Below are 54,756 nucleotides of genomic sequence, written 5' to 3'. Positions count from 1 at the left end.
GGATCGGGGATGCGCAGTGGGGGTGCGACGGGGAAGCGGCGAGGGAGCGCCGGTCGGGCGATGCGTCAGGCGCAGGCGATCTGACTGCCGGGGATGCCGACGATGCCGGAGTTCTTGGCCTCGCCCCCCTTGTACTCGTAGTACAGGTAGGAGTAGAAGTCGATCCTGGTCGCCGCGCCGCAGGTCGAGTCCGGCGCCACGGTGTAGGTGACCGTGAAGCTGCTCGTGGCACCGGGGGCGAGCGGCACGTTGTACCGGGCGATCCCGCCGTGGACGTTGTCACTGCAGCCGTTGGTCTGGGTGCCGCAGGCCGTGGCGGTGAACTTGAGGCCGTTCTCCAGACTGGTCTGGTAGGTCGGCTGAACGCTCTGGTACACGAACTGGATCGGCGTGTCGTACGGGTTGCTGAGCGTCAGGGTCAGGGTGAACTCGCCGCCCCGGACGGTCGTTTGCCGGTCGGAGACGGCCGTGAACGGCAACGGGGTGTCGGCCTGGGCGGGTGTGGCGGAGAGGAGCAGACCGACGGCGAGGGCCGGGCACGCGGCGAGGGCGACACGGCTCAAATGTGTTCTGCGCATGACCAAGGAGCGTAGGGCTCGGTACCGGTTCCGTTGCCCCGCTCCGCCCCGGTCCGTACCGACGCACGAGTCGGGGGCGGACACCGCGGACCACCCCGGCCGCGTTCCGCCCCCACTCCCCCGCCCGGGGCCCTATGCTTCGCCCGCCGCCCCGGACGGTCGGCCGGCGCCGGTCGCCCGGCGGTTCGGTGCCGGTCCGGACGCCCCGGGCCCGGCCGGTTCAGGCGGGCGGCGGCAGGATGTCGCAGAGCGCGGCGAGCGCCGCCGGGTAGGCGTGGTCGGGCGGCGTGGCGTAGCCCACGACCAGGCCGTCCATGGCCGGCATGGCCTCCGGGCCGATCCCCGGGTGCCGGAAGTCGGCGAGCCCGTCCAGGCCCAGGCCCCGGCGGGCGGCGGCCTGGAGCACCGCGTGCTCGGTGCCGGGCTCCAACCGCAGGACGGCGTGCAGGCCGGCCGCGACGCCGGAGACCCCGACGTGCGGGGCGCTCGCCGCCAGCGCGGCCACCAGCTGGTCCCGGCGCTCCCGGTAGCGGCGGCGCATCCGCCGCACGTGCCGGTCGTAGCCGCCGGAGTCGATCAGCTCGGCGAGGGTCAACTGGTCCAACGTGCTGGCCCAGCCCTCGCGTTCACCCTTGGCGGCGAGCACCCGGTCGACCAGGTGGTCCGGCAGCACCATCCAGCCGAGCCGCAGCGCCGGTGACAGGCTCTTGCTGACCGAGCCGAGGTAGACCACCCGCTCGGGGTCGAGCCCCTGGACGGCACCGACCGGCTGGCGGTCGTAGCGGAACTCGCCGTCGTAGTCGTCCTCCAGCAGCAGGCCGCCGCGCCCGCGCGCCCAGTCGACCACGGCGGCGCGGCGGCCGGCGTGCAGCGGTCCGCCGGTCGGGAACTGGTGGGCGGGGGTGAGCAGCGCCGTCCGGACGTCCTGACGGCGCGCCAACCCGCCCAGTCGGGCGCCGTGTTCGTCGACCGGAAGGGGCACGGTGGCGACCCCGGCGGTGGCCAGCAGCCCGCGGTGGAATCCCAGCCCGTACGCCTCGACGGCCAGCGGCCCGGTCGACTCGGGCGGCAGGGCGGGCGCCCCGCCGGCGAACAGCAGCCGCAGCGCGTGGGCGAAACCCGAGCAGACCACGATCCGGTCCGGGTCGGTGCGCACCCCGCGGACGCGGGCCAGGTAGTCGGCGAGGACGGTGCGCAGTTCGCGCCGGCCCTGCGGATCGCCGGGCCCGAAGGCCTCGTTGGGCGCCGCGGTCAGGGCCCGGCGGGCGGCGGCCAGCCAGGCGGTGCGCGGGAAGGACGCGGCGTCCGGCTGGCCCTGGCGCAGGTCGTGGACGGGCCCCGGCCGCAGGGAGGGCCGAGGGGACGGGCTCGGCGGGACGGGTTCGGCGCGCTCGGCGACGGCGGTGCCGGAGCCCTGACGGGCGGTCAGCCAGCCTTCCGCGACGAGTTCGGCGTACGCCTCGGCGGCGGTGTTGCGGGCCAGCCCGAGGTCGGCGGCGAGCGCGCGGTACGGCGGCAGTCGGGTGCCGGGTGCGAGCCGGCCGCTGCGGATCGCCTCGCGCAGGGCCGCCATCAGCGCGGCACGGCGGCCCCCGACGGCGGGGAGGTCGAGGTGCAGGTCGCTGCCGGTCGGGTGGGCGGGCCCGGTGGGGTGCGCGCCCGGCGTTTCCGTCATGGTCACGCACCCTACCCGCCGCCGCCGGGCCCCCCGCCGGGCGGCCCGGCCGCGCTACGGCACCACGGTGACCGGCCAGCGGCCCGCCTTGACCAGGCGGACGGCGACCGAGCCGATCACCCGGTGCCCGGCCTGCTCGGAGGCGCCGACCACGACGGCGTCGGCGCGCAGTTCGTCCGCGAGCTTGGCCAGCCCCGTATAGGGGTCGCCCCGCATGGTGAGGAAGCGCCATTCCACCCGCCACACCTCCTTCACGTGGTGCTCGGCCTCGCGCAGGGCGGCCAGCAGCTCGTCGGCGATCTCCTGGGTGGTCTCCTCCACCGCGGCGCCGGCCAGCGCGGTGGCCGCGCCCAGGATCGGCTGGACGTACGCGACCGCGAGGGTGGCGCCCTGGCGGCGGGCGAGCCCGGCGGCGTAGGCGGTGGCGCGCCAGGAGGAGTCGGAGCCGTCCAGCCCCGCCAGGATCACCTTGGGCCCGTCCGTCCCCAGTTCGAAGCCCGCGGGGGCCGCCGCCCCGGGCTCCCCGGCGGCGCCGACGGCCTCCACGTCCTCTGCATCGCTCTCGTTGCTCATGGCCCCGAGGCTATGCCCGCCACCGTGCGTGAGCGGAGGGGGGCCTCCCGGTGAGCGTTGTGGTGCGGGCCACCCGGGGCGCCGGACGGTGCGGCGATTTCGCCACCGGGGGCTCGCGGGGCGTCACGCGCTGTCGACGATGTGCGCGGGCTCACACGGCGTTCGGCGTGACGCAGGCCACTTCGCCGGGTGGTTTGATCTTGCAAATGGTGGCAAATCGGGCCAAATCATGTCATTTCCTTGATCCTTACGCCCGGTAACAGCCCCCTGACGTGCCTAAACCTCCAAATCCTTGAAACCGCCTCAATCGCCCCCGTACCTTCGAATCCGTTGCACCAAGCACTCCGCTCCGGTCGGCTTCACCGCCCCGGAACCGGAACGGTGCCGGACCACGCGAGTGACGTGTCCCCCGAAACCAACGGCCTTCCGAGGGCCTGGTTCCGCGCGCTCGCAGCCTCCTCCGAAAGGACCCGCATGACCTTCCGTAACGAGACTGCCGCTGCCACCACCACCGCCACCCCGAAGCGCCGCAACCGCGTCCGGATGGCTCTGATGGCCGGGGCGATCACCGCCCTGCCGGTCGCCGGCCTCGTCACGGCCACCAGCGCCTCCGCCGCGCCGGCCACCGTCTGGGACAAGGTCGCCTCCTGCGAGGCCACCGGCAACTGGGCCGTCAACTCCGGCAACGGCTTCTTCGGCGGCCTGCAGTTCACCTCCAGCACCTGGGCCGCCTTCGGTGGCACCGCGTACGCCCCGCAGGCCCACCAGGCCACCAAGGAGCAGCAGATCGCCATCGGCGAGAAGGTCCTCGCCTCGCAGGGCCCCGGCGCCTGGCCGATCTGCTCCGTCAAGGCCGGTCTGGGCAAGTAGTCCCCACCCCCCGGCCCGCCTGTCCCGGGCCCCCGACGCCGCCGCACCCTCCCCGGGTGCGGCGGCGTCGTCGCGTTCCCGCCCGCTGCGGCCGACCGCACGCGCCGGTCCGCGGACGGCGGTCGAGCGAGCCGGGCTACCGGACCGGGGCCCGTTCCGGACCGCCGCCGGGCGGGCCGCCGGCCGCCACCGTCACCGTCACCGAGAAGTCGGTGTGCCAGTCGGGCGAGGGGCAGTCCTCCCGCCCGGCCACGTCCAGCGTCCCGCCGGGCAGCACCTGGCCGGCGGTCGTCGCCGGATCGATCACCACGGCCGGGTCGATGAAGATCGCGTCGTGGTAGCGCGGCCCGACCCCGTAGTGACAGGTCAGGGTCCGCGGCCCGGTGGCCGTGCAGCCGGACGGCGTCGGGCTGGTCAGTGTGGTGTGCTCCGGCACGGTGATCCGCACGTCGATCGGGTGGGTCGAGTACGACGGACCCGCGTTGTACACCCACAGCGGCAGGTCGATGGTGGCCCCGGGTGCGCCGGTGAGGTCGCCCGGCTGCGGCACCGGGTGCCCGGCCTGCCAGGCGGAGGAGGCGCCGACCATGAAGTGGGCCTGGGTGTCGGCGGTGGTGAAGCTGTACGGCGTGGTGTGGCCGGACTGGTCCGGGTCGCCCGGGTAGAAGGCCTGCACGTCACCGCTGATCGTGGTGAACGGAGAGGTGATCGGCGCCACGTACAGCGACAGCCGCTCCACGGACGTGGCCCCCGGCGCCAGGCCGGCCGGGACGGCGTAGGAGCTGCCCGTCCCGAAGTACGTCAGCTCCACCGGCGGGTCGGCCGACTTCACCACGCCCGGCGGGGGCAGATGCACGACCACCAGGGTCGGATCGGTGGTCGCCGCCGGGCCCTGGTTGGTGACGCGCACCTCCAGGATCCCGCTCTCGCCCGGGACCACCGGGCCCCGGGGCGGGCAGAGTTCGACGGACAGCCGCGCGGTCGCCGACCGCTCCGCGCGCGGGGCGGCGACGGCCTGGACCGGCCAGGCCATGAGGACTGCGGAGAGCGCGGCCAGGGCGGCCGCACGCAGGGTTCGTATCATGACCATCACGCTCCCCCCATCCGACACGCAGGGCAACCGGATGACTGCCGTCCGTAGCGCGACCCGCGGCGCCGTTCCGCTCCGGCACGAGCCGCCCCGGGGGCCCGAGCGAGTACCGAGGTGGCGACGTTCCGGCCGCGAGCCGGTCACGAACCGATCCGGCGCACCGCACGGCAGGTACGGTCGGTTCGCCGGGACCGTAGGCGAATTCCACCGGGGGGATCATGCGCCGCACCTGGACCCTGCTCGTGCTCGTGGCCTCGCTCGGGCTGGCCGCCTGCGATCCGCACACCGATCCCGGCCGTACGCTGCCGCCGGACGACCGGCCCGGCTACGCGATCCCCGCACCCAGCCCGCCCCACCCGCCGATGCCCGAGCTGCGCGGCCAGACCGTCCTGGCGGCACGGGCGCTGCTGCCCCTCTGGTACCCGGTCAGCGTGCGGGACGCCGATCCGCGGGGGCGGGTCGTGGTGGTGCAGTGGGAGTGGCGGGTGTGCGGACAGAGCCCGGCGGCCGGCGAGGTGCTGACCGGGCAGGTGATCGGCCTGACGGTGATGCGCGTCGAGGAACCCTGCCCGTAGCGCGGGCCTGACGGAACGAGAGCCGCTACGTCCTGTCCGGCCGGGGCGGGAGCGGCAGCGGGAGAGCGGGGAGGCCGTCGATGCTGGTGCCGACGTACTGCTTGCCCTCGCAGTAGGTGCTGAACTCCTCCTCGTCCTTGCGGCCGAAGAACTGCGCGTGCAGCTCGCGGTCGGCGCGGTAGTCCATCAGCGGGACGGCGAACCCGCAGGAGTCGCTGACCCGTTCGGCCCGCACCAGCACGATCGCACGCAGCCCGGAGCCGTCGACGGCCGGGTCGAAGCGGCCCAACAGCCCGGCGAAGCGCGGGTCGTCACGGAACACCGGCTCGCCGCGGCCGTGCACCCGCACCACGGTCGGCGGGCCGTCGAAGGCGCACCACATCAGCGTGATCCGACCGTTCTCCCGCAGGTGAGCGATCGTCTCGGCGGTGGATCCGCCGAAGTCCAGGTAGGCGAGGGTGAGTTCGTCGATCACCACGAGCGTGCCGGAGCGGCCCTTGGGTGAGACGTTGACGTGCCCGTCGGTGGAGAGGGGCGCGGTCGCGACGAAGTAGACGGGCTGCCGTTCGATGAACTCCCGCAGCCTGCCGTCGATGCTCTCGTACTGCTTTCCCATGCCCACCAGTGTGCGCTCATCTCGCCTGGTAAGAAAGGATGATCCACCAAGCGAGACAGCCGCCCCACCGGGACGCCCGCAGGGCGGCCGAACTCGGCGGCCCCGGTGCGCGTTTGTCCAAGACACCCGCCCCCGCCGCGCGGCACCCTCGAAGGGCCCGGCCGGTACGGGGGACCGGCCGGGCCCGGGCGGTCGATACTGGGAACGTGACGACGGAAACCCCCGAGACGTCCCCAGCCGGCGCGGACACCGCCACCGGCCGGATCGACGAAGCCGTCCGCGCCCGGCCCGCGCCCGCGCTGCGCCCGTACGTGGCCTGGTACTCCGGGTACCGCCAGCGCGGCATCCCGCCCGCCCTGCACCGCGGCCTGCCGTCCCCGTACCTCACGTTCATCCTCACCCTGGACGAGCCGCTGGTGATCGCCGGGCACCCCGACCCGGCGCAGCCGCCCGGCAGTTACCCGACGCTGCTCGGCGGCCTGCACACCGGTCCGGCGCTGATCACCCACGACGGCCGGCAGTCCGGCGTGCAGATCGCCGTGCACCCGCTGGCCGCCCGGGCGCTGTTCGGGCTGCCCGCCGGCGAGCTGGCCGGGATCGACCTCCCGGCGGAGGAGGTGCTGGGGCGGCTCGGCCCGCGCCTCCAGGAGCAGTTGCGGTCCGCGCGCACCTGGTCCGAGCGCTTCGCCGTGCTGGACCGGACGCTGCTGCGGGCCGCCCGCCCGTCCGGGCAGGTGCCGCCGGAGGTCGGCTGGGCCTGGCGGGCGCTGCGGCGCAGCAACGGCGCCCTGCCGGTGGCGGCGCTGGCCCGGGAGACCGGCTGGAGCGCCCGGCACCTCCAGGAGCGGTTCCGCCGGGAGACCGGTCTGACGCCGAAGGCCGCCGCCCGGGTGATCCGCTTCGACCGGGCCCGCCATCTGCTGGCCGCCTCGCCGCCGCCCCGGCTCGGCGACCTGGCCGTCCGCTGCGGGTACTTCGACCAGGCGCACCTGGCCCGGGAGTTCCGCGCGTTGGCCGGGGCGGCGCCGAGCGCGTGGCTGGCGGCGGAGGGGCCGGAGGAGGCGAAGTTCCGAAACGTCCAAGGCGGGGCGGGTGCGGCGGCCGCAGAGTGGGAGGCGTAAGCAACCAGCCCCCCCGAGGAGACAGCCATGGACGGCACCGCCCCCGCCCCCCAGGTCTGGCCCAGCCTGCGCGCCACCGACGCCCGGGCCCTGATCCGCTTCCTGGTCGACGCCTTCGGCTTCCAGGAGGTCGTCGCCTACGGTGAGGGCGGGTTCGTCGCCCACGCCGAACTGGCCTGGCCGGAGGGCGGCGGCGTGATGCTGGGCTCCGACCGGGAGACGCCCGAGGGCGGCGCGCCCTGCCCGGGCCGGCCGGGCGGTTTCACCGCGTACGTGGTCACCGCGGACCCGGACGGCGTGCACGACCGCGCCGTCGCCGCCGGGGCCCGGATCACCACCGCGCTCACCGAGACGGACTACGGCTCGCGCGACTTCGCCGCCGCCGACCCGGAGGGCAACCAGTGGTACTTCGGCACCTACCGGGGTGCGCCGCGGCCCGCCGCCCCCGCGCGGGGCTGAGCGGCCCGCCTCCGACGCCGGTGGACCGGCTGCGCCCCCGCCGCCGCCCGGGCAGACTGGCTGCGGGGGCCACGCACAGGCCCACCCAGGCTCCGGGGAGCACCCAATGCCGCAGCTCACGGTGGACGGGCGCACCCTCGCGCTCTCCCACCTCGACAAGGTGTACTACCCGCGCACCGGCACCCTCAAGGGCGAGGTGCTGCGCTACTACGCCGCCGTGCACGACGCCCTGCTCCCCCACCTGCGCGACCGCCCGGTCTCCTTCCTGCGCTGCCCGGACGGGGTGGAGGCCGAGGTGTTCATCGCCAAGAACCCGCCGGCCGGAACCCCTCGCTGGGTGCGCACCGTCGAGGTGCCGAGCAGCGGCGGCGACCTGCGCCAGGTGGTCCTCGACGACGGCGCCGCGCTCCTCTGGGCCGCCAACCTGGGCTGTCTGGAGCTGCACGTCCCGCAGTGGCACGCGGCCGCGCCCGGGCTCGCCGACCGTCTCGTCCTGGACCTCGACCCCGGGGCGGGCGCCTCCGTCCTCACCTGCCGCACCGTCGCCGTCCTGCTGCGCGAGCGGCTCGCGGCGGACGGCCTGGCGGCCTGGGTGAAGACCTCCGGCTCCAAGGGCCTGCACCTGCTCGTCCCGATCGAGCCCACCCCCAGCACCCGGGTCTCGGCGTACGCGAAGGCGCTCGCCGCCGCACTGGAGGGCGACCACCCGGAGCTGGTGGTGCACACCATGGCGAAGGCCCGGCGGGCCGGCCGGGTACTGGTCGACTGGTCGCAGAACAACGCCAGGAAGACCACCGCCGCGCCATACACCCTCCGGGCCCGGCCGCTGCCGACGGTCTCCACCCCGCTGACCTGGGCCGAGCTGGAGCGCGCCGGCACGGCGGACGACCTGGTGTTCACCCTCGCCGAGGTGCCGGATCGCCTCACCGCCCACGGCGACCTGTTCGCCCCGCTGCTGGACCCGGAGCGGGCCCGGCCGCTCCCGGCCGGCCCGGCGACCCGGCCGGAGCAGCCCCGGCAGGTGCTCCACCCGCCCGTCGAGGTGATGCGCCCCGCCGCCGTCACCGCCGTCCCGCCCGCCGGCGGCCTGGGCGGCGCGGGCGTGCAGTACGAGCTGAAGCTGGACGGCTTCCGCTGCGTCGCCTTCGCCCGCGGCGCCCGCCCGCCCGTCCTGCAGTCCCGCACCGGCCGCGACCTCGCCCCCGAGTTCCCGCCGATCGCCGCCGCCGTCGCCCGACTGCCCGAAGGGCTGGTGCTGGACGCCGAACTCGTCGCCTGGCGGGCCGGCCGGTTCGCCTTCGGGGAACTGCTGCGCACCCGCCGGGCCCGGGCCGCCGCCCCGGACGTCGTCCTCGGCCTGATCGCCTTCGACCTGCTCGCCCTGCCGGGCCGCGACCTGCGCCGGCTGCCGCTCACCGACCGCCGTCGGCTGCTGCTCGCCGCCCTGGCCGACGTCCCGCCGCCGATCCAGCCGGTACTGGCCACCACCGACCGGACGGAGGCGCTGGACTGGATGACCCGCCTCGCCGACACCGGCGTCGAGGGCCTGGTCTGCAAGGCCGCCGGCTCCCCCTACCGCCCGCGCGGCGCCGGCCGCGCCTGGGTCAAGTACCGCCGCAGCGACACCCTCGACGCCACCGTCCGGGCCTTCACCGGTCCGGCCTCCCGTCCGCACGCCCTCGTCCTCGAACTCGACGACGGCCGGGTGCTCCTCAGCACCCCCCGGCTCACCCCGGTCCAGGCCCGCGAGGTCGCCGAGGCCGCCCGCCCACTCGCCGGCCCGCCCGTCACCGACCCCGAGCACGGCCCGGTCCACCCCCTCACCGGCCCGCTGCGCGCCGAACTGGCCCTCACCGGCCGCCCACCCGCCGCCGCCTTCGTCCGGCTGCGCGGCGACTGACCGCCCCGGGAAGGGGGTTCAGCCCTTCCGCCGCTTCGCCGCGTGGACGAACTCGGTGACCAGGGTGTCGTTGAAGACCGGCAGGTCGGCGGGTCGGCGGCTGGTGACGAGGGGGCCGGGGCCGGCGCGGCAGACGTGCACCTCCTCGTCCACCCAGTGGGCTCCGGCGTTGCGCAGGTCGGTGCGCAGGCTCGGCCAGGAGGTGAGGGTGCGGCCGCGGACGGCGTCGGCCTCGATCAGGGTCCAGGCGGCGTGGCAGATCGCGGCGACCGGGCGGCCGGAGGCGCAGTAGGCGCGGACGAAGGCCACCGCGGCCTCGTCCAGCCGCAGCGCGTCGGGGCTCGCGACGCCGCCGGGCAGGACCAGGCCGTCGAAGGCGGACGGCCGCGCCCCGGCGACGAGGAGGTCGACGGCGAAGGTGTCGCCCGGGGCCCGGTGCCGGACGGCCTGGACGCGGCCGGGCCCGGTGGACAGCAACCGCGGGGTGCCGCCGGACTCGGCCACCGCCTGCCACGGCGAGGTCAGCTCGACCTGCTCCGCCCCGTACGGCGCGACCAGGAAGGCGATCGTCCGGCCGGTGAGCGTGGTGGACGGCCAGCCCATGGCTCAGTGCCGGTGCGGGTCGCAGGCGGAACCCAGGTGGACGGCGGCGGGCGGGGCGGGGCTGAGCCTGGCGCGCGGGCAGTCCAGGTGGACGGTCAGCTCCAGGTGGTCGATCCGCGACACCAGGCCGACCGGGACGGACAGCCTGGTGCCCGCCACCCAGGGCCCGGCGTCGACCAGCAGGTGGTCCCCGGTGTCCTGTTCGACCCGGCCGAGCGGGCCGTCGGTCGCCTGCACCTCGTACCCGGTCAGGTTCAGTTCGGCAGCGTGGTGGGGGCCCGGTCGGTACTCCCACAGGTCGGTGGTCATCACGCCTCCGGTTGGTCCCAGGGGCGGCGTTCGCGGCGCTCGTCCCGGTCGGGGGGTTCGGCACGGCGTTCGCCCCGGTCCCGGCCCGCAGCCCGGTCCCGGCCCGCGGCCCGGCGGCGCAGCAGCGCCGAGGTGGCGATCGCCGCCGCCACCGAGGCCGCCCACACCAGCCCGAGGGCGGTCAGCACCGCGGTGGTCGGGGTCCGCACGCCGATGCTGAGGCAGATCGCGGACATCACCAGGGCGGTCAGCACCACCCCGGCGGACAGGCGGCGCCCGACGCCGCGCAGCACGCGCCGGGCCCGGCTCGGCGGCTTGGCGCCCATCGTGCTCAACTTCCGGTCGAGGCGCGTGTCCTGGCGCAGATCGGACTCGATCTCCTCAAGGAGCCGTCGCTCCCATCCGCTCAACGCGGGTCCGTCCATCTCGGTCACCTCCGACACTTCCGGTGACGTGCTCGCACCCGGGCGGTTGCCCGGTCCGGGCAGGCGCTAACCGCTCAGGGGGCCGCCGGTTACGGCGTGTGGTGCGGCGCCGGCGGCGGCGCCCACGGGGCCGAAGGCCCGGGGACGGGCCAGCAGGCTGTCGTCCAGGACGCGCAGCAGGGCGTCGGCGTCGCGGTGGACCTCGACCGCGCCCGCCGCCCGCAGCTCGGGACCGGCGTCCACACCGGCCGCCAGCGCGACGCACGGCACCCCGGCCCGCCTCGCCGCCAGCACCTCGCGCACGCTGCCGGCCACCGCCACGGCGTGCGGCGGTGTGCCGCCGACCAGTTCCAGCGCGGCCCGCACCGGGTCACGCCCGGGGGCGGTCACGGTCAGGGCCGGTGCCCCGCCCGGCCCGGGCCCGGTCAGCACGACCGTCCAGCCCCGGGCGGCGCACTCGCGCAGCAGTTCGGCGGAGCCGGCCGGCGCAGGGCGCCAATCGGTACCGAAGAGAGCCGCCGAGATCACCGTCATGGCCGACCGTTTCCCTTCCCGGGCCACGCACCGTACGCGCCCTTCCAGGTTAGGCCGCTCCCCCGCCGTGCGCGCAGCCTGCGGCCCACCGGTTTCCCTGCAGCGGGAGGACCGGCGCGGCGGCCGGTCGTCGGCCGGTCGGCGAACCCGGCTACCCGGCGTCCGGGTCGTTGGCGAGGCGGGCGTGGAGGTGCTCGTCGACGTGGTCGCCGTCGCCGTAGCGGTAGGAGGCCCGGGTGGTGCCCTCGTGGCGGAAGCCGCCGCGGTCGGCGACGCGGCAGGAGGCCTCGTTGCCGACCGCGTGCCAGAGCTCGATGCGGCGGGCCTCGGCGGTGGCGACGGCCCAACGGGTGACGGCGGCGACGGCACGGGTGGCGATGCCCCGGCCGCGGGCGGTGGGGAGCAGCCAGTAGCCGACCGTGGCGATGCCGTCCGACTGGTCGGTCCAGCCCAGGAAGGCGTTGCCGTGGAGGGCCCCGTCGAGGGCGTCGGTGATCGCGAAGGCGGCCGCGCTCCCTTCGGCCCAGCCGGTGTCGCAGCGGTCGAGGTAGGCCTCGGCGCCGGCCGGGTCGGCGATGCGCAGCGGGTTCCAGCGGGCGATCTCCGGGTCGGCCGCGGCTGCCAGCAGGGCGGGGACGGTGCCGCCGGGCACGTCGAGGGCCCGGCCCCAGGGGCGCAGCACGACGTCGCCCAGGTCGAGGGTGGCGGGCCGCAGGACGCGTCGCTCGGTGGACGTCTCGGTGGAGGTCTCGGTGGAGGTCTCGGTGGTGCTCATCCGGCTTTCCTATCCCGCCCGTTCCGGTTCCCGCCAACGAATTCTCCCGGCGGGGAATCCGCCCCCCGCCACCCGATGGCTTCCGGTGAGCGGGGCGGCGCACGGCGGGCCCGCCGTGCGCCGCCCGGACGGCCGGGTCAGACGATCCGGGACAGGTACCCGTTGTCGACCAGCCAGAGCACGTTCAGCTTGGCCGGGCCGCCGGGCACCAGGGCCGCGTCGAGCTGGTACTGCAGGCCCCAGCCGGGCTGGCCGAACCACGGGGCGATCGGGCCGGCGTGCACCTTGAAGGGCTTGACCACCTTGTAGTCGTGGTAGTTGCAGCCCGCCGGCGGGGTGCCGTCGAGGCTCTGCGGCGGGATCGAGCGGGTGGAGTAGGGCAGTCCCTCGGGGGCGAGGAAGGCCCCGTACTCGCTGCCGTAGCGGTCGATGTTCTGGTTCGGGTAGAGCGTGAGATCGAACTCGACCGGGGTGCCGTCGGGCAGGGTGACGTAGCCGTCGGACGGCGGGTAGATCCAGCCGCCGGCGCCGTTGTTGCCGGCCGGGTCGTAGTAGGTGGTGAGGAACTGCTGCTCGCTCAGGGAGCCGGTGCGCTGGTAGCCGACGAGTTCCCTGCCGACCCGGCCGGTGGTGGGCAGGTCGGCGGGGCCGAGCCGCTTGTCACCCTGGTGGAAGTCGGCGGAGCACTCGTCGGCGGGCGTGGCGGCCCGGGCGGAGGTGCCCGTGGTGGAGGTGCCCGCGGTGGCGGTGCCCGCGGTGGCGGTGTCGGCCGCGGCGGCCGGGATGCTCGGGGCGATCAGGGCGGCGGCCGCGGCGAGTGGCGCGACGAGCAGGCGAAGGCGAAGGCGCACGGTGTCTCCGTCGTGAAGGGGGGGTCGCACGGAGGGGGCGTGCCGCTCACCCTCCGTGTCCGTTTCGGCACCAGGCAAGCGGATCAGCTGATCATCCGTCAACACGACTAGGCCGACGGCGTACCGAATTCTCCGGTTCCGGCCAACCCCGGGACACCGGACCGGTTCACCCGAAAGAATGAGCGGTCCGGCACCGGTCCGGACACCCCGCGCGGCCGGCCCCCGTCAGCGCCCCGGCGCGACCCGCCCGACCAGGTGCAGCAGCCGGTCGAGGGCGTCCTTGGAGTTGGGCTCGGTGAGGTTGACCATGAGCCGGAACGCCACCTTCAGCAGCGCCGGGTGGCCGAGCCCGGCGGCGCCGGCCGCGCCGAGCAGCCTGGGCCGGCCGAGCAGGTCGGCGGCGAGGCGGCCGAGCGCGAAGTAGCCGGCGTAGGCGGAGCGCAGCGCCTGCGGGTAGGCGCGCAGGGCCAGTTCGCGGCCGCGGTCGGTGCGCCGGGCGAGGGCCTGGACGATGGTCTCGGCGGCGTAGCGGCCGGATTCCATCGCGTAGGCGATGCCTTCGCCGGTGCCGGGGCTGACCGTGCCGCCGGCGTCACCGATGAGCAACAGACCGTCGGCGTAGTGGGGTTGGCGGTTGAGGCCCATCGGGAGGGCGGAGCCGCGGACGGGCTCGGTGACGGCGTCGGGGGTGTAGCCGTACGCGGGCGGCAGGCTGTCGCACCAGCGGCGGAGCAGGTCCCGCCAGTCGAGGTCGACGTGGGCGGTGTCGAGGACGCCGAGGCCGACGTTGGCGGTGCCGTCGCCCATGCCGAACACCCAGGCATAGCCGGGCAGCAGGCGGCGGGCGGGGTCGCCCGGGTCGCGCAGGTCGAGCCAGGCCTCCAGGTAGCGGTCCTGGTGGCGGGGGGTGGTGAAGTAGGTGCGGTAGGCGACGCCCATGGCGCGGTCGGTGCGGCGGTAGCGCTTCATCGCGACGGAGAGGCGGGTGGAGTTGCCGTCGGCGGCGACCACGACCGGCGCCTGGTAGCTGACGGGCCGGCGCTCGTCGCCGAGCTTCGCGGTGACGCCGGTGATCCGGCCGCTCCGCTCGTCCACCAACGGGCCCGCCACGTTGGCCCGTTCGATCAGCCGGGCGCCGGCCGAGGCGGCCCGGCGGGCGAGCAGTTCGTCGAAGTCGGCGCGCCGGCGGACGAGTCCGTGGCCGGGGTAGGCGGACAGCTCGGGCCAGTCGAACTCCAGCGCGCGCCGGCCGGAGATCAGCCGCAGCCCCTGGTTGTGCAGCCAGCCGGCCTGCTCGGAGACGTCGATGCCGAGGTCGGTCAACTGCTTGACGGCGCGCGGGGTGAGGCCGTCGCCGCAGACCTTCTCGCGCGGGAACGCGGACTTCTCCAGCAGCAGGACGTCCAGGCCGGTGCGGGCGAGGTGGTAGGCGGCGGTGGAGCCGGCCGGGCCTGCGCCGACCACGATGACGTCGGCGTTCTCCTCGGTCCGGACGGGCCGGGGGGGCCGGCTGCCGTCTGCGGGCACCTGCTGCTCTGGGCCGGGCATCACGCACTCCCACGGGGTCGGATCGACTGCGGGCCCGACGGGGCCGCAGGGGCCCGGGACGGACTCGGACAGGTCATTCGGACAGGTTCGTTCGGACGGGGACATCCGGACGCGGCCGGACTCGGCGGTCCGAGACGGACGATAGAGAACCACGGCACCCGCCCGCCGCCCCGACACGCGGGCCCGCCCCGATGACCGGTCAATACCGGCCACCGGGGCGGCTGCGCGGCCACCCGCCGGGCCGGAGCCCGCCGTTGGCCACCACGGTGAAGGCGGCGCCCGGCCCGTCGGCGGGCCGCCGCCCGGCACACTCCCCCTGGAGACCACGGAGCCCCTGGTTCCGACGGCGGTGTCGGACGGCAGGGGCTCCGTGGAACTGCTACGGCGGCGTCAGGGGTTCAGCGCCAGCACCACGTAGGCGGCCAGCACGGCGAGGTGCACGGCGCCCTGGAGCGGGGTGGCCCGGCGCGGGATGACCGTCAGGGTGCCGAGCACGATGGTCAGGGTCAGCAGCACCATGTGTGCCGGGCCGAGGCCGAGGTCGAGCGGGCCGGAGAGCCAGGAGGAGGCGATCGCGACGGCCGGGATGGTCAGGCCGATGCTGGCGAGCGCCGAGCCGAGGGCCAGGTTGAGGCTGGTCTGCACCCGGTTGCGCAGGGCCGCGCGCAGCGCCGCGATGGTCTCCGGCAGCAGGACGAGCAGGGCGATCACGACGCCGACGACGGAGTGCGGCAGTCCGGCGTCGTCCACGGCGTGCTCGATGGTCGGCGAGACGCCCTTGGCGAGGCCGACCACGGAGACCAGGGCCACGCCGAGCAGCAGCAGGCTGATCCAGGCGGCCTTGGCGGTCGGCGGCGCGGCGTGGTCCTCCTCGTCGAGCACCCGGCCCTCGGGGGTCACCGGCAGGAAGTAGTCCCGGTGCCGGAAGGTCAGGGTGGTCACGAACAGCCCGTACAGCACGATCGAGGCGGTGGCCGCGAAGACCAGCTGGGTGGTGGAGAACTGCGGACCCGGGGAGCTGGTGGTGAAGGTCGGCAGCACCAGGCTGAGGGTGGCGAGGGTGCCGATGCAGGCGAGCGCGGCGCCGGTGCCCTCGGCGTTGAAGACGGCGGTCCGGTACTTGACCGCGGCGACCAGGATGGACAGGCCGAGGATGCCGTTGCAGGTGATCATCACGGCGGCGAACACGGTGTCCCGGGCCAGGGTCGCGGACTTGGAACCGCCGTCGGCCATCAGCGTCACGATCAGCGCGACCTCGATCACGGTGACCGCCACCGCGAGCACGAGCGATCCGAAGGGTTCCCCGACCCGGTGCGCGATCACCTCGGCGTGGTGCACGGCGGCGAGCACCGCGCCGGCCAGAAAGCAGGCGACGACGCCCACCACCCAACCGGGCAGGTCCCGGTGCCAGGTCAGGGCCAGGACGACGAACGACACCACCGGAACGACGACGGTCCATTGCGCGGCGGCCGCGCGGAGCTTCGTGATCATGCCGCCGAGCATCCCAGACCGGGGGCCGCCCACCCGGTTGCCCGCGCCGGGATACGGGCGGATGTGGCACAACTCATCCCGTTTTGCCTGGTCACCCGCCGTAGTCGGCGAGGTACCGGAGCACCTTGTCGACGTGTGGGCGGACCCGTTCCGGGACGCCTCCGGCGGCCGCCACGGTCTTGTCGCTGGTCCGGTAGGCGGCGGTCACCAGGGCCGGCAGGTCGCGGGTCAGACCCCGGTGCTTGATCTGCTGGTCCAGCCAGCAGACGTAGTTGCCCATCGCGGCGATCGCGTCGCCCGGGTCCAGGTAGGACTTGGGGCCGTCGTGGGCCGCCGCCTTCGACCAGGCGTCGAAGACGGCGGGCGTCCACATGGCGATGCCGTACTCGCCGGTCTCGGGGCGGGCCGCGTTCGGGTCGAAGCCGCTCTCGGCCTTGAGCATCGCGGCCAGCAGCGCCGGGGTGATCTCGGGCTCGGGGCAGCGCCGGGCGGCGAGCTCGATCATGCCGCGGTAGGCCACCGGGACGTCGGAGCCGGCCGGGATCGCGCCGGGCAGCGGGGGCGCGGCAGGGTGGACGGCCGGGTGGGCGGCCGGGTGGGCGGCCGGGTGGGCGGCCGACCCCGCGACGGGTACGGCGGTGCCTCGCTCCGCGGCCTCCGGCTCGGGGGCCCCGGTCAGGGCGAGGACGGTGGCGGCGCAGGCCAGCAGGCCGGTGGCGGCCCGCAGGGCGCCGCCGCGGCGGCAGGCCGGACCCGCGCCGGCCCGGGCGACCAGCGCGGCGAGGTCGGTGCGGGCCCGCTCCTCCCGCCCGGGGGCCAGGCAGGCGGTGACCACGGCCCGCCAGGGCCCGGGCAGCGCCTCGTCCAGCCTCAGCGGCGCCGCGCCGCGCGCGTACGCCTGGGCGGCCAGCGAGCGGGCTCGGGCGGTGGCGCCGAGGAACGGGTGCAGGCCGCCGGTGAGCACCTGGTGGGCGATCACCCCGAAGGCCCAGATGTCGGCGCTGGGGCGCACCGCGACGCCGCGCGCCCCGGTGCGCTCGGACCACCACTCGGGCGGGACGTGGTCGGGCGAGCCGAGCGGCGGCGCGTAGGCGTGGGTGCCCTCCAGTTCGGCGGTGAGGCCGAAGTCCGCGATCTTGGCGGTGCCGTCGGGCATCAGCAGGATGTTGGCCGGTTTGAGATCCCCGTGCACCCAGCCGCCCCGGTGCATGTGGGTGAGCCCGGCGCAGACCTCGGTGAGGACGCGTTCGGCGCCGGGCACCGGGGTGCCGGGGCGGGCGGCGGCGAGGACGTCCTGGAGGCTGCGGGCCGCGCGTTCCATCACCAGGGCGACGGCGCCGTCCAGGCCGGGGTGGGCCGGGTCGTCGACGACCGTCACGGCGAGGGTGCGGATCAGGTGGGGGTGGTCGGCGCGGCGGCTGAAGCGCATCTCGCTGCGGGCGGCCTCCGTCATGGTCCGGCACTGGCCGGGGCTGAGCCGGGCGGGGCTGAGCAGTTTGACGGCGGCCGGGGTGCCGTCGGGGCCTTCGGCCGCGTACACGCTGCCCCAGGCGCCGGCCCCTAGGTAGGCGCCGGTGCGGTAGCCCGCGAGCCGGTAACCGGCCGGTACCTCGAACTGCTGGTCCGGCAGGGGCCGGCCCTTCTCCGGCAGCCGCTGCTCGGACGCCGGATCGTCGGGCGGCCGCCCGTCGGGCGCCCGGCCGGCGGGCCTCACGGCCGGGCGGCCGGGCGCCGGGGCGGGAGCAGGGCCAGGTGCTCCTCCCGGACGAGGTCGAACTTCAGCGCCAGGGCCGCGAGTTCCTCGCGCTTGCCGCCGCCGGGGCCGTCCTCGTAGGGCTCGCGCAGCCGCAGCTTCGTCCACACCAGGTAGTCGATGTGGTAGTTGACCGCCGAGCGGGTCAGCCCGTGGCAGGAGGGCAGGGCACGCAGCCGGGCCAGCACGTCCGTCACACCGGGGACGACGGCGGCGGAGGGCGAGCGCAGCCGGGGCTCACAGAGCGCGAGCAGCACCAGGAAGTACTTGGCGGTCGGGTCGAGGGCGAACGGGCTGACGGTGAGTTCGCCGCCGACGCCGCCGGCCCGGCTCTCCAGGTAGGCGTGCTGCGGGGCGAAGACCTTGAACGAGGCGGGTTCGCCGAGGGCGGGCAGCAGCACCCGGGAGAACTCGAACGGGACGGGCGCGCCGAGTCGGCCGGGCGCCACCTTGACGTGCTCGCCCGCGCCCTCCAGGTTCTCCACCACGTAGGTGGCGGAGGTGCTGAAGTTGGACAGCCGCCAGTAGTCCTCGGCGGCGGTGACCTCCCCCGCGCGCCGGGAGACGCCCTGGTCGGGCAGGGGGATGGGGGCCGGACGGCCGGGCTCGCCGCGCCCGAACGCCGCGGCCTCGCCGGGGCCCATCCGCAGCAGGCCGGGCGGTTCGCCGGGCGCCATCACGGGCTCCCGGTCGGGCAGTTGCACGATGACCGTGTCCACGCAGGCACCTCCGTGGTCCGGGTCGATGCTAACGGCCCGATTCGCCCCGACGGCAGTTCGCCACCCGGACGAGTGAAGGAGCACCACCAACCCGGCTCAGGCGTCTCCGAGTTGCCTCCAGGGCCGCTCACCTGCCGGTCCGTCGACCGCTCGACGGGTGGTTGCAGCACGTAGTTGAATGGTCACCTTGAGTGTGACGCAACACACACACGGCATGTCCACGTTCTGTGCAAGACTCATCTCAAGGAATGAGATCCCCTTAATTTCCAAGGAGGTTCATATCATGCGCGCTCGGATCGCAGCTGTGACGATGATGGTGGCAGGGATAGCAGGCCTGATGGCCGGACCGGCCATCGCGGCCCCGGCGACGACCGAGAACGAAGCGGTGGCCTGCGCCTCCGTGCTCAACACGCCCTGCATCTCGCACCAGCACGACGGTGAGGGCTTCTTCGGCGTCGCCCAGGTCTCCGCCGACCCGAACCAGTTGACGATGGTTCAGGTCGAGGTGCGGACCCAGAAGGCCTGGGGCAGCCCGTGGGAGACGATCGCCTCCGCGACCACCGTGCGCCTGGGCTCCGCGAAGGCGGTCACCCCGCGCGTCGTCACCACCGACCTGCGGATCATCTGCGCCACCGCCGGCCCGGCGCTGCAGGCGACCCAGCAGGTCACCACCTGTACCAACCCGTTCTGACGGACCCCGCCGCTCCACTGGCACCAAGGTCCTCGATCGACCCGACCCACCCCACCCGCCGGGGCGCCCGCGCCCCGGCTCCAGGGCCGGCCGCCGGCGCATCCGGCGGCCGGCCCGTCGGCATGTACCGCCCTCGCAGGGCGGCTCCCGACGGTCCGGGGGCGGGCAGAGCGGCTCCGACCAGGGCCCGAGTGGACCTGGGGCACCCGTTCACGGCAAACTGGTCTAGACCTCAAGGGTCTAGACCAAGCACCCGGCTCAGAACGGTGGACCAGTATGGAAATCGTGATCGTCCCTGACGCCTCAGCGGCCGGCGAACTCATCGCCGCGGCGATCACCGATCTGCTGACCGGCAAGCCCGAGGCCCTGCTCGGCGTGGCGACCGGCTCGACGCCGCTGCCGATCTACCAGGCCCTCGCCGAGCGGGTCCGCGACGGCCGGCTCGACGCCTCCCGGGCGCGCATCTGCCAGCTCGACGAGTACGTCGGCCTGCCCGCCGGCCACCCCGAGTCCTACCGTTCGGTGGTGCTGCGCGAGGTCGTCGAGCCGCTGGGCCTGACCGAGGACTCCTTCCTCGGCCCGGACGGCAACGCGACGGACATCGCCGCGGCGGCCGCCGCCTACGACCGCGCGCTGGCCGCGGCCGGCGGCGTGGACCTCCAGCTGCTCGGCATCGGCACCGACGGCCACATCGGCTTCAACGAGCCCTGCTCCTCGCTGGCCTCCCGGACCCGGATCAAGACGCTCACCCGGCAGACCCGCGAGGACAACGCCCGGTTCTTCGACAGCCTCGACGAGGTCCCGCACCACGTCATCACCCAGGGCATCGGGACCATCCTGGAGGCGCGCCACCTCGTCCTGCTCGCCACCGGCGAGGCCAAGGCCGAGGCCGTCGCCCTCTCCGTCGAGGGCCCGCTGTCCGCCGCCGTCCCCGCCTCGGCGCTGCAGCTCCACCCGCACGCCACCGTGGTGGTCGACGAGGCCGCCGCCTCCGGCCTCAAGCTCGCCGACTACTTCCGCGACACCTACGCCGCCAAGCCGGCCTGGCAGAAGCTCTGAGGTCAGCGGGCCCGTTCGGGAGGCAGTCGCCTCCCGAACGGGCCCGACCCACATGTCCTTCCAGCAGCACCCGGCGGTCAGCGACCGCGGAGCCAGTCGCCGAAGGCCGCCAGGGCGGGGCCCGGGTCGCGGCGCCCCAGGCCGATCCGGAAGCGGTCGGCGGGGGCGGGCGTCAGGTCGGAGTGGAACATGCTCGCGGGCAGCAGCAGGACGCCCGCCTGCTCGACCAGCGCGGTGCAGAAGTCCTCGACCCCGTCCGCCCCGAGGTAGCGCGGGTAGGCGACGCAGCCGCCGTCCGGGGCACGCCACTCGAAGAGGTCGCCGAACTCGGCGAAGAACGCGTCGAACCGGGGCAGGTTCTCCGCGATGATCGCGCGGTTGCGCGCCAGGATCTGCTCGCGGGCGTTGATCGCGATCCGGGCCAGCACCTCGCTCGGCGCCGAGTTGCAGATCGTGGTGTAGTGCTTGGCCCGCTCCAGCCGGGAGCGCAACTCCCGGTCGCGGCAGGCGATCCAGCCGATCCGCAGGCCGGGCAGGCCGAGCGACTTCGAGGTGACGTTGAGCGAGAGGGCGCGCGCGGAGAGGTCGGCGGCCTGCGGCAGCGCCCGGGCCGGGTCGCGCTCCAGACCGCGGTAGACCTCGTCGGAGAAGAGCCGGATGCCGCGCTCGTCGCACAGCTCCACCAGACGCGTGAAGTCGGCCGCGTCGATGACCTTGCCGGTCGGGTTGTTCGGGAAGTTCACCGACAGCACCCGGGTGTTCGGGCGCAGTGCGGCCGTGACCGCGTCGAGGTCGAGGGCCCAGTCGTCCTTCTCGTCCAGGGCGACGCCGGTGACCTCGCAGAGGGAGAGCGGGATGGTCTCGGCCGACTGGTAGTTGGGGGTCACCACCACGGCGTGGTCGCCACGGTCGAGGAGCACCTGCATGGCGAGGTTGAGCCCCTCCTGCGCGCCGCCGAAGCAGAGCACGTCGTCGGCGTCGACCTCCTGGTACATTCCGGCGATCGCGCGGCGCAGCTCCGGATCACCGTAGGTCTCGGTGTAGCCGAGGGCGAGGCCGTCCCAGGCCCGGCGGTCCTCGGGACCGGCCAGGGCGAGGAGTTCGGCCATCGTCATGGTCTGGGCGTCGGAGGCGGCGAGGTGGTGGCGGGCGCTGAACTCCCAGCGCGAGAAGTAGGTTTCGAGCCGGAAGTCGGGGAGCCTGGTCATCTCTCTGTCACTCGCTCTCGTCGGCGTCGGCGCCGGTGTCGGTCTCGGTGTCGGGGTGCCGGTGCCGGGGTTCGGGGGGCTGCCGGTCCTCAGGGGCTTGCCGGGGCTCGGGGGTCTGCTTGAGCTCGGCGAGCAGGGTGTAGGCGGTCGAACGGGAGACCCGCAGTGCGGTGGCGACGGCCGGGACGGCGCGGCGGACGGCGAACACCCCGGCCTGGTCGAGTTCGCGCAGGACGGCGAGCCGGTCCTCGCGGCCGAAGCGTTCGAGCGGGCGGCCGTGCTCGCGGACGTAGCCGCCGATCACGTCGTTCATCCGTTCCGTCCAGTCGCGCTCGAAGAGCGGTTCGGGGCGGGGCGCGGTGGGCGCGGCGAAACCCGCCAGCAGGGCGGCGGCGTGCTCCAGCGGGCCCCGGTCGAGGTTGACGCAGAGCACCGCCGAGGGCCGTCCGGCGTCGTCGCGCAGCACGGCGCTGACGGAGGAGAGCCGGCGCCCGTCGGGCAGCAGCTTCTCGTAGGGCCCGTAGACGTCGGGGGCGGACGCGTCGAGGGCGTCCAGCTCGCCGAGCAGCGACGGGTCGCCGGGGGCGCGGGGGGTCATCGGGTTCCAGATGGCCAGCACCCGGTCGGCGGTGGCGTCGTGCAGCACCACCTCGGCGTACGGCCCGAGCAGCAGGGCCACGGCGCGGCAGACCGGTGTCCAGGTCCGGACGCGCGGGTCGGGGGTTTCGGTGGTCATGTTCGGACTGTACGTCCAAACCAGACGTTTAGTCCAGATGGTGCGTCCAGGCGTTGCGTCCGGACATCCGGCGGCTACGGCGAAGGCCCCGCCGACGCCGGCGGGGCCTTCGGTGCTCGGGGAGGGTCAGTGGCAGGTGATCAGCAGTCCGAGGACGGCGGTGCAGCTGCGGGTGTCCCGGCTGGTGGCCGGGGTCGGGTCGGCGGGCACACCGGCGGTGCGGGCCACCGTGACGTCGAAGGTGCGGATCAGGCTGAGCAGGCCGACCGAGATCGAGAAGTGCCGGGTGGTGCTCGCCCCCTTGGCGAGCGGCCCGGTGAGCTTGCAGGTGAGCTTGGTGCCCGCGATGGTGCAGTCGCTGGAGGTCGCCGCGAGGCCGGCCGGGAGGTCGGCGGAGACGGTGCCCGAGGTCAGCGTGTCGGGGCCCTGACCGGTCAGTGTGACGGTGTAGTCGACCCGGCCGCTCAGCAGGTTGGACACCGGCGTGGCGGTCAGGGCGACGCCGAGGTGGGCGCTGGGGGCCGTGTAGCTGAAGCGGTCGGCGGCGACGGCCGCGCTGGTGCCGCCGGGCGTGGTGACCCGGACGTCCACCGGCCCGGTCACCGTGGTGGCGGGGGCGGTGGCGGTGCAGCTGGTCCTGGTGCACTTGAAGGCGGTGGCGGCGCCCGCCGTACCGAAGGTCACGGCGGTGGCGCCGTTCAGGTCGGTGCCGGTGACGGTCACCGTCGTGCCGCCGACCCCCGAGCCGCCGGACGGGCTGATCCCGGTGACGGCCGGGACGGGCAGCGGGAAGTCGAGCACGTCGACGGCGCCGCCGGTGAAGTCGGTGAGGTAGCCGCGCCGGCCGTCGCCGGTGATCGCCAGGCTGTACGGGCTCGCGCCGACCGGGACGGTCGCGGTGACCGTCCGGCTGGCGGTGTCCACCACGCTGACCGTGCTGTCGGCGTAGTTGGAGACGTACGCGGCGCTGCCGTCCGGGGCGATCGAGACGGCGTACGGGCCGGCGCCGACGGCGACGGTGCCGACGAGCGTGTTGCCGGTGGTGTCGAGGACGCTCGCAGTGGCGTCGTCGGCGTCGGCGGCCCACAGCCGGGTGCCGTCCGGGCTGAGCGCGAGGCCGAAGACGCTGTGGCCGACGGGAACGGTGGCGCTCACCGTGCTGCTCGCGGTGTCGATCACGTTCACCGCCTTCGCGCCGGAGGCGGCGACGTAGAGCCGCTTGCCGTCCGCCGAGACGGCCAGCCCGTGCGGCTCGGCGCCGACCGGGACGGTGGCGGTGACCGTGTTGGTGGCGGTGTCCAGCACGCTCACGGTGTCGGCCCCGGCGTTGCCGACGTAGGCGCGCGAGCCGTCCGCGGAGAGCGCGAGGCCCCACGGCTGGGCGCCGACCGGGACGGTGGCCGTCACGGTGTTGCTCGCGGTGTCCACGACGCTGACGGTGCCGTCGAGGTGGTGGGTCAGGTACGCCCGGCGCCCGTCGGGGGACAGGGCGACCGTGTAGGAGCCGGTGCCGGCGGTGAAGGTGGCGGCCACCGTGTTGTTCGAGGTGTCCAGCACGCTCACGGTGCCGCTGCTCTGGCTGGTCACGTAGGCGTGGCCGCCGTCCGGCGTGAGCGCCACGCCCGCCGGGTAGGGCGCCACCGGCACGTGCGCCTTGACGGTCGGCGGCGGTGTGGCGGCCTCGGCGGTGGCGGGCTGCGACAGCAGCGCGGCCGTGGCCGCGGCTATCGCGGTCACGGCCGTCCAGGTGCGCCCGGGTGCGCGACGTGTTCTCACGAGTCTCTCCAGCATGGTCGGTCAAGGGATGCAACGCCGGTCGCTCCAGCCCCCTGCGGATCCGGAGCCGCACGAAGCGTAGAAGCCGGTATGACCATCCGTCAGGGGCTGATCGGTAATGTCGCCAACTGTTCAGATTCGACCGAGATTCGGACAGCGGCCGCCACCCTCCCCCTCCCCGTCGCGACCGGGGGCCGGACGTGGGCCGACCGGGGGCCGGACGTGGGCCGGTCGAAGGTGGGTCGGGACCGGTCGGGGAGGGGCGTGCAGGAAATTGGAGTTGTGGAGTCGTATTCGATAGCGTTTCGAACGTGAGGCTGACCAAGAGCACCGACATCGCCCTGCGGATCGCCATGCGGCTGGCCGTCCTGGACGAGGACGCCAACCCGACCACCCGCGAGGTGGCCGAGGCGGTCGGCGTGCCGTACACCCACGCGGCGAAGGTGGTCAGCCGCCTGCAGCACCTCGGCGTGGTGGAGGCCCGGCGCGGGCGCGGCGGCGGGCTGCTGCTCACCTTCGCCGGCCGGACCGGCTCGCTCGGGCTGCTCCTGCGCGAGCTGGAGGGGGTCGGCGACGTGGTCGGCTGCGAGGACGACCCGCCGTGCCCGCTGCGGGCCGCATGCCGTCTGCGCGGTGCGCTGCGGACCGCCCAGGAAGCGTTCTTCGCCTCGCTCGACCCGCTCAGCATCGACGACCTGGTGGCCGCGCCCACCGGCCCGGTGCTGCTCGGCCTCACCACCAGACCCACCGACTGATCCCCCCACCCCCGGGCCGGGCTCACGCACGGCCTTTAATGCGAATCTCACATACCAGTTAGGAGCCGGACTGATGCTGTCCGCCAAGTCCGCCGAGGTCATCGAGGCCACCCTGCCCGTCGTGGGCGGCGCCATCGGGGACATCACCCCGCTCTTCTACGACCGTATGTTCGCCGCCCACCCGGAGCTGCTGCGCGACCTGTTCAACCGCGGCAACCAGGCCAACGGCACCCAGCGACAGGCGCTCGCCGGGTCGATAGCCGCCTTCGCCGGCGCGCTGGTCGCCCACCCCGACCAGCGGCCGGACGCGATGCTCGCCCGGATCGCCCACAAGCACGTCTCCGTCGGAATCGACAGCAGCCAGTACCGGATCGTCCACGAGCACCTCTTCGCCGCCATCGTCGAGGTGCTCGGCGAAGCCGTCACCCCCGAGGTCGCCGCCGCCTGGGACGAGGTGTACTGGCTGATGGCCAACGCCCTCGTCGCCGTCGAGGACCGGCTGCGCGCCGAGGTCGCCGCCGGCGGCGACCAGGCCGACCTCTGGCGCCCCTACACCGTCGTCGCCCGCTACCAGGAGACCGACACCGTCACCACCTTCCTGGTGCGCCCCGCCGACGGCGGCCCCGTCCCCGCCGCCCGACCCGGCCAGTACGTCTCGGTGCGCACCGAACTGCCCGACGGCGCCCGGCAGATCCGCCAGTACAGCCTCTCCGGCACCGCCGACGGCGCGCTGCGCTTCACCGTCAAGCGCGAGCCCGGCGGCGAGGTCTCCGCCCACCTGCACGACCACCTGCACACCGGCGGCCTCGTCCACCTCGCGCCCCCGCTCGGCGACATCGCCCTCGCCGACGGCGACGGCGACGGGCCGGTGCTGCTCGCCTCCGCCGGCATCGGCAACACCCCGATGACCGCCATGCTCGACCACCTCGCCGCCACCGGCTCCACCCGGCAGGTCGTCTCGGTGCACGGCGACCGCGACCAGCTCACCCACGCCTTCCGCGCCGACCTCACCCAGCTCACCGCCAAGCTGCCGAACGCCACCGCCCACGTCTTCTACGAGCGGCCGCTCGGCGACTGGCCCGCCGAGCGCACCGGCCTGGTCGACCTCTCCACCGTCGACGTCCCGACCGGCACCACCGCCTACCTGTGCGGCCCGCTGCCCTTCCTGCGCGCCGTCCGCGAGCAGCTCCTCGCGGCGGGCGTCCCGGCGGCGGACATCCACTACGAGGTGTTCGGCCCCGACCTCTGGCTCGCCTGAAATCCCCCGGGACCCCCCGAGGCCCCCGAGATCCCCCGCCCCGGCCGGCCCGCTCGGTACGATCACGAGCGGGCCGGCCGGTGTCGCCGGACGAAGGGAGGGCCGATGCGGGTCGCACTGTTCGCCACCTGCGTCAACGACGCGCTGTTCCCCGCCACGGCGGTCGCCACCGTCCGGCTGCTCGAACGCCTCGGCGTGACCGTGGACTTCCCCGCCGGGCAGACCTGCTGCGGGCAGCCGCAGTACAACACCGGCTACCGGCAGGCGTGCGAGCCCCTGCTGCGGCGCACCGCACGGACCTTCGCCGGGTACGAGCACGTGGTGACGCCCTCCGGATCGTGCGTGGCCATGGTCCGGGACAACTACCCGCGGATCGGAGCCCGGGCCGCCGCCGACGGCCGGGGCGGCGAACTCGACTCCATGGCAGCCTCCTTGACGCCCCGGGTGTACGAGCTGACCGAGTTCCTCACCGACGTGCTGGGCGTCGAGGACGTCGGCGCGCACTTCCCGCACACCGTCACCTACCACCCCTCCTGCCACGGCCTGCGGGTGCTCGGCCTCGGCGAACGGCCGCTGCGGCTGCTGCGCGCCGTCCGGGGCCTGGAACTGGTCGAACTGCCCGGCGCCGAGGAGTGCTGCGGCTTCGGCGGCACCTTCGCGGTCAAGAACGCGGCCGTCTCGGCGGCCATGGCCGAGGACAAGATCGCCCACGCGCTCGGCACCGGCGCCCAAGTCCTGTGCGGCGCCGACAACTCCTGTCTGCTGCACCTCGGCGGCACGCTGCGCCGCCGGGGCGCGGCCCTGCGCCCGCTGCACCTGGCGGAGATCCTCGCCAGCACCGAGGAACACCCGTGGAGGCCCGCATGACCGGCACCTTCCTCGGCATGCCGGCCTTCCCGCAGACGCCCTTCCCGCAGGCCGCCGCGACGGCCGTCCGGGACGAGCGGCTGCGCGCCAACCTGCGGCACGCCACCCACACCATCCGGGACAAGCGGGCCCGCGCCGTCGCCGAACTCGACGACTGGGCCGAACTGCGCGCCGCCGGCAAGGCGATCAAGGACCACACGCTGCGCCATCTCGACCGCTACCTCGTCCAGTTGGAGGCGGCCGTCACCGCGGCCGGCGGCACCGTGCACTGGGCGGCCGACGCCGAGGAGGCCAACCGGATCGTCGCCGACCTGGTCCGCGCCACGGGAGAGACGGAGGTCGTCAAGGTCAAGTCGATGGCCACCCAGGAGATCGGGCTCAACGAGGCGCTCGCCGCCGAGGGGATCACCGCGTACGAGACCGATCTCGCCGAGCTCATCGTCCAGTTGGGCGAGGACCGGCCCTCGCACATCCTGGTGCCCGCGATCCACCGCAACCGCGCCGAGATCCGGGAGATCTTCGCCGAACGGATGGCCGCCTGGGGCCGCCCCGCACCCGAGGGCCTGACCGACTCCCCCGCCGAACTCGCCGAAGCGGCCCGGCTGCACCTGCGGGAGAAGTTCCTGCGCGCCCGGGTCGCGGTCTCCGGCGCCAACTTCATGGTCGCCGAGACCGGCACCCTGGTGGTCGTCGAGTCCGAGGGCAACGGCCGGATGTGCCTCACCCTGCCGCGCACGCTGATCTCCGTCGTCGGGATCGAGAAGGTCGTGCCGACCTGGCGGGACCTGGAGGTCTTCCTGCAACTGCTCCCCCGTTCCTCCACCGCCGAGCGGATGAACCCGTACACCTCGCTGTGGACCGGCACCACGGAAGGCGACGGCCCGTCCGCCTTCCACCTCGTGCTGCTCGACAACGGGCGCACCGCCGCGCTCGCCGACCAGGTCGGCCGCCAGGCGCTGCGCTGCATCCGCTGCTCGGCCTGCCTCAACGTCTGCCCGGTGTACGAACGGGCCGGCGGCCACGCCTACGGCTCGGTCTACCCGGGCCCGATCGGCGCCATCCTGACACCCCAACTGCACGGCACCACCAGCCCCTTGGAGGCCTCGCTGCCGTACGCCTCCTCGCTCTGCGGGGCCTGCTACCAGGTCTGCCCGGTGGCGATCGACATCCCCGAGGTGCTGGTGCACCTGCGCGAGCGGGTCGCCGAGCAGGGCGGGCACCCGCTGGAGCGGGCCGCGATCGCGGCCGCCGGGTACGTGCTCGACCACCCGGCGGCGCTAGCGGCCGCCGAGCGGCTCGCCGGGCGCACCCGCGCGCTGCACCCGCGCCGGCTGCCCGGCCCGGGCCGGGCCTGGACCGACACCCGGGACCTCCCGGAGGTGCCCCCCGAACCGTTCCGCGACTGGTGGCGGAGGAACCGCTCATGACCGCACGGGAGTTGATGCTCGCCCGGATCCGCGCCGCACTCGCCGACCCCGGCCCCGGCCCGGACCGGGACCAGGACCGGGACCAGGACCGGGCCCCCGACCGGGGCCTGGCAGCGGAGGAGCCGGTCGCCCGGGACTACCTGCGCACGCACAGTCCGGACGATCCGGCGGCCCTGCTCGACCTGCTGCACCACAACCTGGCCGACTACCGGGCCCGGGTACACCGCTGCACCGAGGCCGAACTGCCCGGCGTCCTGGCCCGGTTGCTGGCCGAACGCGGCAGCCGCACGGTCGCCGTGCCGCCCGGCCTGCCGCCCGGCTGGCTCAGCGCCACCGCCGTCACGGCCGTCCCCGACGACGGTACGCTCACCGCCGCCCGGCTCGACGCCGTGGACAGCGTCGTCACCGGCTGCGCGCTCGCGATCGCCGAGACCGGGACGATCGTGCTGGACGCCGGACCGGGCCAGGGGCGGCGGCTGCTCACCCTCGTCCCGGACCACCACCTGTGCGTCGTCCGGGCCCCCGGGCAGGTCGTCGCCTCCGTGCCGCTCGCACTCCCCCGGCTCGCCCCGGCCCGCCCGCAGACCTGGATCTCCGGGCCGTCCGCGACCAGCGACATCGAGCTCGACCGGGTCGAGGGCGTGCACGGCCCGCGCACCCTGGAGGTGCTGCTGGTCGAGGGCTGACCGAGCCGACCCGACCCGGGCCGCGGCGGCTCGGCTCATCGCCACCTCCGCCCCGGATGCCCCGGATGCCCCGGATGCCCCAGCCACGCTCCACCGGACGGCGGGGCGGCCGGGAAGGTCCGCGAGGGCAACGCGGAGGGCAGCGCCGAGGGCAGCTCCGACTGCGGGGCCGGACTCAGGCGGGCCGCAGCTCCAGCGTGCAGCACTTGGCTCCGCCGCCGCCCTTCAACAGCTCCGAGACGTCCACCGGGACCGGCTGGTAGCCGTGCTCGACGAGCCGACCGGCCAGGTGTTTCGCCGCCTCGGGCAGCAGCACCCGGCGCCCGTCCGAGACCGCGTTGAGGCCGAACACCTCGGCGTCGGCCCGGTCGGCGAGGATCGCGTCCGGGTACAGGGTGCGCAGCGCGGCCCGGCTGTCGGCGTCGAAGGCCTCCGGGTAGTACATGACGTGGTCGTCGGCGAGCACGGCCAGCGCCGTGTCCAGGTGGTAGAAGCGCGGGTCGACCAGGGTCAGGCCGACCACCGGGACGCCGAAGAACTCGCCCGCCTCCGCGTGCGCGGCCCGGGAGGTGCGAAAGCCCGTCCCGGCGAGCACCCGGCCGCCGGCCACCAGGTGGTCGCCCTCGCCCTCGTTGACGTGCCCGGCGCGGTGCACCTCGCGGTAGCCGTGCGAGCGGAACCAGGCCTGGTAGGCCTCGGACTCGGCGGCCCGCTCCGGGTAGCGGAAGGTCGCGACCAGCGCCCGGCCGTCCAGCACGGTCGCGCCGTTGGCGGCGTAGACCATGTCGGGCAGGCCGGGCACCGGGTCGATCAGCTCGACGGTGTGGCCGAGGCGGCGGTACAGCCAGTACAGCCGCTCCCACTGGCGGACGGCGAGCGCGGTGTCGGTGGGCTGTGCCGGGTCCATCCACGGGTTGATCGCGTAGTCGACGGTGAAGTACGTCGGCCGGCACATCAGGTAGCGCCGCGGCCTGGCGGTGCGCTCCGGTGTCTGCGTGGGCATTCCTCAACCATCCTCGGGTACAGGGGAGTTCGGGGATTCCGTTCCCCAGGCCGCTGCCCCGGCGGGGCTGTTCGCACACCCGCGCGGGCGCCCCCGGCGGGCGCAGGCCCCCGCGCACCCGGCGCGGGCTCCGGCGCACGCGCGGCCGATCGCCACGGGACGGACCGCACCGAGCGTCACGGGGGCGGGCCGCGCCGAACGTCACGGGGACGGGCCGCGCCGAACGTCACGGGGACGGGCCGCGCCGAGGTGTCACCAGCGGACCGCGCCGAAGTCCACCGGCGCGGTCCGCAGGCCCCGGCAGCGGTCGGCGAGCGCCCGCAGCCGGGCCGCCGCCTCCTCGGCGGGCATCCGGTGCCGCTGGCCGTGCCCGGGCAGCAGCCACTCGAAGCGCAGCGCGTCCAGGCTGCGGTCCAGCGAGGCGGAGAGCTCCTCGATCGAGTACCAGGTGACGGTGTCGTACACCTCCAGGTCACCGGTGGTGCGGGACCAGTACAGGGTGTCGCCGGTGAAGCAGTACCGCTCGTCGACCAGGTACAGCACGCTGCCGCGGGTGTGGCCGGGGAAGGGGTGGGCGGTGACGCCGGGGGCGACCTCCACCGGCTCGACGCCGCGCAGCACCCGGTCGGCGTCGGGCGCGGCGTCCAGGTCGCCCTCGTGGATCCAGAGCCGGGCGCCGAGCCGGTCGGCGTACGCCCGGCCGTGCGCCGCGTGGTCGCGGTGCGTCAGCAGGATGTCGGTGACCGGGCCGAGAGCCTCGTACCGGGCCGCGAGCGGCTCGGCGAAGCGGGGAGTGTCGACCATCAGCCAGCCCGTGGGGCGGCGGCAGAGGTAGGAGTTGGCCCCGGCGTTGTGGCGGGAGTTGTGGCCGAGCAGCAGCAGGCCGTCGTCGAGGCCCAGCGGGAAGGGGTCGGTGGCCGGGTCGAGCGGGCCGGTGCCCGGCCGGATGGAGCGGGTGGGGCAGGCGTGGGCGGCGGCGAGCAGCCGGCGGTGCTCGGCCCCGTCGCGCGGCTGGCGGACCAGCTCGGAGCGGCCGGCGCGCTCACGGATCAGTCCTGGCGCGAGCTGCCGGGCCACGTCGCAGTTGGTGCAGCGGTCGTCGACGGACCACTGCCCGGACAGGCCGGAGGTCGGATTCGGAGCCATGGTTGTCTTCCCCCTGGAAGGACGGCGGCCGGGCCGGCCGCGCCCTTCGAGCATCGTCCGGGCGGGCCCAAAAGCGGAAGAGGGGCGGGATCTTGTGGTTTCCGGGGGCCGCCGCTCTGCACCCGGTTGTATTCCGGGTGGGGCACGTGGCCCATCTCACGTGCCGGCGGGGTCACCTACGGTGGCGTAGGTCACTTGAATGGGTGAACTATCTCCTTCATGCCGAACCTCCAGGAGACCCTTGACCTCAGTTCGTATGCCGCCCTCGGCGACAGCTTCACCGAGGGCCTGAACGACCCCGGTGCCGACGGCGCCTTCGCCGGCTGGGCCGACCGCCTGGCCGGGCTGCTCGCCGACGGACGGCCGCCGGGCGGGTTCCGCTACGCCAACCTGGCGGTGCGCGGCCGGCTGCTGGACCAGATCACGGCCGAGCAGGTACCGCAGGTCCGCCGGCTCCAGCCCGACCTGGTCACCTTCTGCGCCGGCGGCAACGACATCCTGCGGCCCGGCAGCGACCCGGACGAGGTCGCCGAGCGCTTCGAGGCGGCCATCGCCCAACTCACCGCCTCCGCCGGGACGGTGCTGATCTGCACCGGCTTCGACACCCGGGACGTACCGCTGTTCAAGCACCTGCGCGGCAAGATCGCCACCTACAACGGGCACATGCGGGCGGTCGCCGACCGCAACGGGTGCAAGGTGGCCGACCTGTGGTCGCTGCGCGCCGTCCAGGACCGCCGGGCCTGGAGCGAGGACCGGCTGCACCTCTCCCCCGAAGGCCACCAGCGGGTCGCCCTGCTGGCCGCCCGCTCCCTGGGGCTGCGCACCGAGCAGGACCCGGAGGCGCCCTGGCCGGCCACCCCGGAGCTGTCCCCCGCCGACCAGCGGCGCGAGAACCTCCAGTGGGCCCGCGAGTACCTGCTCCCCTGGGTCGGCCGACGGCTGCGCGGGGAGTCCTCGGGGGACCACGTCGAGGCCAAGCGGCCCGACCTGCTTCCGCTCTGACGTCGCGTCAGACGGCACCGGGTGCTGCGGTCCTCCTCGCAGCCCTTGCGGCCTTCGCGGTCCGCAGCACCCGGTGCACCAGCGCGGCGAACACGGCGCCGACCAGGTACCAGAACAGGTCCGGCGGATTGAACGTCGACCCCAGCACCAACCGGGCCAGCCCGCTGCGCCGCCCCAACTCGTCGGGCACCCCGGTGATCTGGAACAGCTCCACCGCCCAGCTCAGCCCCGCCGCCACCACCGCCGCCCGCCCCGGCCGCACACGGGGCGCGACCAACACCACCAGCGCGTACACCAGCACCGTGTAGAGCGCGTCCCCGGCGTACTTCGCGACGTCCCCGCCCAGCCCGGCCCGCACGCCCAGCCCGGCCGCCACCGTCACCCCGGCCGCCAGCAGCGGCACCACCCGCACCCGCAGGCGCCCCCAGAGATCATCCACCCGCTCCACCCTACGGCCCGGCCGTCGAGTCCAGGGCTGGGCCGTCCGGGTGTCTCCGCGCACCCGGGACGCCCGCATGTCGTTGGCCGATGCGTGACCACACCCGGAAAGCTCATCCGCACGGCCGCCGCCGCGCTGTTCCTGACGGCCGTCACCGTTCCCTCCGCCGCCCCGGCCGCCGCCGCCCCCGCGGCCCACCCCGCGCCGCGGATCGTCCGCGACATCCTCGAACCCTCGCTGCCCGTCGACCAGTTCCCGCCCCAGGTCGAGGAGGCGTGCCGCATCTGGCACGACCTGCAGTGGCCGACCGCGAACGCCCCCCGGGACTACCCGGTGGCCGGCTCCCCCTTCGTGATCCGCGGCAGCAACGTCTACGGAAACCGCAGCGGCGACCTCCCCCAGGACGGCCACTACCGCGAGTACGACGTCAACCCGCGCCAGCCCGGCCAGCACCGCGACGCCGAACGCCTGGTCCGCGACCCCGCCGCCCAACAGGTCTGGTACAGCGACGACCACTACGCCGACTTCCGCGAGATCAGCTCCGGATGCTCCTGATCCGACCATGCGGGCACCGCCCGTGGGCCGGGACCGCGCGGGTCACTCGCGTGACCGCTCGGCCTCGGCGTCGGCCGCGGCGAGTGACCGCTTCTGCTGCGCGGTGAAGTTCCGCTGCAGACCCGTTGCGACACCACCGGGGTTCACCGCATTGGCGACGATGCCATCGGACTCCCACAGGCGGGTCGCCTCGACGGCGAACAGGGAGTTCGCCGTCTTCGACTGGGCGTAGCCGATCTGCGGGTCGCAGCCGCACCGCTCGAAGCGGCGTCGGGCGCCGTTCCCGGACGTCCTGCCTCCGGACGGGGCGTGGGGTATCCGGTATCGTGGCGGGGTTGGAGGAGGGCATAGAGGTGAAGGCAGCAGCGACCGGCGGACCGGATCAGCCGACTGACCGCGCCTCGGCGATCGCCCGTCGGGTGGAGCGGCTCATGGCCCGGGAGGCGGCCAGGTCCGGTGGGCGGCCTCCGGCCTACCGGGAACTCGCTGAGCGGATCAACCGTCTGGCGGGCCGGGACGTCATCTCGCGGGACACCATCCGCAATCTGCACCTCGGCCTGAACCAGAAGGGCCAGGCCTCCAACCCCACGGTGGAGACACTCGACTGGCTGGGCCGGGGTTTCGGCATCAGCGCCGGCGCGAGTTACTTCCTGGACGACTCCAAGGCCGCCGTGGTGGACGAGCAGCTGGAACAGCTGGAGAAGATCGGCGAGCTGCGGCAGGCACTGGGCAACGACGGGGTGGTCAGCCTGGTCCAGCGGGCCTCCACGCTTTCGAACGGCAGTCTGAGGGTGCTCCTCGCCCTCGCCGACAACCTCCGCCAGGTCGAGGAGCACGCCGCGGGACGCGAAGAGGGCCCCGCCGGTAGGACATGAGCGGGGCTCTCGTCCCCGTGGAACCCAGTCCTTGAGGTCCGTACCCGTCCGCACTCCCCGCACCTGTCTGTCACGTCCGAAAGAACCTTCTGCCCCATGGCGTTTCCCCGCGGCCTGCGCAGGCGTTGCGAGCAGCGGCTCGCGGAGCTGGACCTGCCCGATCCCTTCACCGTCGAGGGCTTCCGCGTCCTGCTGGAGGATCTCCGAAGGCGCCCGATCGTCCTGGAACCGCTGCCCGCCCTCGGCACCGACCTTCCTTGCGGTCTGTGGATCGCGCTGCCCAGCATCGACGTCGTCTACTACGAGGAGCGCACCAGCCCGGCCCACCAGGACCTGATCAAGCTCCACGAGCTCGGCCACGTCCTCTGCGGCCACAGCGGGTCCCTCGAACTGTCCCGGTTGGCCGCGGTGCTGCCCGACCTGACCCCGGAGCTGGTCGCCGAGGTCCTGGGCGCGGGCCGGACCAGCTACGACACAGCCGAGGAGCAGGAGGCCGAGATGATCGCGCTGCTGCTGGCCGGGCTGGTCGGCACGGCCGCCGAGCTGAGCCCGGTCTCCGGCCGCCTGGCCGAGAGCCTCGCACATCCCGTACGCCCACGCCGCTGGAGGTTCCCCTGATGCGCCCGCTGTTCACCTGGCTGATGCCCGTACTCGCCTGGGGCGTCGTGCTATGGCGGGCCCCGTCGGCCTTCGCCGGCAGGGTGAACCGTTCACTCTGGGGGAGCTTCACCGCGATCGCCGCCGGGGTCAGCGTCCGGCCGGCGGCGGTCGAGACCGCACTCGCAGACCTGACCGGTATCCGGGACGTGACACTGCTGGTCAAGCACCTCACCGGGCTGGCGGCGGCGTACTTCCTGCTGGAGTACGTCCAGGCCGTCCGCGGCGGGCCGCGGCGGGCCGGTGCCGCACGTGCGCGGCTGCTGTTCACCGGTGCCGCCGCCGTCGCGCTCACCCTGCTGTTCGTCTTCGCCCTCCCGCACGACTACGACGGCGCGTTCGGCATCGACGCCCACTACGGCGACCCCGGGGTCGAGCTCTACCTGAGCGTGTTCAACACGGCCTTCGCGGTCGCCGCCCTGCGGGCCGCCGTCCTCTTCTGGTCCAACCGTGCGAGCGTTTCACCCGGCCCACTGCGCGTCGGGGTCACCTGCATGGCGATGGCGAGCGCCACCGGCGTGCTCTACACGCTCTACCGGGTCTACTTCGTCCTGAGCCACGGGGACGCCACACAGCTCGACGCCGGCGGGAAGCCGGTGCCCCTCACCGACCCGGTCTGCGAACTCCTGCCCGCCGTCATGATCGTCCTGTTCGTGCTCGGCGTCTCCATACCACCCGCCCGCGTCCTGGTCGGCTACCTGCGCGACCAGTACGCGCTGTGGCGGCTCCACCCGCTCTGGGCGGACGTCACCGCGGCCGTGCCGCAGGTGGTGCTCGGCACCTCGAGCGGTCGGCTGCGCGACCTGCTGACTTTCGGCGACCGCTCCGTCGACCTCGCGCACCGCGTCTTCGCCATCCGCGACGCGGCCCTCGTTCTGCGGGAAGACTCCCAGGCCCCCGGGGGCACTGTGGCCGTCGACACGGGCATCGACGCGGGCATCGTCACGGGCATCGACGCGGGGGAGCATCTCGCCAGCGTCGAAGCCCGCTGGCTGCGTACGGCCGTCCGGCACCGGGCGCGGAACCTCGCCGCCCCCGCACCGCCCGCCGCTCTCGACGTCACCGCCGGCGGCCGCTCCTCGCGCGAGGAGATCGCCTGGATGCTCGCCGTCGCGGACGCCTACCGGGGGCCCGGCGGCAGCGGGTCGGGGACGTAGCCGGGCCGGAGGAGGGACGGGCTCCCGACCGTACCCTCCCGAGTACGTGCGCGCGTGAGGCGTGAGGCGACGCGGCATCACAACCAACCGCGTTGGGCCGCCTTCAGCCCGGCCTCGAACCTGCTGGTCGCCTGGAGCCGTTCCATCAGCGCCGCCATCTGCCGACGCACCGTACGCATCGACACGCCCAGGCGCTTGCCCGCGGCCTCGTCCGTCATGCCCGACGCCAACAGCTTCAGCAGCTCCCGTTCTCCCTGACTGATCCCGCCCTCGGTATCCCGGCTCCGCACCGCGCCGAGCGGAACGGCTGCCTCCCAGGTCTGCTCGAAGAGTGCGACGAGGGTGGCCACGATGCCGGGGGAGGTGGTGCACAGGGCACCCAGGCGGGAGTCGCCCGGGTCAATCGGGACGAGGGCCGTGGTCCGGTCGAAGACCAGGAGGCGGCTGGGCAGTACGGGACTCGTGCGGACCTCCCCGCCGCGTTCGGTGGTCCACTGGGCGTACTCGAACGTCGCCGGGTCGTTGCGGACGCTCTCCTGGTAGACGGCGCGCATCCGCACCTTCCGGTTCAACGCCTGCTCGTCCAGGGGCCGCGAGGCCTCGATACTCGCCTCGGACTGAGCGCCGCCCGGGATGATCGACAAGCACTCCTCGCCGAGCCGCCGGGTGAGGACCTCCAGGCGGGCCTGGATGGCATCGAGACCGAGGAGGCGTTCATTGCCGTCCCGATCCGTGTCGGGCCGCAGGGCCGAGTACTCGGCGACAGCCCGGGCCGCAGCAGCCTTGCCTGCCGCCAGCGCGTGGTGACGCCTGGCCAGTTCCTCCTCCTGCCGACGCAGCAGGTGCGCCAGTCCGGCCTCCAGACTGACGGCGCGCAGGCCCCCGACGGTTTCCCGGGACGGAGTCAGCAGGCCCAATTCGACCAGTCGATCCAGTGCCTCCCGCACCTCCGACTCGGTGGTTCCAGCCTGTGTCGCGAGCTCGGCGACGCCACCGGAAGTCCCCTCCAACATCTCCCGGTAGACAGCTTCTGCGCGAGAGTCCACTCCGAAAACATCCAGCACTTGGCATCCCCCAGCCCCAACGTCGGCGTCGGCGAACCTCCGATAGTGGCGATCATAATCGCTACTTGTGTCGGTGGCACCAAGCGGCCCGGCCTATTGGTGACAGCTGGCACCCGTTCCCCCGACGTGGCCGGCCCGGCAGGATGGTGATCACCGGGACGACGGGGACCGCAGCCCCCCGGCTCCCGGATGACGTAGGCCCACTTCGGCCCGATCCGCCATCAACTCCTCTGGGGACCCCTGTGCTCCGCACCGCTTCCGTGATCGTCACCGGCGCCCTCGCCGCCCTGCTCCCGCTTGTCGGCGCTTCTGCCGCCTTCACCGTGACCGGCACCGGCACCGGCACCGGCGCACAGGCCGGTCGTGCCGAATCCTCACAGGTCATCGGCTGGGACGCGCCCTCTCGGGTCATCGGCTGGGACGCACCCTCTCAGGTCATCGGATGGGACTGACTCCATGCGGGTTGTGCTCGCCCGTCTGAACGGCTCGGGCGCCGACCCTCCCGCCGGTCCGATCGGCCCGCTCGTCGAGGACCTGATCTGGGCTCACGCCAGGCCGTTCGAGGGGCTCGAACACCTCACCATCCGATCCGTCGCGGAGGGCCTGGAGATCTACCTCTTCGTCCGCTCCGACTCCGAGTCGGCCGCCCTCGACCGTGCGCGGGCCCTCCTGGGCCGGGTGCGCGGACCGCTTTCCCAGTACGGCTTCGCCCTGGACCACCACCGATCCCTGCCTGAAGCCCCGCCGGGCCGTGGGCTTTGGCGATTTTAGTCGCCGCGATGCCCGGTCAATCGCCGCGCGCTCTCGTCCCCCAGCAAGCCGTGCAGGCACGTCGTGCCTGCGCACCCTGCGCGCCGCGCAGCTTCGCAACACCCGTATTCCGCCTTTCTTTCACAGGAGATCCTCCATGTCCATCGTCAAGTCCTCGTTCACGCGCACCGCTCTGGCCGCAGCCCTGGCCGTGTCCGCCGCCTCCGGCGCGATGGTGTTCGGCACCTCCTCCGCCCAGGCGGCCTCGTCTGTCGGCGGCTCGATCACCACGTCCGAGGTGATGTCGCGGGCCAATGACTGGCTCGTTCGATGGATCCCCTACAACCAGGGCGCGTACGCCACCGATGTCACCGGCAGCAAGACCTACCGGCAGGACTGCTCGGGCTTCGTCTCCATGGCCTGGCACCTGAACACCAGCGAGAACACTGACAGCCTCGACAACCGGGCGCTGACGACCCGGGTGGCGCTGTCGGACCTCCAGCCCGGTGACGCCCTGGACAACGACCCCGGCGACGGCTCCATCAAGCCGTCCGGCCACGTCATCCTCTTCGACCACTGGGTCAACAAGGCCGCAGGCCGGTTCGCCTACATCGACGAGGTCAACCCCACGCTCAACGTCAGGGCCGGCGTCACCTACCTCACCGGTGACAGTAACGGGAACATCGCCGGACACCCGGCCAGCGAGTACTTCGGTCTCCGCTACAACAAGATCGTCGCGGACGCCCCGAACCCGGCGCCCGTCTCCACCGCCGGTGCCATCACCGCTGCCGTTACCAGCGACAACACCGCTCACGTCGGGATCATCGGCTCCGACGGCAGCCTGTGGTCGACCGACGCGGCCTACACCGGCGCCGGCTGGAGCGGCACCTGGGGCAAGCTCGACGGGAGCGCGCTGAAGGCGCTGACCAGCGTGACCGTCAACAACGTGGTCCACGTGTACGCCCTCGGCTCCACCGGCAAGGTCTACACCAAGGACGCCGACTACAACACCGGCTACTGGAGCGCGGGTTGGACCGAGGTCCCCGGCGGCGCCTCGGGTGCGCAGGCGCTGACCGCCTCGGCGACGGGCAACACCGTGCACCTGGAGACCATCGGCAGCGACGGCACCCTCTACACCACCGACGCCGACTACGCCGGCGGCGGCTGGAGCGGCGCCTGGACCAAGCTCGACGGGAGCGCGCTGAAGGCGCTGACCAGCGTGACCGTCAACAACGTGGTCCACGTGTACGCCCTCGGCTCCACCGGCAAGGTCTACACCAAGGACGCCGACTACAACACCGGCCAGTGGAGCGCGGGTTGGACCGAGGTCCCCGGCGGCGCCTCGGGCGCGCAGGCGCTGACCGCCTCGGCGACGGGCAACACCGTGCACCTGGAGACCATCGGCAGCGACGGCACCCTCTACACCACCGACGCCAACTACACCGGCGGCGGCTGGAGCGGCACCTGGACCAAGCTCGACGGCACCGGCCTCAAGGCCGTCACCAGCACCGTCACCGGCAACACCATGCACCTCTACGCCATCGGCTCCACCGGCAAGGTCTTCACCAAGGACGCCGACTACAACACCGGCCAGTGGACCCCCGGCTGGACCGAGGTCCCCGGCGGCGCCCAGGCCTGACCCCGCCACCGCCTCCGTCCCGCTTCCTCCCGCTTCCTCCCGCTCACCGATTCCGGGGTAACGCCATGTCCGCACGCCCGTCGAAGGTCCGCCCTCGCCCGCTCGGCCTCCTGCCGGCCGCAACCGTCACCACCGCTCTCGCCGCCTCCTTCCTCGCCATCGCCCCGCAGGCCTCCGCCGCATCGGTCGCGACCTGGGACAAGGTCGCGCAGTGCGAGAGCACCGGCAACTGGAGCATCGTCAGCAACAACGGCCTGTTCTACGGCGGCCTTCAGATAACGAAGCCCACCTGGGACGCCTTCGGCGGGCGCCAGTACGCGGCCTACCCCAACCAGGCCACCAAGCAGCAGCAGATCCTGATAGCCGAGAAGATCCTCGCCGGCCAGGGACCCACGGCATGGCCCAACTGCTACCAGGGCACCGGCCTCGCCACCGACCACGCCAACCCCTACCCGGCGCCCGCGCCCTCCACCACCAACAGCGCGGCGATCACCGCCTCCGCCACCGCCGACGGGAACGCCCACGTCAACCTCGTCGGCAGCGACGGCGCCCTCTACACCACCGACGCCAACTACGCCGGCACCGGCTGGGGCGGAGCGTGGAGCAAGCTCGACGGCACCGGCCTCAAGGCGCTGACCAGCGTGACCGTCAACAACGTGGTCCACGTGTACGCCCTCGGCTCCACCGGCAAGGTCTACACCAAGGACGCCGACTACAACACCGGCTACTGGAGCGCGGGTTGGACCGAGGTCCCCGGCGGCGCCTCGGGCGCACAGGCGCTGACCGCCTCCGCGACGGGCAACACCGTGCACCTGGAGACCATCGGCAGCGACGGCACCCTCTACACCACCGACGCCAACTACACCGGCGGCGGCTGGAACGGCACCTGGACCAAGCTCGACGGCACCGGCCTCAAGGCCGTCACCAGCACCGTCACCGGCAACACCATGCACCTCTACGCCATCGGCTCCACCGGCAAGGTCTACACCAAGGACGCCGACTACAACACCGGCCAGTGGAGCTCGGGTTGGACCGAGGTCCCCGGCGGCGCCTCGGGCGCGCAGGCCCTGACCGCCTCCGCGACGGGCAACACCGTGCACCTGGAGACCATCGGCAGCGACGGCACCCTCTACACCACCGACGCCAACTACACCGGCGGCGGCTGGAACGGCACCTGGACCAAGCTCGACGGCACCGGCCTCAAGGCCGTCACCAGCACCGTCACCGGCAACACCATGCACCTCTACGCCATCGGCTCCACCGGCAAGGTCTTCACCAAGGACGCCGACTACAACACCGGCCAGTGGAGCTCGGGTTGGACCGAGGTCCCCGGCGGCGCCCAGGCCTGACCCCTTCCAGCAGTCCGCACGTACAGGACAAGGCACGACACCTACGGCGTGGCCCCGGGTACCGAACCCGGGGCCGCGCCCCCGCTATCGCCACACCACCGGTTTGCCCACGGACTCCGGACGGACGGTCGTGGACAACGGGGCGTCCAGCCCGAACGGATACACGAGTCCGGGAAACCAGCCTCCACGACTTCGCCCTCGAACCGACCGACAGGCCGGACGCGGCGGCCCAGGCCGCCGCGTCCGGCCTCTGCCAGGATGGGCGTCCTCGACCCCGGGCGCGGCGAAAGGGCGGTACAGCGGTGGAACTCGACCCGAAGAGGCTGCTGATCCTGCGCCAGATCGCCGACGCCGGCAGCGTGGCGGGCGCCTCGCGCGCGCTGGGCCACACCCCCTCCGCGGTGTCCCAGCAGTTGGGCCGGCTGGAACGCGAGGTCGGCGTCCCCCTGGTGGACCGCACCGGCGGGCGGGCCGAACTGACCGCCGCAGGCCGCCTGTTGGCGGGTTACGGCGACCGGATCGGCCAGGCGCTCCAGGACGCCGCCCGCGACCTGCGCGCACTCGGCGCCGCTGCCGCCGGCCCGGTCGCCATCGGCGTGCCGGCGCCCGCCATCACCTTCTTCGCCACCACCGCCGTCCACCTGCTCGCCCGCACCCACCCCGACCTGGCCCCCCGCCTGGTGGAGACCGGACGGCAGGAGGGCCTGCGCGCGCTGCGCCTGGGCGAACTGGACGTCCTGGTCATCGAGGACGACCGGCAGGAACCCACCCCGCTGCCGCCCGGCGTCAAGGCGAGCGTCATGTTCGAGGACGCCTACCGCCTGGTCGTCCCCTCCGACTGGCCCCCGCTCACCGACCCCGCCCAACTGTCCGGCCGCCCCTGGATCGCCGCCCCGGCCGGCTCACCCCGGCAGCTGGCCTTCCAGCGCCTGGCCACCCGGCACGACATCGTGCCCCTGGTCGAGCACACCGCCCGCTACCGCTTCGCCGTCTACTCCATGCTCGCCGCCCGTCTGGGCGCGGCGATCCTGCCCGCGAACGCCGCCGCCCTGATCGGCCCGGGCGCCGGCACCGTCACCACGCTGCCGGTGCCGGGCGCCTACCTGGTGCGTCTGCTGCGCCGCACCGGACCGTGGGGGGCGCCGCCGGCGGTGCGGGCGGCGGCCGAGGCGCTGCAGAGCGCGCTGCTGGCGGCGAGCGAGCGGCTGGCGGCCCAGGGGCTGACCGAGAGTGAGCCGCGCGTGAACGGCCATCTGGTCGACCCCAGCGAGCCGGGCACTCCCGAGGGCCCGCCCGACGAGCCGCCCGCCGGGGCGCCGTAAGCGCTGCTGAACGCCGGGAGTGAGCGCCGCTTGCTGGTGCCCGGCCCGGCCCTCTGCCAGCGTGGCCGCGTGACCACCATCGAGGACGAGCGACCCCCCGTCCCTGCTCCTCCCCGCTCAGACCGGCTGCGCCGCCGGGCACGCGCCGCCACGCGCCTGCTCCAACGGGCGGCCTGGGCCGCCGCGCTGGTCGGCGCGGTGACGACGGCCTGCACGCCGTGGGGATCCACGCCCTGGTACGCCGGCTGGATCGGGGCCGCCGGCGCGGCGGCACTCGCGGCGCTGGCCTCGCCGGTACGGCTGGCTCTGGGCCAGCGGCCGCGCTCCGGCTCCGTCTCCGCCCTGTTCCACGGCGCCATGCTCGCCCTGATGCTCTGCACCTTCGCCGGCTGCCTCGCCTTCTCCCTCAGCGGCTGGTTCCACGAGCGCGACCTGGACCGGCACGCCACGCTGCGGGTGTCCGCCACCGTCACCGGCTGCCGCAGCAGCGGCGACACCAGCAGCGAGTGCACCTTCCTCTGGACGGCGGACGGGCACGAGTACCGCGCCGCCGAGGGCACGGACGTGCAGTGGCCCGACGGGCACCGGGTCGACGTGCGGATCGATCCCGCCCACCCGCGACGGGCCCCCGTCACCGACGGCAGCTACTGGCCACTGTGGATCGCGGTCGTCGTGGGCGGGCTCGGCACACCGTTCAGCCTGTGCGTCTGGTGGGTCCTGGAGGAGTCCGCGAACTACTGACACCGACCCGGGGCGGCACCGGCGACGGCGACAGCGACGGCGGGCCCGGTGGATATCAGGTGCGGCATCGCGGTCATACTTGATCGGAAGTCGATCGAAAGATATGGTCCGATCAACCAGCCACGGTTCGGAGCAGTACGGGGGACAGGCGATGACCATCTCGGCCGAGGAACGTCGGGACCTGATCCTCAAGGCCGTCGGCGAGGCGAGCGGGCCCCTGCGGCTCGCCGACCTGGCGGCACGGCTCGCCATTCCGGCCGTGACCGTGCGGCGGGACGTCGCCGCGCTGGCCGAGGCCGGCCGGGTGGGGCGCTCGCACGGGTTCGTCGTCCGGCGCACACCGGAGAAGCCGACGGACGGCGAGGGCGAGACCCGCACCCTCGGGCTGCTGGTGCCCTCCGTCGGGTCGTACTTCGACGAGCTGATCAACGGAGCCCGGGCCGCCGCGACGGCGGCGGGCGCCCGACTGGTCCTCGGCATCGCCCCCTACGAGGCCCGCGACGACCGCACCCAGGCCGAACGGCTGCTGGAGTCCGGCCTCGACGGGCTGCTGCTCGCGCCCAACCTCCTGCCCGGCCGGCCCGCGCAGGCCCACGACTGGCTGGACGACCTGCCGGTGCCCGCCATCCTGGTCGAACGCGGCACGCCCGAGTACGGGGGCCCCGGCGCCGGCCTGGACTCCGTCGGCTCGGACCACCGGCAGGGCGTCCTCCTCGCGCTGCGCCACTTCGCCGACCTGGGCCACGACCGGGTCCTGCTCGCGGCCCGCGGCGACTCCTGGACGGCCCGGGAGGTCCGGGCCGGCTACCAGCACGGCACCCGGCTGCTCGGACTGGCCGCCCTGCCCGTCCTGGACACCCTCGGTGACGACGGCCGCCCCGCCGACTCCGACCGGCTCGCCGGGCTGATCGCCGACGCCGTGTCCGACGGCGTCCGCGCCGCCCTCATCCACAACGACCAGGACGCGATCCAGCTGCTCCCGCTGCTCCGCGCCCGCGGCCTCGCGGTGCCCGACGACCTCGCGCTGATCGCCTACGACGACGTGTTCGCCGCCCTGGCGGCCCCGCCGCTGACCGCCGTCGCCCCGCCGACCCGCGCGGTCGGCGAGACGGCCGTCGGCCTCCTGCTGCGCCGCCTCACCGCCGGGCCCGACCTGCCGGTGCACCGGATCTCCCTGCTCCCGGCCCTGCGCGTCCGCACCTCCTGCGGCGGCTGAATCCCCGACCCCCGGGCCGGGGGCCGCTACCGCCGCAGTCCCGCCAACCAGTCGGCGGCCGCGCCGAGCAGCGGAGCCAGCGGGGCGGCCTCGGGGTACCAGGGCGCCTCGTACTCCCAGCAGACCCAGGCGTCGGCCGGCAGCAGGGCGAGGCAGGCGGCGATCGGCAGGGTGCCGGCGCCGAGCGGCAGCGGCGTGCGGTCGGCGGCCGAGGCGACGTCCTTGACCTGGACGTGGCCCAGCCGGTCGGCCAGCGCCCGGTGGGTGGTTCGCGGCGGCTCCCCTCCGAGGACGGTGTGCTGGAGGTCCCACAGGGCGCCGACGGCCGGGTGGTCGACGGGGGCGAGCAGCCGGGCGAGGTCGCGGCCGGTCGGGTGCGAGTCGTGCGTCTCGACCAGGACCCGGACGCCGAGCGCGCCCGCGCGGTCGACGACGGCGGCCAGCCGCCGAGCGGCGCGCTCGCCAGCCCGTTCGTCGACCGCCGCCGGCCCGGGCGCGGCGCCGCCGCGCGGGAAGACCCGGACGGCCGGGCAGCCCAGGTCGGCGGCGAGTTCCAGGTGTCCGCCGAGGTCGGCGAGCAGCGGGGCGTCCGCGCCCGGGGCGGCGATGCCGAGGTAGGAGGCCAGCGCTAGCGGAACCGTCCCGGTGGACGCCAGTGCGCGCACGGCGGCGCGCCGCTCGTCGGCGGTCAGGCCGGGGTGGACCGGCTGGCCGGGGGCGCAGCGCAGTTCCAGCCCGTGCCAGCCGTGGTCGGCGGCGAGGCGCGCGGCGGCGGCGAGCGGCAGGTCGGGCAGGCCGAGGGTGGAGAGGGCGAGCGGCACGGGTGCTCCTCAGGTCCGGGCGCCGGGCGGAAGTCGGCGGGCTGAGGCCGCTCCTGGCGACAGCTCCGCCTCGTGGACGGCGCCGTCGGCCCACCGCACCCGCAGCCGGTAGGCGCCGTCCGGCGCGGCCGCCACGTCCGCCGTCAGGCCACCGAGCGGCGGGAGGTCATCCGTGGCGGCGGTGAGGGGGACGGCGGTGGGGTGAGCGGCGACAAGGCGGTCGCCGGTGAGGGGCACGGCGGTGAGGCGGGCGGCGCACACCAGCAGGTGGACGGCCCCGCCGGTGGCGCCGGTCAGGACCGGCAGGGCGGCGGCCGCTCCGAAGGCCGTGCCGTCCGGGACGGGGCTGGTGCGGGCGGCGGTGTAACCGTGCAGGGCGCGCAGTTCGCTGGTCAGCAGCCGGCCGTCCAGCGTGTGGGCGGTCGCGGTGGCAGAGGCAGCGGCGGTGCCGGGCCGGGCGGGCGGCAGGTGGTCTCCGGCGACGGCCCAGCCGCCCTCGCGCAGCGGGGTGCCGGGCGGGGCGCCGGCGACCAGGTGGGCGCGGACCTCGTCGGCGCCGTGGGCGAGGGTCAGCGAGGTGACGGTGACACCGGGCAGGGGGTGTCCGGCGGCCCGGGGGCGGTGGGTGGAGGCCGCCCAGCCGTCGCCGGTGGCGAGCGGGGTGATGCGGCCGCGTTCGGTGGGTTCGCCGTCGACCAGCAGGGCGAGGTGGTTGTCGGCCGGGCCGGTGTGGACGGGGCCGGTGGCGGTGGAGTGGGCGAGCCGCGCGTAGTGCGGGTCGTCGGGGTGGACGCGGTCGGCGGGCTGGTCGTCGCTGCCGTGGTTGTGGAGGCGGACCAGGCCGTCGGCGGCGGTGGACTGGACCAGCCAGCCGGGGCCGGGCAGCGCGCGGACGGTGTCGCGGCGTTCGGCGGGGGCGGGCTCCTCGCGGTCGGTCCAGGCGGGGTGATCGGCGGGCAGCAGCAGGCCGAGGAAGCCGGAGGCCGCCCAGTAGGGCGAGGAGGGGCCGGAGTAGGGCTGGACGAGCGGGGGGTGGGGGCCGTACCAGCCGAGGGTGAGCAGGCCGTCGGGGCCGGTGGCGCCGCGGTCGAGGAAGTGGCGCAGGGCGCCGGAGGCGAGTCGGCGGGTGGTGCCGGGGGTGAGCGGGGTGTGGCCGGTGAGGGTGCCGGCCCAGAGCGGGGCGGCGGCGGCGAACCGGTAGATCAGCGAGCGGCCCTGGTGCACCGGAGCGCCGTCGCCGCCGAACAGGTGGGCGTGGTCGGCGAGGTGGGCGGCGAGTCGGGGGCCGTATTCGGCGAGCAGGGCGCGGTCGTCGGCGAGGTGGGCGTGCAGCACGGGGTAGAGGTGCAGGGCCCAGCCGTTGTAGTGGTCGAAGGCCCGGGGGCGGCCGTCGGTGTACCAGCCGTCGCCCAGGTGGAAGCGGTCGATGCGTTCCAGGCCGCGCCGGACGGCGGCGCGGGCGGCGTGCTCCTCGATGCCGGCTTCGGCGAGGAAGCCGCCGACGGCGAGCGGGAAGAGCCACCAGTTGTTGTCGTTGGGGGTGCGGTGGAGGGCTTCGGCGAGCCACCGGGCGGTTCTGGTCCGGACGTCGGCGGGGAGGCGGTCCCAGAGCCAGGGGCGGGTCAGCCGCAGGGCGAACGCGATGGCGGCGGCCTCGACCATGGCCTGGCCGCGGTCGGTGACGACGGGCCAGGACGCCGGGTCGTCGTCGGTGAGGTCGCGCGCGGTGGTGGGGTGGCGGGTGCCGGCGTCGAGTCCGGCGGCGTAGCGGTCGAGCAGGCCGTGCGGGTCGGCGCCGTCGGCGCCGGCGACGCGCAGGGCGGCGAGGAGGAAGGTGCGGGCGAAGCCTTCGAGGGCGTCGGAGCGGCGGCCGGACCAGCTCGGCCGGGGGCCGGGGAGGTCGATCAGCGCGTGTCCGGGTCCGGCCCAGGGGAGGACGGCGTCGAGCAGCCCGTCGGCGGCGGCCTCCCAGTGGGCTCTGGTCCAGCCGGTGCGGGGGCTGAGGGCGTGGTCTTCCGGGGGCAGCAGCACGGCGGTGTCCTCCATGGCACGGGGCTCGGGAGTCGCGCCCCGTGCGGGGAATCTAGAAAGCGGTTGATCGTTCGTCAAGGCTTTTGATCGCAACGGATCATTTGATCCCGATCTCTTGACTTCGATCGTTCGTCCGCCCAGGATGGCGACCACTTGCTCGCCCGGTCGCGGCCACCGGCAGCCCCCCTGACCTCCCGGCCGCGCCCCCCTCTCCCGGAGTCGTGCATGCCCTCACTCCCGCTCTCCCTCCCCCACCCCCGGCGCAGACTCCTCCGCGCCGCCGCCGGCGGCCTGCTGTCGACCGTCCTCCTCGCCGCCTGCGGCGGCAGCGGCGGCGGGGCCCCGAAGGCCGACGACGGCAAGCCGGTCACGCTGACCTTCTGGGCCTGGTCCAAGGGGACGAAGGAGGTCGTCGCCGCCTTCAACGCCTCCCACCCCGACGTCAACGTGGTCTACGAGGAGATACCCTCCGGCACGGCCGGCGGGTACGCCAAGATCTCCAACGCGGTGAAGGCCGGCAACGCCCCCGACGTGTTCAACGTCGAGTACGCCCAACTGCCGGACTTCGTCAGCCAGGGCGCCGTCCAGGACATCTCCGGGCTCGTCCCCGGCGAGCTCAAGGCGAAGTACCTGCCGCAGACCATGGACCTGACCAGCCTCGGCGGCCGTACCTGGGCGCTGCCGCTGGACGCCTCGCCGCAGGCCTTCTACTACCGCAAGGACCTCTTCGACCGGGCCGGCCTCACCCCGCCGAAGACCTGGGACGAATTCCGCACCGCCGCGCGGAAACTGAAGGAGGCCCAGCCGGACACCCGGATCGCCACCTTCTTCCCCGACGACCCGGCCACCTTCGAGGCGATGGCCTGGCAGGGCGGCGCCCACTGGTTCACCGGCCGCGACGACGCCTGGAGCGTCGACCTCAACGGCGCGGGGACCAAGCAGACCGCGGACTACTGGCAGCAGCTGATCGCCGAGGACCTGGTCCGCGTCCAGCCCTCGTTCAGCCAGCCGTGGACGGCCTCGCTGCAGAAGGGCGAGACCGCCGGCTACCTCGGCGCCTCCTGGGGCGGCGGGGTGCTGAAGGGCACCCTGCCCGACGCGGCCGGCACGTGGGCCGTCGCCCCGATGCCCAGCTGGGACGGCGCCCCGGCCAGCGGCATGGTCGGCGGCACCACCTTCGCCGTCTCCAAGAACAGCAAGAAGGCCAAGGCGGCCGTCGAGTTCGCCACCTGGGCGACCACCACGCCGGAGGGCATCAAGGCCCGGATCGCCTCCGGCACCTCCTCCGCCTTCCCGGCCGCGCCCGCGCTCGTCCCGGTGGCCGAGGAGGCCTTCAAGGCCGACTTCTACGGCGGCCAGGACGTGTACGCGCTCTACTCGGACGCCGCGAAGTCGATCAAGCCGAACTGGCAGTGGGGCCCGACGATGAACGCGACCAACAACGCGCTCAAGGACGCGTTCGGCAAGCTCACCCAGGGCGGCACCGTCCAGGCGGCCCTCGACGCCGCGCAGCAGTCCACGCTGGCCGAGCTGAAGAACCGCGGCCTCAAGGTCAAGCAGTGACCGCCGAGGCGCCCCGCACCGGGCCCGGGCCCGCCGTCGCCGCCCGCGCCCGCCGGCGCGGGCGGTACGGGGCGCCGGCCGTCCTGCTCGCCCCGTTCGTACTCCTGTTCACCGCCTGCACGCTCGTCCCGATCGGCTACGCCGTCCACCTCAGCCTGTACACCGAGCACCGGTCCGGGCTCGGCTTCGGCGGCGGCGAGACGGTCTTCACCGGCCTCGGCAACTACGCCCGGGCGCTCGGCGACCAGGCGTTCCGCTCGGGCTTCTGGACCACCGCGCAGTACTGCCTGCTCTACATCCCGCTGATGACGGGGCTGGCGCTGCTCCTCGCGCTGCTGCTGGACTCGGCGCTGGCCCGCGCCCGCCGCTTCTTCCAGCTGGCGCTGTTCCTGCCGCACGCGGTGCCCGGCATCATCGCCGCGCTGATCTGGGTCTACCTGTACACGCCCGGCATCAGCCCGGTCATCGACGTGCTGAACGCCGGCGGCGCCCACCCCGATCCGTTCGGCGCGCCGCTGCCCGCCGTGGTCAACATCGCGCTCTGGGAGTGGACCGGCTACAACATGGTCATCTTCTACGCCGCGCTCCAGGCCGTCCCGCGCGAAGTCCTCGAAGCGGCCGTCGTCGACGGCGCCGGACCGCTGCGGACCGCCGTCAGCGTCAAGATCCCGCTCATCCGCGCCTCGATCGTGCTGGTCGGCCTGTTCACCCTGATCGGCTCGCTCCAGCTCTTCACCGAACCGATGATCCTGCACGGCGCCTCCCCCGGCGTCGTCTCCACCTGGACGCCCAGCATGTACGCCTACACCGCCGCCTTCGACCGGGGCGACTACGGCCTGGCCGCCGCCGCCTCGGTGCTGCTCGCGCTCGCCGCCGCCGCGCTGTCCTTCCTCGTCACCCGGGCCACCCGCCCGCGCCCGGACCGGCGGACGGAGGCCACCGGATGACCACGCTCGCCCCCGGACGCCGCCCCCGGCAGCGCTCCGCCGCCCGCAGCCACCCCCACGGGCACCCGCCCCGCCGCCCGTGGACGCTCTCCAAGGCCGCCGTCAACGGCGCCCTCGTCCTCGCCACCGCCTACACCCTGCTGCCGCTGCTGTGGCTGGTGACCGCCGCCGCCAAGAACACCGGCGACCTGCTCGGCGGGCGCGCCCTCTCCCCCTCCACCTGGCACCTCGGCGACAACCTGCACGCGCTGGCCACCACCGGCGACGGCATCTACTTCCGCTGGTACCTCAACTCCCTGCTGTACGCCGGGCTCGGCGCCCTGGCCTGCGCCCTGGTCTGCGTCTGCGCCGGGTACGCGTTCCACGTCCACGCCTTCCCCGGCAAGGAGAAGCTGTTCGGCCTGGTGCTGCTCGGCGTGCTGGTGCCCACCACCACGCTGGCCCTGCCGATGTACCTGCTCGCCTCGGACCTCGGCGTGGTCAACACCTTCTGGGCGGTCTTCGTGCCCTCCCTGGTCAACCCCTTCGGCGTCTACCTCGCCCGGGTGTTCTGCGCGGGCTACGTCCCCGGGGAGGTGCTGGAGGCGGCCCGGATGGACGGCGCCGGCGAACTGCGCACCTTCTGGTCGATCGGCCTGCGGATGATGACGCCCGGCTTCGTCACGGTGTTCCTCTTCCAGTTCACCGCGATCTGGAACAACTTCTTCCTCCCCCTGGTGATGCTCTCGGACAACCGGCTCTTCCCGGTCAGCCTCGGCCTGTTCAGCTGGAACGCCCAGACCCACGCCTTCCCCGAGTACTACCCCCTCGTCGTCAGCGGCTCGCTGCTCGCCGTCCTCCCGCTCGTGGCGGCCTTCGTCGGCCTGCAACGCCACTGGCGGGCCGGCCTGACCGCAGGAAGCGTCAAATGACCACCACCACAGCCGACATCCGCTCCCCCGCCGCCCCGGCCCGCCGCCCCCGAGCCCTGCTCGCGATGGACCGCTCCCTGCCCGCCCGGCTGCTCGACCGGCACGCCGTCCAGCGGCTCACCGACCTCGCCGACCTCGACCCCGACCTGGTCGTGGACGACTTCGCCGCCCCCGAGGCCGCCGCCGCGCTGGCCCGCACCGAGGTCATCATCAGCGGCTGGGGCTGCCCGCCGCTGGACGAGGCCGTACTGGCCGCCGCCCCTCTTCTGCGCGCCGTCATCCACGCCGCCGGCTCGGTCAAGCACCACGTCACCGACGCCTGCTGGCGGCGCGGCCTCCAGGTGACCTCGGCGGCCTGGGCCAACGCGCTGCCCGTCGCCGAGTACACCGTCGCCGCGGTGCTGCTCGCCAACAAGCGGCTGCTGGCGATCCGCGAGGACTACCGGCACCGGCGCGCCCCGCACGACTGGCAGGGCGCCTACGCCGCCGCCGGGAACTACCGGCGCACGGTCGGCGTCGTCGGCGCCTCCCGGATCGGGCGCCGGGTGCTCGAACTGCTCGGCCCGCACGACCTCGACCTGCTGCTGTACGACCCGTACGTCGAGGCCGCCGAGGCCGCCGCGCTCGGCGCCCGGGCCGTCGGCCTGGACGACCTGTGCGCCTCCTCCGACGTGGTCACCGTGCACGCTCCCGAACTGCCGGAGACCCACCACCTGGTGGACCGCCGCCGGCTCGCCCTGATGCGCGACGGCGCCACCCTCGTCAACACCTCCCGCGGCTCGCTGGTCGACCAGCAGGCGCTCACCGACGAACTCGTCGCCGGCCGCCTGGACGCCGTCCTCGACGTCACCGTCCCCGAGGTCCTGCCCGCCGACTCACCGCTGTACGAGCTGCCGAACGTCCTGCTCACCCCGCACGTGGCCGGCTCGCTCGGCGGCGAGCTGCACCGGATGGCCGCCGCCGCGGCCGACGAACTCGCCCGCTACGCGCGGGGCCTGCCGTTCGCCCACGCCGTCCACCCCGAAGGCATCCACCGCACGGCCTGACCGCCACCCCCCGTTACCAGCTGCAAGGAGAACACCCGTGGACCGCAAGGTGATCGGCGTCGTCCTGAACGGCGTCACCGGCCGCATGGGCCACCGCCAGCACCTCGTCCGCTCGATCCTCGCCATCCGCGAGCAGGGCGGCCTCGACCTCGACGACGGCCGGGTGCTCTGGCCCGAACCCATCCTGCTCGGCCGCAACGAGGCCAAGCTGCGCGCCCTGGCCGAACGCCACGGCCTGGAGCACTGGACCACCTCGCTCGACGAGGCGCTCGCCCACCCGCTCACCGAGGTGTACTTCGACGCCCAGGTGACCCCCGCCCGGGAGGCCGCCCTGCGCGCCGCGATCGCCGCCGGCAAGCACGTCTACACCGAGAAGCCGACCGCCGAATCCCTCGACGCCGCCCTGGAACTGGCCCGCCTCGCCCGGGCGGCCGGCGTCCGCAACGGCGTCGTCCAGGACAAGCTGTTCCTGCCCGGGCTGCGCAAGCTCAAGCGGCTCGTCGACGGCGGGTTCTTCGGCCGGATCCTGTCCGTCCGCGGCGAGTTCGGCTACTGGGTCTTCGAGGGCGACTGGCAGAGCGCCCAGCGCCCGTCCTGGAACTACCGCGCCGAGGACGGCGGCGGCGTGATCCTCGACATGTTCCCGCACTGGCGCTACGTGCTGGACAACCTCTTCGGGCCCGTCCGCACGGTGTACGCGCACGCCTCCACCCACATCCCCCACCGCGTCGACGAGCAGGGCCGGGCCTACCCCGCCACCGCCGACGACGCCGCGTACGGCGTCTTCGAGCTGGCCGGCGGCGTCGTCGCGCAGATCAACTCCTCCTGGGCGGTGCGGGTCGACCGGGACGAACTGGTCGAGTTCCAGGTCGACGGCACCGAGGGCAGCGCCGTCGCCGGGCTGCGCGAGTGCCGCATCCAGCACCGGGCCACCACCCCCCGGCCGGTCTGGAACCCGGACCTCCCGGCCACCGACCCCTTCCGCGCCCAGTGGCAGCCGGTGCCCGCGAACGACGAGTACGACAACGGCTTCAAGGTGCAGTGGGAACTGTTCCTGCGCCACGTGGCGACCGGCTCCGCCTACCCGTGGGACCTCCTGGAGGGCGCCAAGGGCGTCCAGCTCGCCGAACTCGGCCTGCGCTCGGCGCGCGAGGGCCGCCGGCTCGATGTCCCCGAGCTGGTGCTCTGATGGCCGAACTGAACCTGCCCGGACACGGCCGGCTGCGGCTGCGCGAGCCCGCACCGCTCGACCTGCCCGCGCACCCGCCCGTCTCCCGCACGGCCTTCGCGGCCGCCCACGTCGTCGCCGACCCGCTCGGCGCCAACGCCGCCGGCGCCCCGGCCGCCCTGGACTGGGACGCCACCCTCGCCTTCCGCCACCACCTCTGGTCGCTCGGCCTCGGCGTCGCCGACGCCATGGACACCGCCCAGCGCGGCATGGGCCTGGACTGGGCCGCCACCCGCGAACTCATCACCCGCTCCGGCGCGGCGGCCCGCGCCGTCGGCGGCCGGCTCGCCTGCGGCGTCGGCACCGACCAGATCACCGACCCGGCACGCTCCTTGAGCGACATCACGGCCACCGCCCTGAGCGAGGTCGCGGACGCCTACGAGGCGCAGCTCGCCGTGGTCGAGGCCGCCGGCGCGCAGCCCGTCCTGATGGCCAGCCGGGCCCTCAACTCCCGCGCCCGCGGCCCGGAGGACTTCCTCCGCGTCTACGACGGACTGATCCGGCAGTCCGCCCGGCCGGTGATCCTGCACTGGCTCGGCGCCGCCTTCGACCCGGCGCTGGCCGGCTACTGGGGCTCCGCCGACCTCGACGCGGCCACCGACACCGTCCTCACCCTCATCCGCGAACACCCCGGGCGGATCGACGGCATCAAGGTGTCGCTGCTGGACGCCGACCGGGAGATCGCGCTGCGCCGCGCCCTGCCCGCCGGGGTGCGGCTCTACACCGGCGACGACTTCCACTACCCCGAACTGATCAAGGGCGACGGACTCGGCCACAGCGACGCCCTGCTCGGCGTCTTCGACCCGATCGCCGGCCACGCCGCGGCGGCCCTGCACGCCCTGGACGCCGGCGACAGCGCCCGCTACGACGCGCTGCTCGGCCCGACGCTTCCGCTGGCCCGGCACCTCTTCGCGGCGCCGACCTACCACTACAAGACCGGCGTGGTCTTCCTCGCCTACCTGGCCGGCCACCAGGAGCACTTCACCATGGTGGCCGGCGCCCAGAGCGGCCGGTCCGTACCGCACCTCGTCGAGCTTCTTCGGCTCGCCGACGCCGCCGGGGTGCTCCCCGACCCCGAGCTCGCGGCCGACCGGATGCGCCGCTACCTCGCCCTGGCCGGGTGGTCGGCATGACCGCACCGGGCCCCGCCACACCGGACGCCGCCGCACCAGGCCCCGCCCTGCCGGGCCCCGTCCTGCCGGGCGTCGCCGCCCCGGGACTGGAACGGCTCTCGCTCAACCAGATCACCACCAAGCACTGGTCCCTGCCCGAGGCCGTCCGGGGCTGCGCACAGGCGGGCATCCCGGCGATCGGCCTGTGGCGGGACAAGGTCGCCGAGACCGGAACGGCCCGCGCCGCCCGGCTGGTCCGCGACAGCGGCCTGACCGTCAGCAGCCTCTGCCGGGGCGGCTTCCTCACCGCCGCCGGGGCCGAGGGCCGCCGCGCCGCGCTCGACGACAACCGGCGGGCCGTCGAGGAGGCCGCCGAACTCGGCACCGACACCCTGGTGCTGGTCGTCGGAGGCCTGCCCGAGGGCAGCCGCGACTTGCCCGGCGCGCGCGCCCGGATCGCCGACCTGCTCGCCGAACTCGCCCAGTACGCCGGGCAGTCCGGCGTCCGGCTGGCCATCGAACCGCTGCATCCGATGTTCTGCGCCGACCGCGCCGTGGTCTCCACCCTCGGCCAGGCGCTCGACCTCGCCGCACCGCACCCGGCCGCCCAGGTCGGCGTGGTCGTCGACAGCTACCACGTCTGGTGGGATCCGGCGCTGCCCGAGCAGCTCGACCGGGCGGGCCGGGACGGCCGCATCGCCGCCTACCAGGTGTGCGACTGGACGCTGCCGCTACCCGCCGACGTCCTGCTCGGGCGCGGCCACGTCGGCGACGGCCACATCGACTTCCGCTCCCTCACCGACCAGGTCACGGCCGCGGGCTACACCGGCTGGATCGAGGTCGAGATCTTCAACGAGCGGGTCTGGGCCACCCCCGGCGCGCAGACCCTCGCCACCGTGGCCGACCGCCACCGCACCCACGTCGCCGCCGCGCCGCGCCGGTAGCCGTTGGCCGTCCACCGTCGGGGCCTACCCTGGCAGCCCGTGCCAAACCCTCGAAAGCTGGTCACGCGATGATCGAAACGATCGAACTCGAATACGACGACTCCGGGTTCCGCCGCAACGGGGCCCCGCACCGGATCGTCGCCGGCTCCCTGCACTATTTCCGCGTCCACCCCGAGCTCTGGGACGACCGGCTGCGCCGCCTGCGCGCCCTCGGCGTCAACACCGTGGACACCTACATCCCGTGGAACTTCCACGAACTGCCCACCGGCGAGATCGACTTCACCGGCTGGCGGGACGTGGCCCGGTTCGT

The 54,756-nt window shown here is 74.4% G+C and carries 56 protein-coding genes and 2 pseudogenes (1 of these 58 cut by a window edge); 33 read left to right on the top strand and 25 right to left on the bottom strand.

Features of this window, described 5'->3' with window-relative positions:
• Positions 1-65: 65 nt before the first annotated feature.
• The 3 genes from ACIQVZ_RS21945 to ACIQVZ_RS21935 form a co-directional block, all read right to left on the bottom strand.
• Positions 66-578, bottom strand: a complete 513-nt coding sequence (locus tag ACIQVZ_RS21945) for a hypothetical protein (RefSeq protein ID WP_363587458.1) — start codon at positions 576-578, stop codon at positions 66-68.
• Between the two features lie 220 nt (positions 579-798).
• Positions 799-2,253, bottom strand: coding sequence for a PLP-dependent aminotransferase family protein (locus ACIQVZ_RS21940; RefSeq protein WP_402452235.1), 1,455 nt, complete (start codon positions 2,251-2,253; stop codon positions 799-801).
• Positions 2,254-2,307: 54 nt separating this feature from the next.
• Positions 2,308-2,826, bottom strand: a complete 519-nt coding sequence (locus ACIQVZ_RS21935; RefSeq protein WP_402452233.1) for a universal stress protein — start codon at positions 2,824-2,826, stop codon at positions 2,308-2,310.
• Positions 2,827-3,300: 474 nt separating this feature from the next.
• On the opposite strand from ACIQVZ_RS21935, the gene ACIQVZ_RS21930 reads away from it, so the two are divergent.
• A complete protein-coding gene (locus ACIQVZ_RS21930; protein WP_402452231.1) occupies positions 3,301-3,696 on the top strand; it encodes a transglycosylase family protein in 396 nt (131 codons plus the stop codon).
• 136 nt (positions 3,697-3,832) lie between these two features.
• Here the strand turns inward: ACIQVZ_RS21930 and ACIQVZ_RS21925 are convergent, their stop codons facing one another.
• The gene (locus ACIQVZ_RS21925; RefSeq protein ID WP_402452228.1) at positions 3,833-4,780 is read right to left on the bottom strand and encodes a hypothetical protein; all 948 of its coding nucleotides are present in this window, start codon (positions 4,778-4,780) and stop codon (positions 3,833-3,835) included.
• Positions 4,781-5,004: 224 nt separating this feature from the next.
• On the opposite strand from ACIQVZ_RS21925, the gene ACIQVZ_RS21920 reads away from it, so the two are divergent.
• On the top strand, positions 5,005-5,361 hold the full coding sequence (locus ACIQVZ_RS21920; RefSeq protein ID WP_350879414.1) for a hypothetical protein: 357 nt from the start codon (positions 5,005-5,007) through the stop codon (positions 5,359-5,361).
• A 25-nt stretch (positions 5,362-5,386) separates the two neighbouring features.
• Here ACIQVZ_RS21920 and ACIQVZ_RS21915 read toward each other — a convergent pair whose 3' ends face one another.
• Entirely contained in the window at positions 5,387-5,977 is a 591-nt protein-coding gene (locus tag ACIQVZ_RS21915; RefSeq protein ID WP_350879416.1) for a pyridoxamine 5'-phosphate oxidase family protein, read from the bottom strand.
• A gap of 206 nt (positions 5,978-6,183) precedes the next feature.
• On the opposite strand from ACIQVZ_RS21915, the gene ACIQVZ_RS21910 reads away from it, so the two are divergent.
• From ACIQVZ_RS21910 to ACIQVZ_RS21895, 4 genes and pseudogenes are all read left to right on the top strand, one after another.
• Positions 6,184-7,098 (top strand): helix-turn-helix domain-containing protein, encoded by a 915-nt coding sequence (locus tag ACIQVZ_RS21910; protein ID WP_402452225.1) that lies wholly within the window; start codon positions 6,184-6,186, stop codon positions 7,096-7,098.
• Positions 7,099-7,125: 27 nt separating this feature from the next.
• Positions 7,126-7,557, top strand: a complete 432-nt coding sequence (locus tag ACIQVZ_RS21905; RefSeq protein WP_350879418.1) for a VOC family protein — start codon at positions 7,126-7,128, stop codon at positions 7,555-7,557.
• Positions 7,558-7,663: 106 nt separating this feature from the next.
• A pseudogene (gene ligD / locus ACIQVZ_RS21900) lies at positions 7,664-8,542 on the top strand (non-homologous end-joining DNA ligase); the annotation flags it as partial.
• Between the two features lie 60 nt (positions 8,543-8,602).
• Positions 8,603-9,457: a DNA ligase gene (locus ACIQVZ_RS21895; RefSeq protein WP_402452257.1), complete on the top strand. Its 855-nt coding sequence runs from the start codon at positions 8,603-8,605 to the stop codon at positions 9,455-9,457.
• 18 nt (positions 9,458-9,475) lie between these two features.
• Here the strand turns inward: ACIQVZ_RS21895 and ACIQVZ_RS21890 are convergent, their stop codons facing one another.
• The 10 genes from ACIQVZ_RS21890 to ACIQVZ_RS21845 all read right to left on the bottom strand — a co-directional run bounded on the left by ACIQVZ_RS21890 (position 9,476) and on the right by ACIQVZ_RS21845 (position 18,465).
• Positions 9,476-10,060: a type 1 glutamine amidotransferase domain-containing protein gene (locus ACIQVZ_RS21890; RefSeq protein ID WP_402452222.1), complete on the bottom strand. Its 585-nt coding sequence runs from the start codon at positions 10,058-10,060 to the stop codon at positions 9,476-9,478.
• Positions 10,061-10,063: 3 nt separating this feature from the next.
• Complete coding sequence (locus tag ACIQVZ_RS21885; protein ID WP_350879420.1) at positions 10,064-10,369, bottom strand: PRC-barrel domain containing protein; 306 nt, start codon at positions 10,367-10,369, stop codon at positions 10,064-10,066.
• On the bottom strand, positions 10,369-10,794 hold the full coding sequence (locus ACIQVZ_RS21880; RefSeq protein WP_350879421.1) for a hypothetical protein: 426 nt from the start codon (positions 10,792-10,794) through the stop codon (positions 10,369-10,371). The genes ACIQVZ_RS21885 and ACIQVZ_RS21880 overlap by 1 nt, the downstream gene beginning before the upstream one ends.
• A 66-nt stretch (positions 10,795-10,860) precedes the next feature.
• On the bottom strand, positions 10,861-11,328 hold the full coding sequence (locus ACIQVZ_RS21875) for a hypothetical protein (protein WP_350879423.1): 468 nt from the start codon (positions 11,326-11,328) through the stop codon (positions 10,861-10,863).
• A 151-nt stretch (positions 11,329-11,479) separates the two neighbouring features.
• The gene (locus tag ACIQVZ_RS21870) at positions 11,480-12,103 is read right to left on the bottom strand and encodes a GNAT family N-acetyltransferase (protein ID WP_402452217.1); all 624 of its coding nucleotides are present in this window, start codon (positions 12,101-12,103) and stop codon (positions 11,480-11,482) included.
• A 137-nt stretch (positions 12,104-12,240) separates the two neighbouring features.
• Positions 12,241-12,954, bottom strand: coding sequence for a TNT domain-containing protein (locus tag ACIQVZ_RS21865; protein WP_402452215.1), 714 nt, complete (start codon positions 12,952-12,954; stop codon positions 12,241-12,243).
• A gap of 225 nt (positions 12,955-13,179) precedes the next feature.
• On the bottom strand, positions 13,180-14,502 hold the full coding sequence (locus ACIQVZ_RS21860) for a geranylgeranyl reductase family protein (RefSeq protein ID WP_402452213.1): 1,323 nt from the start codon (positions 14,500-14,502) through the stop codon (positions 13,180-13,182).
• A 390-nt stretch (positions 14,503-14,892) separates the two neighbouring features.
• Positions 14,893-15,993: a calcium:proton antiporter gene (locus tag ACIQVZ_RS21855; protein WP_402452211.1), complete on the bottom strand. Its 1,101-nt coding sequence runs from the start codon at positions 15,991-15,993 to the stop codon at positions 14,893-14,895.
• A 91-nt stretch (positions 15,994-16,084) separates the two neighbouring features.
• A complete protein-coding gene (locus ACIQVZ_RS21850) occupies positions 16,085-17,707 on the bottom strand; it encodes a protein kinase (RefSeq protein ID WP_402452208.1) in 1,623 nt (540 codons plus the stop codon).
• Positions 17,704-18,465, bottom strand: a complete 762-nt coding sequence (locus ACIQVZ_RS21845; RefSeq protein ID WP_402452206.1) for a serine/threonine protein kinase — start codon at positions 18,463-18,465, stop codon at positions 17,704-17,706. Before ACIQVZ_RS21845 ends, ACIQVZ_RS21850 begins: the two co-directional genes overlap by 4 nt.
• Before the next feature lie 283 nt (positions 18,466-18,748).
• Here ACIQVZ_RS21845 and ACIQVZ_RS21840 point away from each other — a divergent pair, with 283 nt between their 5' ends.
• Together ACIQVZ_RS21840 and ACIQVZ_RS21835 are read left to right on the top strand one after the other, a co-directional pair.
• Complete coding sequence (locus ACIQVZ_RS21840) at positions 18,749-19,156, top strand: hypothetical protein (RefSeq protein WP_350879432.1); 408 nt, start codon at positions 18,749-18,751, stop codon at positions 19,154-19,156.
• A 276-nt stretch (positions 19,157-19,432) separates the two neighbouring features.
• Positions 19,433-20,215 (top strand): glucosamine-6-phosphate deaminase, encoded by a 783-nt coding sequence (locus ACIQVZ_RS21835; protein WP_063350602.1) that lies wholly within the window; start codon positions 19,433-19,435, stop codon positions 20,213-20,215.
• Between the two features lie 77 nt (positions 20,216-20,292).
• Here ACIQVZ_RS21835 and ACIQVZ_RS21830 read toward each other — a convergent pair whose 3' ends face one another.
• The 3 genes from ACIQVZ_RS21830 to ACIQVZ_RS21820 form a co-directional block, all read right to left on the bottom strand.
• Positions 20,293-21,423 carry an aminotransferase class I/II-fold pyridoxal phosphate-dependent enzyme gene (locus ACIQVZ_RS21830; protein ID WP_350879433.1) on the bottom strand — a complete coding sequence of 377 codons (1,131 nt, stop codon included), beginning with the start codon at positions 21,421-21,423 and terminating at the stop codon, positions 20,293-20,295.
• 7 nt (positions 21,424-21,430) lie between these two features.
• A complete protein-coding gene (locus ACIQVZ_RS21825) occupies positions 21,431-22,159 on the bottom strand; it encodes a transcriptional regulator (RefSeq protein ID WP_402452203.1) in 729 nt (242 codons plus the stop codon).
• A 126-nt stretch (positions 22,160-22,285) separates the two neighbouring features.
• Positions 22,286-23,935 carry a beta-propeller fold lactonase family protein gene (locus tag ACIQVZ_RS21820; RefSeq protein ID WP_402452201.1) on the bottom strand — a complete coding sequence of 550 codons (1,650 nt, stop codon included), beginning with the start codon at positions 23,933-23,935 and terminating at the stop codon, positions 22,286-22,288.
• Positions 23,936-24,246: 311 nt separating this feature from the next.
• On the opposite strand from ACIQVZ_RS21820, the gene ACIQVZ_RS21815 reads away from it, so the two are divergent.
• The 5 genes from ACIQVZ_RS21815 to ACIQVZ_RS21795 all read left to right on the top strand — a co-directional run bounded on the left by ACIQVZ_RS21815 (position 24,247) and on the right by ACIQVZ_RS21795 (position 28,928).
• On the top strand, positions 24,247-24,690 hold the full coding sequence (locus ACIQVZ_RS21815) for an Rrf2 family transcriptional regulator (RefSeq protein ID WP_350879438.1): 444 nt from the start codon (positions 24,247-24,249) through the stop codon (positions 24,688-24,690).
• A gap of 73 nt (positions 24,691-24,763) precedes the next feature.
• Positions 24,764-25,948, top strand: coding sequence for a globin domain-containing protein (locus ACIQVZ_RS21810; RefSeq protein ID WP_402452198.1), 1,185 nt, complete (start codon positions 24,764-24,766; stop codon positions 25,946-25,948).
• 105 nt (positions 25,949-26,053) lie between these two features.
• Positions 26,054-26,815: a (Fe-S)-binding protein gene (locus ACIQVZ_RS21805; RefSeq protein ID WP_402452195.1), complete on the top strand. Its 762-nt coding sequence runs from the start codon at positions 26,054-26,056 to the stop codon at positions 26,813-26,815.
• Entirely contained in the window at positions 26,812-28,242 is a 1,431-nt protein-coding gene (locus ACIQVZ_RS21800) for a lactate utilization protein B (protein WP_402452193.1), read from the top strand. Before ACIQVZ_RS21805 ends, ACIQVZ_RS21800 begins: the two co-directional genes overlap by 4 nt.
• The gene (locus ACIQVZ_RS21795) at positions 28,239-28,928 is read left to right on the top strand and encodes a lactate utilization protein C (protein WP_402452190.1); all 690 of its coding nucleotides are present in this window, start codon (positions 28,239-28,241) and stop codon (positions 28,926-28,928) included. Before ACIQVZ_RS21800 ends, ACIQVZ_RS21795 begins: the two co-directional genes overlap by 4 nt.
• 175 nt (positions 28,929-29,103) lie before the next feature.
• Here the strand turns inward: ACIQVZ_RS21795 and ddaH are convergent, their stop codons facing one another.
• Together ddaH and ACIQVZ_RS21785 are read right to left on the bottom strand one after the other, a co-directional pair.
• The gene (gene ddaH, locus ACIQVZ_RS21790; RefSeq protein ID WP_402452189.1) at positions 29,104-29,931 is read right to left on the bottom strand and encodes a dimethylargininase; all 828 of its coding nucleotides are present in this window, start codon (positions 29,929-29,931) and stop codon (positions 29,104-29,106) included.
• 252 nt (positions 29,932-30,183) lie between these two features.
• Complete coding sequence (locus ACIQVZ_RS21785) at positions 30,184-31,077, bottom strand: MBL fold metallo-hydrolase (protein ID WP_402452187.1); 894 nt, start codon at positions 31,075-31,077, stop codon at positions 30,184-30,186.
• Positions 31,078-31,296: 219 nt separating this feature from the next.
• Here ACIQVZ_RS21785 and ACIQVZ_RS21780 point away from each other — a divergent pair, with 219 nt between their 5' ends.
• Complete coding sequence (locus tag ACIQVZ_RS21780) at positions 31,297-32,079, top strand: SGNH/GDSL hydrolase family protein (protein WP_402452186.1); 783 nt, start codon at positions 31,297-31,299, stop codon at positions 32,077-32,079.
• 7 nt (positions 32,080-32,086) lie between these two features.
• Here the strand turns inward: ACIQVZ_RS21780 and ACIQVZ_RS21775 are convergent, their stop codons facing one another.
• A complete protein-coding gene (locus ACIQVZ_RS21775; RefSeq protein WP_402452184.1) occupies positions 32,087-32,518 on the bottom strand; it encodes a DUF2809 domain-containing protein in 432 nt (143 codons plus the stop codon).
• Positions 32,519-32,611: 93 nt separating this feature from the next.
• Between ACIQVZ_RS21775 and ACIQVZ_RS21770 the strand changes: the two genes are divergently transcribed.
• Positions 32,612-33,073, top strand: a complete 462-nt coding sequence (locus ACIQVZ_RS21770; RefSeq protein ID WP_402452181.1) for a ribonuclease domain-containing protein — start codon at positions 32,612-32,614, stop codon at positions 33,071-33,073.
• Between the two features lie 66 nt (positions 33,074-33,139).
• Here ACIQVZ_RS21770 and ACIQVZ_RS21765 read toward each other — a convergent pair.
• Positions 33,140-33,337, bottom strand: a pseudogene (locus ACIQVZ_RS21765) (oxidoreductase); the annotation flags it as partial.
• Positions 33,338-33,426: 89 nt separating this feature from the next.
• On the opposite strand from ACIQVZ_RS21765, the gene ACIQVZ_RS21760 reads away from it, so the two are divergent.
• The 3 genes from ACIQVZ_RS21760 to ACIQVZ_RS21750 all read left to right on the top strand — a co-directional run bounded on the left by ACIQVZ_RS21760 (position 33,427) and on the right by ACIQVZ_RS21750 (position 35,762).
• Complete coding sequence (locus tag ACIQVZ_RS21760; protein ID WP_402452179.1) at positions 33,427-33,948, top strand: hypothetical protein; 522 nt, start codon at positions 33,427-33,429, stop codon at positions 33,946-33,948.
• 96 nt (positions 33,949-34,044) lie between these two features.
• Positions 34,045-34,566, top strand: a complete 522-nt coding sequence (locus ACIQVZ_RS21755) for a hypothetical protein (protein ID WP_402452176.1) — start codon at positions 34,045-34,047, stop codon at positions 34,564-34,566.
• The gene (locus tag ACIQVZ_RS21750) at positions 34,566-35,762 is read left to right on the top strand and encodes an MAB_1171c family putative transporter (protein ID WP_402452173.1); all 1,197 of its coding nucleotides are present in this window, start codon (positions 34,566-34,568) and stop codon (positions 35,760-35,762) included. The genes ACIQVZ_RS21755 and ACIQVZ_RS21750 overlap by 1 nt, the downstream gene beginning before the upstream one ends.
• A 77-nt stretch (positions 35,763-35,839) precedes the next feature.
• Here ACIQVZ_RS21750 and ACIQVZ_RS21745 read toward each other — a convergent pair whose 3' ends face one another.
• A complete protein-coding gene (locus tag ACIQVZ_RS21745; protein WP_402452170.1) occupies positions 35,840-36,709 on the bottom strand; it encodes a LuxR C-terminal-related transcriptional regulator in 870 nt (289 codons plus the stop codon).
• Between the two features lie 377 nt (positions 36,710-37,086).
• Here ACIQVZ_RS21745 and ACIQVZ_RS21740 point away from each other — a divergent pair, with 377 nt between their 5' ends.
• From ACIQVZ_RS21740 to ACIQVZ_RS21710, 7 genes are all read left to right on the top strand, one after another.
• Complete coding sequence (locus ACIQVZ_RS21740; protein WP_402452168.1) at positions 37,087-37,278, top strand: hypothetical protein; 192 nt, start codon at positions 37,087-37,089, stop codon at positions 37,276-37,278.
• Positions 37,279-37,282: 4 nt separating this feature from the next.
• Positions 37,283-37,597, top strand: coding sequence for a hypothetical protein (locus tag ACIQVZ_RS21735; protein ID WP_402452165.1), 315 nt, complete (start codon positions 37,283-37,285; stop codon positions 37,595-37,597).
• A gap of 136 nt (positions 37,598-37,733) precedes the next feature.
• Positions 37,734-39,215, top strand: a complete 1,482-nt coding sequence (locus tag ACIQVZ_RS21730; protein ID WP_402452164.1) for a hypothetical protein — start codon at positions 37,734-37,736, stop codon at positions 39,213-39,215.
• A gap of 65 nt (positions 39,216-39,280) precedes the next feature.
• Positions 39,281-40,564, top strand: a complete 1,284-nt coding sequence (locus ACIQVZ_RS21725; RefSeq protein WP_402452161.1) for a transglycosylase family protein — start codon at positions 39,281-39,283, stop codon at positions 40,562-40,564.
• Positions 40,565-40,866: 302 nt separating this feature from the next.
• Positions 40,867-41,886, top strand: coding sequence for a LysR family transcriptional regulator (locus tag ACIQVZ_RS21720; protein WP_402452158.1), 1,020 nt, complete (start codon positions 40,867-40,869; stop codon positions 41,884-41,886).
• A gap of 69 nt (positions 41,887-41,955) precedes the next feature.
• A complete protein-coding gene (locus ACIQVZ_RS21715; RefSeq protein WP_402452155.1) occupies positions 41,956-42,627 on the top strand; it encodes a DUF3592 domain-containing protein in 672 nt (223 codons plus the stop codon).
• A 151-nt stretch (positions 42,628-42,778) separates the two neighbouring features.
• Complete coding sequence (locus tag ACIQVZ_RS21710; RefSeq protein ID WP_350879452.1) at positions 42,779-43,843, top strand: substrate-binding domain-containing protein; 1,065 nt, start codon at positions 42,779-42,781, stop codon at positions 43,841-43,843.
• A gap of 26 nt (positions 43,844-43,869) precedes the next feature.
• Here ACIQVZ_RS21710 and ACIQVZ_RS21705 read toward each other — a convergent pair whose 3' ends face one another.
• Together ACIQVZ_RS21705 and ACIQVZ_RS21700 are read right to left on the bottom strand one after the other, a co-directional pair.
• Positions 43,870-44,664, bottom strand: coding sequence for a sugar phosphate isomerase/epimerase family protein (locus ACIQVZ_RS21705; protein WP_402452152.1), 795 nt, complete (start codon positions 44,662-44,664; stop codon positions 43,870-43,872).
• Positions 44,665-44,673: 9 nt separating this feature from the next.
• Complete coding sequence (locus ACIQVZ_RS21700; protein ID WP_402452150.1) at positions 44,674-46,710, bottom strand: DUF2264 domain-containing protein; 2,037 nt, start codon at positions 46,708-46,710, stop codon at positions 44,674-44,676.
• Positions 46,711-46,920: 210 nt separating this feature from the next.
• On the opposite strand from ACIQVZ_RS21700, the gene ACIQVZ_RS21695 reads away from it, so the two are divergent.
• The 8 genes from ACIQVZ_RS21695 to ACIQVZ_RS21660 form a co-directional block, all read left to right on the top strand.
• On the top strand, positions 46,921-48,258 hold the full coding sequence (locus ACIQVZ_RS21695; protein ID WP_402452148.1) for an ABC transporter substrate-binding protein: 1,338 nt from the start codon (positions 46,921-46,923) through the stop codon (positions 48,256-48,258).
• On the top strand, positions 48,255-49,205 hold the full coding sequence (locus ACIQVZ_RS21690) for a sugar ABC transporter permease (RefSeq protein WP_350879458.1): 951 nt from the start codon (positions 48,255-48,257) through the stop codon (positions 49,203-49,205). The genes ACIQVZ_RS21695 and ACIQVZ_RS21690 overlap by 4 nt, the downstream gene beginning before the upstream one ends.
• Positions 49,202-50,116, top strand: coding sequence for a carbohydrate ABC transporter permease (locus ACIQVZ_RS21685; RefSeq protein ID WP_350879460.1), 915 nt, complete (start codon positions 49,202-49,204; stop codon positions 50,114-50,116). The genes ACIQVZ_RS21690 and ACIQVZ_RS21685 overlap by 4 nt, the downstream gene beginning before the upstream one ends.
• Positions 50,113-51,162, top strand: coding sequence for a hydroxyacid dehydrogenase (locus ACIQVZ_RS21680; protein ID WP_402452145.1), 1,050 nt, complete (start codon positions 50,113-50,115; stop codon positions 51,160-51,162). Before ACIQVZ_RS21685 ends, ACIQVZ_RS21680 begins: the two co-directional genes overlap by 4 nt.
• A gap of 85 nt (positions 51,163-51,247) precedes the next feature.
• The gene (locus ACIQVZ_RS21675) at positions 51,248-52,351 is read left to right on the top strand and encodes a Gfo/Idh/MocA family protein (protein ID WP_402452255.1); all 1,104 of its coding nucleotides are present in this window, start codon (positions 51,248-51,250) and stop codon (positions 52,349-52,351) included.
• Complete coding sequence (locus ACIQVZ_RS21670; RefSeq protein WP_402452144.1) at positions 52,351-53,523, top strand: dihydrodipicolinate synthase family protein; 1,173 nt, start codon at positions 52,351-52,353, stop codon at positions 53,521-53,523. Before ACIQVZ_RS21675 ends, ACIQVZ_RS21670 begins: the two co-directional genes overlap by 1 nt.
• Positions 53,520-54,446 (top strand): sugar phosphate isomerase/epimerase, encoded by a 927-nt coding sequence (locus ACIQVZ_RS21665; protein ID WP_350879464.1) that lies wholly within the window; start codon positions 53,520-53,522, stop codon positions 54,444-54,446. Before ACIQVZ_RS21670 ends, ACIQVZ_RS21665 begins: the two co-directional genes overlap by 4 nt.
• Before the next feature lie 68 nt (positions 54,447-54,514).
• On the top strand, positions 54,515-54,756 hold the 5' portion of the coding sequence (locus ACIQVZ_RS21660) for a glycoside hydrolase family 35 protein (protein ID WP_402452141.1). Its footprint extends 1,564 nt past the window's final position; only the first 242 of its 1,806 coding nucleotides appear in the window; the start codon lies at positions 54,515-54,517; its stop codon lies off the right edge, out of view.

This window comes from Kitasatospora sp. NPDC098663 (genome assembly GCF_044760075.1).
Taxonomy (GTDB): Bacteria; Actinomycetota; Actinomycetes; order Streptomycetales; family Streptomycetaceae; genus Kitasatospora.
The sequence above is the reverse complement of the archived record's forward strand: the minus strand, read 5'-3'. Positions and strand labels throughout refer to the sequence as shown.

Coding starts and splice junctions, on each gene's coding strand:
- ACIQVZ_RS21805 (WP_402452195.1), top strand. CDS start 26,054: ATGCGGGTCGCACTGTTCGCCACCTGCGTCAACGACGCGCTGTTCCCC.
- ACIQVZ_RS21860 (WP_402452213.1), bottom strand. CDS start 14,502: ATGCCCGGCCCAGAGCAGCAGGTGCCCGCAGACGGCAGCCGGCCCCCC.
- ACIQVZ_RS21670 (WP_402452144.1), top strand. CDS start 52,351: ATGGCCGAACTGAACCTGCCCGGACACGGCCGGCTGCGGCTGCGCGAG.
- ACIQVZ_RS21920 (WP_350879414.1), top strand. CDS start 5,005: ATGCGCCGCACCTGGACCCTGCTCGTGCTCGTGGCCTCGCTCGGGCTG.
- ACIQVZ_RS21915 (WP_350879416.1), bottom strand. CDS start 5,977: ATGGGAAAGCAGTACGAGAGCATCGACGGCAGGCTGCGGGAGTTCATC.
- ACIQVZ_RS21795 (WP_402452190.1), top strand. CDS start 28,239: ATGACCGCACGGGAGTTGATGCTCGCCCGGATCCGCGCCGCACTCGCC.
- ACIQVZ_RS21725 (WP_402452161.1), top strand. CDS start 39,281: ATGTCCGCACGCCCGTCGAAGGTCCGCCCTCGCCCGCTCGGCCTCCTG.
- ACIQVZ_RS21840 (WP_350879432.1), top strand. CDS start 18,749: ATGCGCGCTCGGATCGCAGCTGTGACGATGATGGTGGCAGGGATAGCA.
- ACIQVZ_RS21885 (WP_350879420.1), bottom strand. CDS start 10,369: ATGACCACCGACCTGTGGGAGTACCGACCGGGCCCCCACCACGCTGCC.
- ACIQVZ_RS21755 (WP_402452176.1), top strand. CDS start 34,045: ATGGCGTTTCCCCGCGGCCTGCGCAGGCGTTGCGAGCAGCGGCTCGCG.
- ACIQVZ_RS21830 (WP_350879433.1), bottom strand. CDS start 21,423: ATGACCAGGCTCCCCGACTTCCGGCTCGAAACCTACTTCTCGCGCTGG.
- ACIQVZ_RS21695 (WP_402452148.1), top strand. CDS start 46,921: ATGCCCTCACTCCCGCTCTCCCTCCCCCACCCCCGGCGCAGACTCCTC.
- ddaH (WP_402452189.1), bottom strand. CDS start 29,931: ATGCCCACGCAGACACCGGAGCGCACCGCCAGGCCGCGGCGCTACCTG.
- ACIQVZ_RS21935 (WP_402452233.1), bottom strand. CDS start 2,826: ATGAGCAACGAGAGCGATGCAGAGGACGTGGAGGCCGTCGGCGCCGCC.
- ACIQVZ_RS21710 (WP_350879452.1), top strand. CDS start 42,779: ATGACCATCTCGGCCGAGGAACGTCGGGACCTGATCCTCAAGGCCGTC.
- ACIQVZ_RS21825 (WP_402452203.1), bottom strand. CDS start 22,159: ATGACCACCGAAACCCCCGACCCGCGCGTCCGGACCTGGACACCGGTC.
- ACIQVZ_RS21665 (WP_350879464.1), top strand. CDS start 53,520: ATGACCGCACCGGGCCCCGCCACACCGGACGCCGCCGCACCAGGCCCC.
- ACIQVZ_RS21730 (WP_402452164.1), top strand. CDS start 37,734: ATGTCCATCGTCAAGTCCTCGTTCACGCGCACCGCTCTGGCCGCAGCC.
- ACIQVZ_RS21800 (WP_402452193.1), top strand. CDS start 26,812: ATGACCGGCACCTTCCTCGGCATGCCGGCCTTCCCGCAGACGCCCTTC.
- ACIQVZ_RS21785 (WP_402452187.1), bottom strand. CDS start 31,077: ATGGCTCCGAATCCGACCTCCGGCCTGTCCGGGCAGTGGTCCGTCGAC.
- ACIQVZ_RS21835 (WP_063350602.1), top strand. CDS start 19,433: ATGGAAATCGTGATCGTCCCTGACGCCTCAGCGGCCGGCGAACTCATC.
- ACIQVZ_RS21700 (WP_402452150.1), bottom strand. CDS start 46,710: ATGGAGGACACCGCCGTGCTGCTGCCCCCGGAAGACCACGCCCTCAGC.
- ACIQVZ_RS21945 (WP_363587458.1), bottom strand. CDS start 578: ATGCGCAGAACACATTTGAGCCGTGTCGCCCTCGCCGCGTGCCCGGCC.
- ACIQVZ_RS21870 (WP_402452217.1), bottom strand. CDS start 12,103: ATGAGCACCACCGAGACCTCCACCGAGACCTCCACCGAGACGTCCACC.
- ACIQVZ_RS21675 (WP_402452255.1), top strand. CDS start 51,248: ATGGGCCACCGCCAGCACCTCGTCCGCTCGATCCTCGCCATCCGCGAG.
- ACIQVZ_RS21880 (WP_350879421.1), bottom strand. CDS start 10,794: ATGGACGGACCCGCGTTGAGCGGATGGGAGCGACGGCTCCTTGAGGAG.
- ACIQVZ_RS21735 (WP_402452165.1), top strand. CDS start 37,283: ATGCGGGTTGTGCTCGCCCGTCTGAACGGCTCGGGCGCCGACCCTCCC.
- ACIQVZ_RS21930 (WP_402452231.1), top strand. CDS start 3,301: ATGACCTTCCGTAACGAGACTGCCGCTGCCACCACCACCGCCACCCCG.
- ACIQVZ_RS21750 (WP_402452173.1), top strand. CDS start 34,566: ATGCGCCCGCTGTTCACCTGGCTGATGCCCGTACTCGCCTGGGGCGTC.
- ACIQVZ_RS21810 (WP_402452198.1), top strand. CDS start 24,764: ATGCTGTCCGCCAAGTCCGCCGAGGTCATCGAGGCCACCCTGCCCGTC.
- ACIQVZ_RS21940 (WP_402452235.1), bottom strand. CDS start 2,253: ATGACGGAAACGCCGGGCGCGCACCCCACCGGGCCCGCCCACCCGACC.
- ACIQVZ_RS21925 (WP_402452228.1), bottom strand. CDS start 4,780: ATGATACGAACCCTGCGTGCGGCCGCCCTGGCCGCGCTCTCCGCAGTC.
- ACIQVZ_RS21680 (WP_402452145.1), top strand. CDS start 50,113: ATGACCACCACCACAGCCGACATCCGCTCCCCCGCCGCCCCGGCCCGC.
- ACIQVZ_RS21905 (WP_350879418.1), top strand. CDS start 7,126: ATGGACGGCACCGCCCCCGCCCCCCAGGTCTGGCCCAGCCTGCGCGCC.
- ACIQVZ_RS21855 (WP_402452211.1), bottom strand. CDS start 15,993: ATGATCACGAAGCTCCGCGCGGCCGCCGCGCAATGGACCGTCGTCGTT.
- ACIQVZ_RS21895 (WP_402452257.1), top strand. CDS start 8,603: ATGCGCCCCGCCGCCGTCACCGCCGTCCCGCCCGCCGGCGGCCTGGGC.
- ACIQVZ_RS21685 (WP_350879460.1), top strand. CDS start 49,202: ATGACCACGCTCGCCCCCGGACGCCGCCCCCGGCAGCGCTCCGCCGCC.
- ACIQVZ_RS21875 (WP_350879423.1), bottom strand. CDS start 11,328: ATGACGGTGATCTCGGCGGCTCTCTTCGGTACCGATTGGCGCCCTGCG.
- ACIQVZ_RS21780 (WP_402452186.1), top strand. CDS start 31,297: ATGCCGAACCTCCAGGAGACCCTTGACCTCAGTTCGTATGCCGCCCTC.
- ACIQVZ_RS21890 (WP_402452222.1), bottom strand. CDS start 10,060: ATGGGCTGGCCGTCCACCACGCTCACCGGCCGGACGATCGCCTTCCTG.